This window comes from Nocardioides phosphati (assembly GCF_014646375.1).
GTDB lineage: Bacteria > Actinomycetota > Actinomycetes > Propionibacteriales > Nocardioidaceae > Nocardioides > Nocardioides phosphati.
Genome location: NZ_BMNI01000003.1, coordinates 126,300 through 183,255, shown reverse-complemented (window position 1 = coordinate 183,255; position 56,956 = coordinate 126,300). Strand labels below are relative to the sequence as shown.

Annotated in this window: 48 protein-coding genes (2 of these 48 only partly in view); 16 read left to right on the top strand and 32 right to left on the bottom strand. The window is 71.1% G+C overall.

Features of this window, described 5'->3' with window-relative positions; translation table 11 throughout:
• The 6 genes from IEX47_RS08115 to IEX47_RS08090 all read right to left on the bottom strand — a co-directional run.
• Positions 1–1,364: the 5' portion of an FdhF/YdeP family oxidoreductase gene (locus IEX47_RS08115; protein ID WP_188783498.1), read on the bottom strand. It extends 967 nt beyond the left edge of the window; the window shows 1,364 of its 2,331 coding nt (coding positions 1–1,364); the start codon lies at positions 1,362–1,364; its stop codon lies beyond the left edge, outside the window.
• Positions 1,361–4,777 carry a pyruvate carboxylase gene (locus IEX47_RS08110; protein WP_188783497.1) on the bottom strand — a complete coding sequence of 1,139 codons (3,417 nt, stop codon included), beginning with the start codon at positions 4,775–4,777 and terminating at the stop codon, positions 1,361–1,363. The genes IEX47_RS08115 and IEX47_RS08110 overlap by 4 nt, the downstream gene beginning before the upstream one ends.
• Positions 4,778–4,856: 79 nt before the next feature.
• Positions 4,857–6,284 (bottom strand): bifunctional folylpolyglutamate synthase/dihydrofolate synthase, encoded by a 1,428-nt coding sequence (locus IEX47_RS08105; protein ID WP_188783496.1) that lies wholly within the window; start codon positions 6,282–6,284, stop codon positions 4,857–4,859.
• Entirely contained in the window at positions 6,281–7,177 is an 897-nt protein-coding gene (locus IEX47_RS08100; protein ID WP_188783495.1) for a methylenetetrahydrofolate reductase, read from the bottom strand. Before IEX47_RS08100 ends, IEX47_RS08105 begins: the two co-directional genes overlap by 4 nt.
• On the bottom strand, positions 7,177–8,130 hold the full coding sequence (gene folP, locus IEX47_RS08095) for a dihydropteroate synthase (RefSeq protein WP_188783494.1): 954 nt from the start codon (positions 8,128–8,130) through the stop codon (positions 7,177–7,179). Before folP ends, IEX47_RS08100 begins: the two co-directional genes overlap by 1 nt.
• A complete protein-coding gene (locus IEX47_RS08090) occupies positions 8,130–9,014 on the bottom strand; it encodes a bifunctional methylenetetrahydrofolate dehydrogenase/methenyltetrahydrofolate cyclohydrolase (protein ID WP_188783493.1) in 885 nt (294 codons plus the stop codon). Before IEX47_RS08090 ends, folP begins: the two co-directional genes overlap by 1 nt.
• A gap of 162 nt (positions 9,015–9,176) precedes the next feature.
• Here IEX47_RS08090 and IEX47_RS08085 point away from each other — a divergent pair, with 162 nt between their 5' ends.
• The 5 genes from IEX47_RS08085 to IEX47_RS08065 all read left to right on the top strand — a co-directional run bounded on the left by IEX47_RS08085 (position 9,177) and on the right by IEX47_RS08065 (position 14,830).
• Positions 9,177–9,989 carry an IclR family transcriptional regulator gene (locus IEX47_RS08085; RefSeq protein WP_188783492.1) on the top strand — a complete coding sequence of 271 codons (813 nt, stop codon included), beginning with the start codon at positions 9,177–9,179 and terminating at the stop codon, positions 9,987–9,989.
• Positions 9,990–10,228: 239 nt separating this feature from the next.
• Positions 10,229–11,887 (top strand): BCCT family transporter, encoded by a 1,659-nt coding sequence (locus tag IEX47_RS08080; protein ID WP_188783491.1) that lies wholly within the window; start codon positions 10,229–10,231, stop codon positions 11,885–11,887.
• Positions 11,888–12,164: 277 nt separating this feature from the next.
• Positions 12,165–13,034: a formyltetrahydrofolate deformylase gene (gene purU / locus IEX47_RS08075; protein ID WP_188783490.1), complete on the top strand. Its 870-nt coding sequence runs from the start codon at positions 12,165–12,167 to the stop codon at positions 13,032–13,034.
• A 72-nt stretch (positions 13,035–13,106) separates the two neighbouring features.
• Complete coding sequence (locus IEX47_RS08070; RefSeq protein WP_188783489.1) at positions 13,107–14,192, top strand: S-(hydroxymethyl)mycothiol dehydrogenase; 1,086 nt, start codon at positions 13,107–13,109, stop codon at positions 14,190–14,192.
• Complete coding sequence (locus IEX47_RS08065) at positions 14,189–14,830, top strand: MBL fold metallo-hydrolase (RefSeq protein WP_188783488.1); 642 nt, start codon at positions 14,189–14,191, stop codon at positions 14,828–14,830. Before IEX47_RS08070 ends, IEX47_RS08065 begins: the two co-directional genes overlap by 4 nt.
• Before the next feature lie 201 nt (positions 14,831–15,031).
• On the opposite strand, the gene IEX47_RS08060 is transcribed toward IEX47_RS08065, so the two are convergent.
• The 16 genes from IEX47_RS08060 to IEX47_RS07985 all read right to left on the bottom strand — a co-directional run bounded on the left by IEX47_RS08060 (position 15,032) and on the right by IEX47_RS07985 (position 37,671).
• Positions 15,032–15,835 (bottom strand): HAD family acid phosphatase, encoded by an 804-nt coding sequence (locus IEX47_RS08060; protein WP_188783487.1) that lies wholly within the window; start codon positions 15,833–15,835, stop codon positions 15,032–15,034.
• A gap of 162 nt (positions 15,836–15,997) precedes the next feature.
• Complete coding sequence (locus tag IEX47_RS08055; protein WP_188783486.1) at positions 15,998–16,975, bottom strand: ABC transporter substrate-binding protein; 978 nt, start codon at positions 16,973–16,975, stop codon at positions 15,998–16,000.
• A 43-nt stretch (positions 16,976–17,018) separates the two neighbouring features.
• The gene (locus IEX47_RS08050) at positions 17,019–19,049 is read right to left on the bottom strand and encodes an ABC transporter permease (RefSeq protein ID WP_188783485.1); all 2,031 of its coding nucleotides are present in this window, start codon (positions 19,047–19,049) and stop codon (positions 17,019–17,021) included.
• A complete protein-coding gene (locus IEX47_RS08045; protein ID WP_188783484.1) occupies positions 19,046–20,140 on the bottom strand; it encodes a quaternary amine ABC transporter ATP-binding protein in 1,095 nt (364 codons plus the stop codon). Before IEX47_RS08045 ends, IEX47_RS08050 begins: the two co-directional genes overlap by 4 nt.
• Entirely contained in the window at positions 20,137–21,885 is a 1,749-nt protein-coding gene (gene betA, locus IEX47_RS08040) for a choline dehydrogenase (RefSeq protein WP_229662734.1), read from the bottom strand. Before betA ends, IEX47_RS08045 begins: the two co-directional genes overlap by 4 nt.
• Positions 21,882–23,354, bottom strand: coding sequence for an aldehyde dehydrogenase family protein (locus tag IEX47_RS08035; RefSeq protein WP_188783483.1), 1,473 nt, complete (start codon positions 23,352–23,354; stop codon positions 21,882–21,884). The genes betA and IEX47_RS08035 overlap by 4 nt, the downstream gene beginning before the upstream one ends.
• Before the next feature lie 255 nt (positions 23,355–23,609).
• A complete protein-coding gene (locus IEX47_RS08030; protein ID WP_188783482.1) occupies positions 23,610–24,980 on the bottom strand; it encodes an L-serine ammonia-lyase in 1,371 nt (456 codons plus the stop codon).
• Complete coding sequence (locus IEX47_RS08025; RefSeq protein ID WP_188783481.1) at positions 24,980–25,597, bottom strand: sarcosine oxidase subunit gamma; 618 nt, start codon at positions 25,595–25,597, stop codon at positions 24,980–24,982. Before IEX47_RS08025 ends, IEX47_RS08030 begins: the two co-directional genes overlap by 1 nt.
• Positions 25,590–28,478 (bottom strand): 2Fe-2S iron-sulfur cluster-binding protein, encoded by a 2,889-nt coding sequence (locus IEX47_RS08020; RefSeq protein WP_188783480.1) that lies wholly within the window; start codon positions 28,476–28,478, stop codon positions 25,590–25,592. The genes IEX47_RS08025 and IEX47_RS08020 overlap by 8 nt, the downstream gene beginning before the upstream one ends.
• Entirely contained in the window at positions 28,475–28,786 is a 312-nt protein-coding gene (locus IEX47_RS08015; protein ID WP_188783479.1) for a sarcosine oxidase subunit delta, read from the bottom strand. Before IEX47_RS08015 ends, IEX47_RS08020 begins: the two co-directional genes overlap by 4 nt.
• A 29-nt stretch (positions 28,787–28,815) precedes the next feature.
• A complete protein-coding gene (locus IEX47_RS08010; RefSeq protein ID WP_188783478.1) occupies positions 28,816–30,036 on the bottom strand; it encodes a sarcosine oxidase subunit beta family protein in 1,221 nt (406 codons plus the stop codon).
• A 1-nt stretch (position 30,037) separates the two neighbouring features.
• Positions 30,038–31,375, bottom strand: a complete 1,338-nt coding sequence (gene glyA / locus IEX47_RS08005; RefSeq protein ID WP_188783477.1) for a serine hydroxymethyltransferase — start codon at positions 31,373–31,375, stop codon at positions 30,038–30,040.
• Positions 31,376–31,395: 20 nt separating this feature from the next.
• Positions 31,396–32,610, bottom strand: coding sequence for a formaldehyde dehydrogenase, glutathione-independent (fdhA, locus tag IEX47_RS08000; RefSeq protein ID WP_188783476.1), 1,215 nt, complete (start codon positions 32,608–32,610; stop codon positions 31,396–31,398).
• Positions 32,611–32,678: 68 nt separating this feature from the next.
• Complete coding sequence (locus IEX47_RS07995; protein WP_188783475.1) at positions 32,679–33,824, bottom strand: FAD-binding oxidoreductase; 1,146 nt, start codon at positions 33,822–33,824, stop codon at positions 32,679–32,681.
• A 31-nt stretch (positions 33,825–33,855) separates the two neighbouring features.
• Positions 33,856–35,175, bottom strand: a complete 1,320-nt coding sequence (locus IEX47_RS07990) for an aromatic ring-hydroxylating oxygenase subunit alpha (protein WP_229662733.1) — start codon at positions 35,173–35,175, stop codon at positions 33,856–33,858.
• 48 nt (positions 35,176–35,223) lie between these two features.
• Positions 35,224–37,671, bottom strand: coding sequence for a GcvT family protein (locus IEX47_RS07985; RefSeq protein ID WP_188783474.1), 2,448 nt, complete (start codon positions 37,669–37,671; stop codon positions 35,224–35,226).
• 198 nt (positions 37,672–37,869) lie between these two features.
• On the opposite strand from IEX47_RS07985, the gene IEX47_RS07980 reads away from it, so the two are divergent.
• Complete coding sequence (locus tag IEX47_RS07980) at positions 37,870–38,643, top strand: MOSC domain-containing protein (protein ID WP_188783473.1); 774 nt, start codon at positions 37,870–37,872, stop codon at positions 38,641–38,643.
• Positions 38,644–38,690: 47 nt separating this feature from the next.
• Here IEX47_RS07980 and IEX47_RS07975 read toward each other — a convergent pair whose 3' ends face one another.
• The 3 genes from IEX47_RS07975 to IEX47_RS07965 are packed head-to-tail and all read right to left on the bottom strand — an operon-like array spanning position 38,691 to position 42,440.
• Positions 38,691–39,311, bottom strand: coding sequence for a trimeric intracellular cation channel family protein (locus IEX47_RS07975; RefSeq protein ID WP_188783732.1), 621 nt, complete (start codon positions 39,309–39,311; stop codon positions 38,691–38,693).
• Positions 39,311–40,129, bottom strand: coding sequence for an NAD(P)-binding domain-containing protein (locus tag IEX47_RS07970; protein WP_229662732.1), 819 nt, complete (start codon positions 40,127–40,129; stop codon positions 39,311–39,313). Before IEX47_RS07970 ends, IEX47_RS07975 begins: the two co-directional genes overlap by 1 nt.
• 1 nt (position 40,130) lies before the next feature.
• Positions 40,131–42,440: an ATP-binding protein gene (locus tag IEX47_RS07965; RefSeq protein ID WP_188783472.1), complete on the bottom strand. Its 2,310-nt coding sequence runs from the start codon at positions 42,438–42,440 to the stop codon at positions 40,131–40,133.
• A 173-nt stretch (positions 42,441–42,613) separates the two neighbouring features.
• On the opposite strand from IEX47_RS07965, the gene IEX47_RS07960 reads away from it, so the two are divergent.
• Together IEX47_RS07960 and IEX47_RS07955 are read left to right on the top strand one after the other, a co-directional pair.
• Positions 42,614–42,817, top strand: a complete 204-nt coding sequence (locus tag IEX47_RS07960) for a hypothetical protein (RefSeq protein WP_188783471.1) — start codon at positions 42,614–42,616, stop codon at positions 42,815–42,817.
• 10 nt (positions 42,818–42,827) lie between these two features.
• Complete coding sequence (locus IEX47_RS07955) at positions 42,828–43,598, top strand: SGNH/GDSL hydrolase family protein (RefSeq protein WP_188783470.1); 771 nt, start codon at positions 42,828–42,830, stop codon at positions 43,596–43,598.
• A gap of 34 nt (positions 43,599–43,632) precedes the next feature.
• On the opposite strand, the gene IEX47_RS07950 is transcribed toward IEX47_RS07955, so the two are convergent.
• Genes IEX47_RS07950 through IEX47_RS07935 form a run of 4 tightly spaced genes read right to left on the bottom strand, consistent with a single transcriptional unit; the run spans position 43,633 to position 47,743 of the window.
• Positions 43,633–45,330, bottom strand: a complete 1,698-nt coding sequence (locus tag IEX47_RS07950; RefSeq protein ID WP_188783469.1) for a flavin monoamine oxidase family protein — start codon at positions 45,328–45,330, stop codon at positions 43,633–43,635.
• On the bottom strand, positions 45,327–46,130 hold the full coding sequence (locus IEX47_RS07945) for a carbon-nitrogen hydrolase family protein (RefSeq protein WP_188783468.1): 804 nt from the start codon (positions 46,128–46,130) through the stop codon (positions 45,327–45,329). The genes IEX47_RS07950 and IEX47_RS07945 overlap by 4 nt, the downstream gene beginning before the upstream one ends.
• 4 nt (positions 46,131–46,134) lie before the next feature.
• Positions 46,135–47,136 (bottom strand): agmatinase, encoded by a 1,002-nt coding sequence (gene speB, locus IEX47_RS07940; protein ID WP_188783467.1) that lies wholly within the window; start codon positions 47,134–47,136, stop codon positions 46,135–46,137.
• Between the two features lie 25 nt (positions 47,137–47,161).
• Positions 47,162–47,743: a helix-turn-helix domain-containing protein gene (locus tag IEX47_RS07935; protein WP_188783466.1), complete on the bottom strand. Its 582-nt coding sequence runs from the start codon at positions 47,741–47,743 to the stop codon at positions 47,162–47,164.
• A gap of 167 nt (positions 47,744–47,910) precedes the next feature.
• Here IEX47_RS07935 and IEX47_RS07930 point away from each other — a divergent pair, with 167 nt between their 5' ends.
• The 7 genes from IEX47_RS07930 to IEX47_RS07900 all read left to right on the top strand — a co-directional run bounded on the left by IEX47_RS07930 (position 47,911) and on the right by IEX47_RS07900 (position 54,657).
• Entirely contained in the window at positions 47,911–48,819 is a 909-nt protein-coding gene (locus IEX47_RS07930; RefSeq protein WP_188783465.1) for an ABC transporter substrate-binding protein, read from the top strand.
• Positions 48,819–49,733 carry an amino acid ABC transporter permease gene (locus IEX47_RS07925; RefSeq protein WP_188783464.1) on the top strand — a complete coding sequence of 305 codons (915 nt, stop codon included), beginning with the start codon at positions 48,819–48,821 and terminating at the stop codon, positions 49,731–49,733. Before IEX47_RS07930 ends, IEX47_RS07925 begins: the two co-directional genes overlap by 1 nt.
• Positions 49,730–50,494, top strand: a complete 765-nt coding sequence (locus tag IEX47_RS07920) for an amino acid ABC transporter ATP-binding protein (RefSeq protein ID WP_444544079.1) — start codon at positions 49,730–49,732, stop codon at positions 50,492–50,494. The genes IEX47_RS07925 and IEX47_RS07920 overlap by 4 nt, the downstream gene beginning before the upstream one ends.
• A 24-nt stretch (positions 50,495–50,518) precedes the next feature.
• Complete coding sequence (locus IEX47_RS07915; protein WP_188783463.1) at positions 50,519–51,364, top strand: HAD family acid phosphatase; 846 nt, start codon at positions 50,519–50,521, stop codon at positions 51,362–51,364.
• The gene (locus tag IEX47_RS07910) at positions 51,361–52,320 is read left to right on the top strand and encodes an NAD(P)-dependent oxidoreductase (RefSeq protein ID WP_188783462.1); all 960 of its coding nucleotides are present in this window, start codon (positions 51,361–51,363) and stop codon (positions 52,318–52,320) included. The genes IEX47_RS07915 and IEX47_RS07910 overlap by 4 nt, the downstream gene beginning before the upstream one ends.
• 27 nt (positions 52,321–52,347) lie before the next feature.
• Positions 52,348–53,112, top strand: coding sequence for a class II aldolase/adducin family protein (locus tag IEX47_RS07905; RefSeq protein WP_188783461.1), 765 nt, complete (start codon positions 52,348–52,350; stop codon positions 53,110–53,112).
• Between the two features lie 261 nt (positions 53,113–53,373).
• The gene (locus IEX47_RS07900) at positions 53,374–54,657 is read left to right on the top strand and encodes an HNH endonuclease signature motif containing protein (protein WP_188783460.1); all 1,284 of its coding nucleotides are present in this window, start codon (positions 53,374–53,376) and stop codon (positions 54,655–54,657) included.
• A gap of 61 nt (positions 54,658–54,718) precedes the next feature.
• Here IEX47_RS07900 and IEX47_RS07895 read toward each other — a convergent pair whose 3' ends face one another.
• From IEX47_RS07895 to IEX47_RS07885, 3 genes are read right to left on the bottom strand one after another with little or no spacing between them, the layout of a single operon-like run.
• Positions 54,719–55,168: a P-loop nucleotide/nucleoside kinase family protein gene (locus IEX47_RS07895; protein WP_188783459.1), complete on the bottom strand. Its 450-nt coding sequence runs from the start codon at positions 55,166–55,168 to the stop codon at positions 54,719–54,721.
• A gap of 35 nt (positions 55,169–55,203) precedes the next feature.
• Positions 55,204–56,079: an EamA family transporter gene (locus IEX47_RS07890; RefSeq protein WP_229662731.1), complete on the bottom strand. Its 876-nt coding sequence runs from the start codon at positions 56,077–56,079 to the stop codon at positions 55,204–55,206.
• Positions 56,076–56,750 (bottom strand): FMN-binding negative transcriptional regulator, encoded by a 675-nt coding sequence (locus IEX47_RS07885; RefSeq protein ID WP_188783458.1) that lies wholly within the window; start codon positions 56,748–56,750, stop codon positions 56,076–56,078. Before IEX47_RS07885 ends, IEX47_RS07890 begins: the two co-directional genes overlap by 4 nt.
• 112 nt (positions 56,751–56,862) lie before the next feature.
• On the opposite strand from IEX47_RS07885, the gene IEX47_RS07880 reads away from it, so the two are divergent.
• On the top strand, positions 56,863–56,956 hold the 5' end (the start) of the coding sequence (locus IEX47_RS07880; protein ID WP_188783457.1) for a GNAT family N-acetyltransferase. 383 nt of this gene lie beyond the right edge of the window; only the first 94 of its 477 coding nucleotides appear in the window; its start codon is at positions 56,863–56,865; its stop codon lies off the right edge, out of view.

Sequence of the window (56,956 nt, the reverse complement as noted above, 5' to 3'; positions counted from 1 at the left end):
CCGTGGTGGCGCGGCGGCTCGAAGCCGAACTCCTTGCCGAGCGCGTCGAGCCACGGGTCGGGCATCCGCTCCCAGATGCCCATCGTGCGGTCGCCCTGGACGTTGGAGTGGCCACGGACGGGGCAGACGCCGGCGCCGGGCTTGCCGATGTTGCCGCGCAGCATGAGGAAGTTGACGATCTCGCGGATCGTCGGCACGCCGTGCTTGTGCTGGGTCAGGCCCATCGCCCAGCAGACGATGACCGACTTCGCCGCGAGCACCTGCTCGACGAGCGACTCGATCGCCGCGCGGGTGAGCCCGGTGGCCTCGAGCGCCTGCTCCCACGTGATGTCGCGGGCCTGCTCGGCGAACTCCTCGAAGCCCGTCGCGTAGGTCGCGATGTAGTCGCGGTCGAGCACGCCCGGACCGCCGGCCGCAAGCGAGGCGTCGTCGGCCTCGAGCAGCAGCTTGTTGACCATCTTGAAGAGCGCCAGGTCGCCGCCGGGCCGGATCAGCAGGAAGTCGTCGGCGATCGCGGTGCCCTTGCCGATGACGCCGCGCGGCTTCTGCGGGTTCTTGAACCGGATCAGGCCGGCCTCGGGCAGCGTGTTGACCGCGACGACCCGGCCTCCGCGGTCCTTGGTCTCCTCGAGCGCGGAGAGCATGCGGGGGTGGTTGGTGCCGGGGTTCTGGCCCACGACGAGGACCAGGTCGGCCTGGTAGATGTCGTCGAGCTGCACCGAGCCCTTGCCGATACCGAGCGTCTCGCCGAGCGCGGAGCCCGACGACTCGTGGCACATGTTGGAGCAGTCCGGCAGGTTGTTGGTGCCGAAGGCCCGGACGAACGTCTGCAGCAGGAACGCCGCCTCGTTGTTGAGCCGCCCCGACACGTAGAACATCGACTCGTCGGGCGAGGCGAGGCCGTTGAGCTCGCGGCCGATGAGGTCGAAGGCCTCCGCCCACGCGATCGGCTCGTAGTGCGTGGCGCCAGGACGCTTCACCATCGGCTCGGTGAGCCGGCCCTGCTGGTTGAGCCACCAGTCCGACTTGCCGTCGAGCTCCTCGATCGAGTGGCGCGCGAAGAACTCCCGCGTCACCCGCGCCGAGGTCGCCTCGTCGTTGATGTGCTTCGCGCCGTTCTCGCAGTACTCGTTCTTGTGCGCGTGCGCGGGATCGGGCCAGGCGCAGCCGGGGCAGTCGATGCCGCCCGGCTGGTTGATCGCCAGCAGCGTCAGCGCCGTACGCCGCGGGGACGTCTGCGACAGGGAGTACTCGATCGCCTTGCGCACGGCCGGGATGCCGGCGGCGTACTGCTTCGGCGGGGTGACCTCGAGGTGGTCGACCGGGTCGACCAGCCCCTCCCGGCCGTTCTTGTGTCGCTTCACGTCAGCGCCTCCTCCTGGTCCCGAGTCTGCTCCGCCGGTTCAACCACCAACAACAGGTCGCCGCCGTCGACGGGCGACACGCCGCCGATCGCCACCCTCGCGACCGTGCCGTCGACCGGGGCGGTGATCGCGGCCTCCATCTTCATCGCCTCGATCGTCGCGACCGGGTCACCGGCCTTCACCGCGTCCCCCACCGCGACGGTCACAGTAACGGTGCCCTGGAACGGCGCCGCGACGTGGCCGGGGTTGCTCCGGTCGGCCTTCTCCGCGGCCGCGGCGACGGAGGCGACCGAGCGGTCACGGACCACCACCGGCCGCAGCTGGCCGTCGACGGTGCACATCACCGTGCGGTAGCCGCGCTCGTCGGGGTCGCCGACCGCCTGCAGGCCCATCAGCACCCGCTGGCCGGGGCCGAGCGGGACGGTGTGCTCGGCGCCCTGGCGCAGGCCGTAGAAGAAGTCGACGGTCGGCAGCACCGACAGGTCACCGTACGCGCGGACGCTGTCCTCGTACTCGCGCGTGGGCGCGGGGAAGAGGAGCCGGTTGAGGGTCGCGCGGCGGTCCGACGTCAGCGCCGCGGCATCAGCCGGGGCGAGCGTCGGGCTGGCCGGCTTGTGCGTGCGGCCCTCGAGCGCCTTGCTGCGGAACGGCTCGGGCCAGCCGCCCGCGGGGGTGCCGAGCTCGCCGGAGAGGAAGCCGACGACCGAGTCGGGCAGGTCGAACTTCGCCGGGTTCGCCTCGAACTCGGCCGGGTCCGCACCCACCGCGACGAGGTGCAGCGCGAGGTCGCCGACCACCTTGGACGACGGGGTGACCTTGACCGGGTTGCCGAGGATGCGGTTCGCCGCGGCGTACATGTCCTCGATCTGCTCGAACTTCTCACCGAGGCCGAGCGCGACCGCCTGCTGGCGCAGGTTGGAGAGCTGGCCACCGGGGATCTCGTGGGTGTAGACCCGGCCGGTCGGTGCGGGCAGCCCCGACTCGAACGGCGCGTAGAGCCGGCGCGTGGCCTCCCAGTAGGGCTCGAGCGAGCAGACCGTCTCGAGGTCGAGGTCGGTCTCCCGGTCGGAGCCGTCGGTCGCGGCGACGAGCGCCGACATCGCCGGCTGGGACGTCGTGCCGGCGAGCGCCGCGCTGGCCGCGTCGACCGCGTCGGCCCCGGCTTCGATGGCCGCGACCAGCGTGGCGAGCTGGCCACCGGTGGTGTCGTGGGTGTGCACGTGGACCGGCAGGTCGAACTCACGCCGCAGCGCGGTGACCAGCGTGCGGGCGGCAGGAGCACGGAGCAGGCCGGCCATGTCCTTGATCGCGAGCGAGTGGGCACCCGCGTCGACGATCCGCTCGGCGAGCCTGAGGTAGTAGTCGAGCGTGTAGACCTGCTCGCGCGGGTCGCTGAGGTTGCCGGTGTAGCAGAGCGCGACCTGGGCGAGCGTGGTGCCGGTGGCGCGGACGGCCTCGATCGCCGGGCGCATCTGCTCGACGTCGTTGAGGGCGTCGAAGATCCGGAAGACGTCGATGCCGGTGGCCGCGGCCTCCTCGACGAAGGCGTCGGTCACCTCCGTCGGGTACGGCGTGTAGCCGACCGTGTTGCGGCCGCGGAGCAGCATCTGCAGGCAGACGTTGGGGGCAGCCTCGCGCAGGGCGGCGAGGCGCTCCCACGGGTCCTCGGCCAGGAAGCGCAGCGCCACGTCGTACGTCGCGCCGCCCCAGCACTCGAGGCTCCACAGCTGCGGGAGCAGGTGCGCGGTGTGCGCGGCGCCGGTGACCAGGTCGCGGGTGCGGATCCGGGTGGCGAGCAGCGATTGGTGCGCGTCGCGGAAGGTGGTGTCGGTGATCGCGACCTCGCGCTGCGCCCGGAGCGCAGCCGCGAACCCCGCCGGGCCGAGCTCGAGCAGCTGCTGCCGGGTGCCCGCCGCGGGGGCGACGGCGAGGTCGATCCCGGGCAGCTTCGTCGCCGGCTCCAGCGTCGTGGGCGCCGGGCCGTGCGGCTGGTTGACCGTGACGTCGGCCAGGTAGGAGACCAGCTTGGTGCTCTGGTCGCCGCTGGAGCGGGTGTGGAGCAGCTCCGGGTGCTCGGCGATGAACGACGTGGTGACCTTGCCGGCGAGGAACTCCGGCTCCTCCAGCAGGCCCTGCACGAACGGGATGTTGGTCTGGACGCCGAGGATGTGGAACTCCCCGAGCGCACGACGGGCCCGGTTGACGGCCTCGGTGAAGTCGCGGCCACGGCAGGTGAGCTTGGCCAGCATCGAGTCGAAGTGCGGCGACACCTCGGCGCCCGTGTAGACCGTGCCCGCGTCCAGACGTACGCCGGCGCCACCGGGCGAGCGGTAGGTCGTGATCTTGCCCGTGTCCGGGCGGAAGTCGTTGGCCGGGTCCTCGGTGGTGATCCGGCACTGCAGGGCGGCGCCCCGGATCGAGACCGTCTCCTGGGAGAGGCCGAGCTCGTCGAGCGTCGCGCCGGCCGCGATGCGCAGCTGCGACTGGACCAGGTCGACACCGGTGACCTCCTCGGTCACGGTGTGCTCGACCTGGATGCGGGGGTTCATCTCGATGAAGACGTAGGTGCCGTGCGGGTCGAGCAGGAACTCCACGGTGCCCGCGTTGACGTAGCCGATCTCCTTGGCGAAGCGCACCGCGTCGGCGCACATCCGCTCGCGGATCGCCGGGTCGAGGTTGGGCGCGGGCGCGATCTCGACGACCTTCTGGTGCCGCCGCTGGACCGAGCAGTCGCGCTCGAAGAGGTGGATCACGTTGCCGGCGCCGTCGGCGAGGATCTGCACCTCGATGTGGCGCGGGTCCATCACGGCCTGCTCGATGAAGACCGTCGGGTCGCCGAACGCGCCCTCGGCCTCGCGCATGCAGGTCTCGATCGCCTCGCGCAGCTGGGCCCGGTCGTCGACCCGGCGCATGCCGCGGCCGCCACCACCGGCGACCGCCTTGACGAAGAGCGGCGCCGGGATCGCCTCGGCCGCCGCGACCAGCGCGTCGACGTCGGTCGAGGGCTCCACGCTCTGCAGGGTCGGGACGCCGGCCGCCTTGGCCGCCGCGATCGCGCTCGCCTTGTTGCCGGTCAGGGTCAGCACCTCGGCGGGCGGGCCCACGAAGGTGATGCCCGCCGCCGCGCAGGCCTCGGCCAGCGCGGGGTTCTCGGAGAGGAACCCGTAGCCGGGGTAGACCGCGTCGGCACCGCAGCGGACCGCGACGTCGACGATCCCCTCGGGATCGAGGTAGGCCCGCACCGGGTGGCCGGGCTCGCCGATCTCGTAGGCCTCGTCGGAGCGGAGCCGGTGCTCGGACCAGCGGTCCTCGTAGGGGAAGACCGCGACCATGCGCGCCCCTGCCTCGCGGCCTGCGCGGAAGGCACGGACGGCGATCTCGCCTCGGTTGGCGACCAGGATCTTCCGGAACATGTCATTCCTTCGAGTAGGGCTGGACAGGGGTGGGGCTGGGCGCCTGCGTGAGACGCCCAGCCCCGGACCGATTGGTGAGTCACCCGGGCAGGGGTTGGACCATCGGTCGATCGGGGGTGGCCGGGAGGCCGGCGGGAGGTGCGGGAAGGAGCCGCTCGGCGTCGGCCACGGTGACCACCGAGCCGGTCACGACGACCACGGACTCCCGCGCCGCGCCCGGAGGGACGGCCCGCCCACGCGCCACCGCGAGCGCGGTCTCGACCGAGCGCGCGAGGTGCACGCGCTCGGGCGCGAAGACGGTCCGCGCGATCGCGGCGAGCTCCTCGGCCGGCAGGGAGCGCGGGCTCGAGTTGGCGGTGCAGACGATCTCCGTGACGTTCGGCGCCAGCTCGCGCAGCAGCCCCTCGACGTCCTTGTCCGCCATCGCCGCGACGACGGCGTACTGGCGGTGGCCGGGGGCGATCTCCTCGAGCCCCTCGACGAGCGAGCGCGCGCCGTGCGGGTTGTGCGCGGCGTCGAGGACGACGGTCGGCCGCCCGCGGCGTACGTCGAGTCGGCCCGGCGAGGTCACGCCCGCGAGCGCGCGGCGTACGGCGTCGGGGTCGAGCGCGTGACCGAGCAGCGCCTCCGCGGCGACGAGGGCGCAGGCGGCGTTGTCGGCCTGGTGCCGGCCGCGGAGGGCGAGGTGCACGTCGGCGTAGCTGCCGTGGAGCCCGTTGACCGAGATCCGCTGGCCGCCGGCGACGGGCGAGCGCTCGACGACGGAGAAGTCGCGGTCGAGGAGGAGCAGGCGGGCGCCGACGGAGTCCGCACGCTCCTGGAGGACGGCGAGCACCTCGGGCGACTGGCGCGCGCTCACGACGGTGGAGCCGGGCGCGATGATGCCGGCCTTCTCGCGGGCGATGTCGACCGTGGTCGGGCCGAGGTAGTCGGTGTGGTCGAGCGCGACCGGCAGGATCACCGAGACGGCGGCGTCGATGACGTTGGTGGCGTCCCAGCGGCCGCCCATGCCGACCTCGACGACGGCGGTGTCGACCTCGGCCGTGGCGAAGGCGAGGTAGCCCATGGCGACCGTCATCTCGAAGAAGGAGAGCGGGTGCTCCATGACCGCGTCGACGCACTCGGCCTGGAATTCCGTCGCGCGCCAGGCGTCGACGAAGCCGGCCTCGTCGATCGGGTGGCCGTCCAGCGCGATGCGCTCGCGGATGGAGGTCAGGTGCGGGCTGGTCAGCCGGCCGGTGCGGTGGCCGGTCGCGCCCAGCAGCGCCTCGACCAGGCGGGCCGTGCTCGTCTTGCCGTTGGTTCCGGTGAGGTGGACGCTGCGGTAGCGCCGCTGCGGCGTGCCGAGGAAGTCGAGGAGGAGCCGGATCCGGTCGAGCGACGGCTCGATCCTCGTCTCCGGCCAGCGGGCCAGGAGCCGACGCTCGACCTCGGCCAGGTCAGGCCGTACGTCGGGGCGCGGGTCAGTGCTCACCTCGGGGCGGACTGCCTGCGCGAGGCCGCTCATGCGTCGCTCCGTGCCGCTGCCCGGGCCGTACGCCGCCGCACGCCGCTGTCCTGGATCCGCTCCAGCTGTGCGACGCGCCAGGCCTCGGTCTCGGCGACCTGGTTGAAGGTGAAGAGGTGCAGGCCGGCGACGTTCGAGGCGGGGAGGCCCAGCGTCTCCGCGGCACGGCCGAGGAAGCGCAACGGGTCGTAGCCGCCGGGAGCGGCGATGCGGGCGAAGAGGCCGCCGTTCTTGGCGAGGAACTTCGCCGACTCCCCCACGCCGATCTTCGTCGCCATGCGGAGCAGCTTGAGCCGCTCGACGGGGCCGGGCAGCCCGATCAGGATGGGGAGGGCCACCCCACGCGCGCGGACCCGGTCGATCCAGCGCGCGAGCACGTCGGGGTCGAAGGTCAGGTTGCTGACGATGTGGGTCGCGTGGTGCCGCTTGTCCCACATCGCCTGGACCGTGAGGTCGTCGTTGATGCTCGGGTGCGACTCCGGGTAGCCGGTGATGCCGACCTGGTCGAACGGGTTGCCCGCGACGGCGAGGTCCTCGAGCACCTGCAGCGCACTGCGGTAGCAGCCGGGCTCGGGATCGGCGTCGCCGGCGGGGATGAAGACCTTCGTGACGTGCGCGAGCCGGAGCCGCTCCGTGATCTCGGCGAGGTGGGCGTTCCCGTGGATCATCCGCGCGGCAAGGTGCGGCACCACGTCGAAGCCGAGGGCGGAGAGGCGCTCGGCGATGTCGAGGGTCTCCTCCATGCCCTTGGCCGGTGAGGCGGTCACCGTGACGGTCGCGCCCGCGGGCAGGTGGCCGTAGACCTCGTCGACGACGCTCGGCGTCGGCAGGACCTCGTAACGGACCTGCTCGAGCAGACGGCTCAGCACCCGTTCGCGCGCGTGGCTGCGCATCAGCGCCACGCCCTCGGGTCGAGCGTCGCGCGGGCGGCGGCGAGCCGTGCGGCGACCCGGACAGCTGCGGCGGCAGGCGCGACGTCGTGCACGCGGACGCCCCAGGCACCGGCCTGCGCGGCGTACGCCGTGACGGCGGCCGAGGCGCCGTCCCGGTCGGCGGGGACGGAGAGCCCGGGGGCCTCCTGCGGGACGCACTCCGCGAGGAACCGCTTGCGCGAGGCGCCGACGAGCAGCGGGAAGCCGAGGCTGCTCAGCCGGGGATAGCCGGCCAGGAGCGCCCAGCTCTGCTCGGCGTCCTTGGCGAAGCCGAGGCCCGGGTCGAGCACGATGTTGCCGGGGGCGACGCCCGCGGCGACCGCGGCGTCGACGCGGTCCACCAGCTCGTCGGTGACCTCGCGGACGACGTCGGCGTAGACCGCGCGACTCTGCATGACGGCGGAGTGGCCGCGCCAGTGCATGAGCACGCACTGGCGGCCGGTCGCGGCGATGACCTCGAGCATGGCGGGGTCGGCCAGGCCGCCCGACACGTCGTTGACGAGCACGGCACCCGCGGCGCAGGCCGCCTCGGCCACGCGGGCGCGCATGGTGTCGATGGAGACCGCGATGCCAGCCTCGGCCAGCGCCCGGACGACGGGGATCACCCGGCGGAGCTCCTCCGCCTCGTCCACGCGTACGGCGCCGGGCCGCGTGGACTCGCCGCCCACGTCGACCAGGTCGGCGCCGTCGCGGACCAGCGCAAGGCCGCCCTCGATCGCCGCCTCGACGGCCGCGAACCGGCCGCCGTCGGAGAAGGAGTCCGGCGTGACGTTGAGGATGCCGAGCACCCTCGTGCGGTCCAGGACCGGGCGCGCCACGACCGGCGCACCCGCGGGCGCCTCGGCGAGCGCGCCGTCGGCGGACGACCGGGGGCGGGTGACCGCCGCGGTGCGCTCGAGGACCTGGGCGGCCATCAGGCACCCACGCCGGCGAGCTCGGGCGCCGAGTCGGCCGCGCGCTCGGCGATCTCGACGATGTTCATGAGCAGCATCGCGCGGGTCATCGGGCCGACGCCGCCGGTGGCGGGGCTCATCTTGCCGGCGACCGTGTCGACCTGGGGGTGGACGTCGCCGAGGATCCCCTCGATGGTGCGGGTGACGCCGACGGAGAGGACGGTCGCGCCGGCGCTGACCCAGTCGGGCTTCACGAGGTGGGCGACGCCCGCTGCGGCGACGATGACGTCGGAGGCCCGGGCGTGCGCCGCGACGTCGACGGTCGCCTCGTGGCAGAGCGTGACGGTCGCGTGCTCGGTGGGCCGGGTGAGCATGAGGCCGAGCGGGCGGCCGACCGTGAGGCCGCAGCCGATGATGCAGAACCGCTGGCCGGTGATCTCGACGTCGTGCTCGCGGAGCAGCTCGATGATGCCGCGCGGCGTGCAGGGCAGCGGGCCGGGGATGCCGAGCACGAGCTTGCCGAGGTTGGCCGGGTGGAGACCGTCGGCGTCCTTCTCGGGGTCGATCAGCTGGAGCACGCGGTGGGTGTCGATGTGCGGCGGCAGCGGCAGCTGGACGATGAAGCCGGTGCAGGCCGGGTCCTGGTTGAGCGCGACGACCGCGGCCTCGATCTCCTCCTGCGTGGCGGTGGCGGGCAGCTCGACGCGGAGCGAGGCGATGCCGACCTCGGCGCAGTCGCGGTGCTTGCCGGCGACGTACGAGTGGCTGCCGGGGTCGTCGCCGACCAGGACCGTGCCGAGGCCGGGGCGGACGCCCTGCGCCTGGAGCGCGGCGACGCGCCCGGCCAGCTGCTGCTTGATGCCGGCGGCAACCTTGCGTCCGTCGATCCGTGTAGCGGTCGTCACCGGTGGGGCCTTTCCGGAGGGCGGGTGCTTGTCGATGCGCTATGCACAACGCTGCGCGTCATGCGCAACAGTCTCTGTGCGTGACGCAGGTCATGTCAAGAGGTCCCGACAATTCGGCCCGAAGGCCCTTGCGCTCTCGCTACCCGTGGGTACGGTTGCGTCATGAGCAACGGGGAAGCCAAGGCCGCAACGCGCGCAAGCGGGCGCGGCACCGACAGCCAGGGCGGCGTGCAGTCCGTCGACCGCGCCATCACCGTCCTGGAGATCCTGGCCCGCGAGGGCAGCGCCGGCGTGAGCGAGGTGGCCGCCGAGATCGGCGTCCACAAGTCCACCGCCTTCCGCCTGCTGGCCGCCCTCGAGGAGCGCGACCTCGTCGAGCAGAACGTCGACCGCGGGAAGTACCAGCTGGCCTTCGGCATCCTGCGCCTGGCCAGCTCGATCCCGGCGCGCATCGACCTGGTCCGCCAGTCGCAGCCCCTCCTCGACGACCTGGCCGCCGACATCGACGAGACGATCAACATCGCCGTCGTCCGCGAGCACTACGCCGTCAACGTGCAGCAGGCGATGGGCACCGCAGCGGTCGCCAGCCAGAACTGGGTCGGCCAGCTGACCCCCCTCCACGCCACCGCCAGCGGCAAGGTGCTCCTCGCCCACATGCCGGAGGCCCGGCTCGAGGAGATCCTCAAGACGGCCGGCCTGCCGAAGCTCACCCCCCACACGATCACCTCGCGCAAGGTCCTGCTGGACCAGCTGGCCGAGGTCCGCGACAGCGGCTTCGCGACCACCCACGAGGAGCTCGAGGTCGGCCTCAACGCCTCCGCGGTCCCGATCCGCGACCACACGGGCGCTGTCGTCGCCTCCGTTAGTGCGTCGGGTCCGGCGTTCCGCTTCGACGACGCCGAGATCAAGCGGACGTCCGACGCGCTCCGCGACACCGGCGCGCGCATCAGTCACCGCATGGGCTGGCTGGGCTGACGCCACCCGCGCCGACGTACGCCGACGAGGCCGGCAGTCCCCACGGACTGCCGGCCTCGCGGCATTTCCGCTCCGGCGTCCGCGAGGGATGATGAAGACGGTGTAACGGGGGGCGGTCAAGGCTCCACCCGGCGTGAACTCCGTGTTTCGCATCACGCTAGGTGTTGCAGATCACACAACACCGGCCTTATGGTCGACGAACGCCCGGGCAAGCGGAAACCCCTGAAGGGAATCTCTCCATGACAAGCACCACCGAGACGCCGAAGGCCGCGGGCAACGTACGCGCGGCCCAGCTCCCGGTCGACCGGATCGTCCTCGCGAGCGCCGCGGCGTTCAGCATCGCCTTCCTGCTGTGGGGCATCCTCGACAACAAGGGCCTGGCCAAGGTCAGCGGAACCGCCCTCGACTGGGTGATCAGCAGCTTCGGCTGGCTCTTCGTCCTGGCCAGCGCGTCGTTCGTCATCCTCGCCGCCGTCCTCGCCTTCAGCCGCTACGGCCGGATCCGCCTCGGCGCCGACGACGAGCGACCCGAGTTCAGCACGATCAGCTGGGTCACGATGATGTTCAGCGCCGGCATGGGCATCGGCCTGATGTTCTACGGCGTCGCCGAGCCGCTCTCGCACATGGCCGAGCCGCCGATGGGCCTCGCCAAGCCCAACACGCAGGAGTCCGCGCAGGTCGCGATGCAGTACGCCTTCTTCCACTGGGCCTTCCACCCGTGGGCGATGTACGCCGTCGTCGGCCTCGCGCTCGCGTACTTCTCCTTCCGCCACGGCAAGGCGACGCTGCTCAGCTCGACGTTCTTCCCGCTGCTGGGCAAGCGCACCGAGGGCAACACCGGGCGCGCGATCGACTCCTTCGCGATCATCGCGACCCTCTTCGGCTCCGCGACCTCGCTCGGCCTGGGCGCGCTCCAGATCAACTCGGGCCTCAACGACCTCTACAGCGTGCCGCGCTCCAAGACGATCGCCGTCATCATCATCGCGGTGCTCACCGTCTGCTTCATCCTGTCGGCGGTCAGCGGCATCGGCCGCGGCGTGGAGTTCCTCTCCAACACCAACATGGTGCTCGCGGTCGTCCTGCTGTTCTTCCTCTTCGTCGTCGGCCCGACGGTCTTCATCCTCAGCAACTTCACCGAGTCCGTCGGTGACTACCTCTGGCAGCTCGCTCCGATGAGCTTCCGCTCCGGCGCCTTCGGCGGCCAGTCCTGGCTCAGCGGCTGGACGATCTTCTACTGGGCCTGGTGGATGTCGTGGACGCCGTTCGTCGGCGCCTTCATCGCGCGCATTTCGCGTGGCCGCACGATCCGTGAGTTCGTCCTCGGCGTCATCCTCGCCCCGAGCCTGGTCACCTTCGTCTGGTTCTCGATCCTGGGCGGCATCTCGATCCACCTGCAGCTCGGCGGCGTCAACCTCGAGAAGGCGCTCGCCAAGGGCCAGGACACCGCCCTCTTCGCGGTGCTCCACCAGTACCCGTGGTTCTCGGTCACCGCGTTCCTGGTGATCATGCTCGTCGCGTTCTTCTTCGTGTCGGGCGCCGACGCGGCCTCGCTCGTGATGGCGATGCTCTCCTCGCGCGGCTCCACCGAGCCCAAGAAGCCGGTCACGGTCTTCTGGGGCGTCATGACCGGCGCGGTCGCCGGCATCCTGCTCCTCGCCGGTGGCCTCGAGGCGCTGCAGACGCTCTGCATCCTGGCCGCCTTCCCGTTCATGTTCGTCATGATCGGCGCGGCCGTCTCGCTGGTGAAGGAGCTCCGCAACGAGCCCGACCCGGCCCCGCACCCCGGCCGCCGTCGCCAGGAGGTCGCCGTCCTGGTGACCGAGCCCGTGACCGAGGTGCTCGTCGAGGCGCCCGTCCCGAACGGCCACGTCCCGGCACAGCCGACGTCCGCTCGCTGACGGACGCCGCACCACCCGGCCGGCGCGGGCCGCACGCCCGCGCCGGCCACCCGGCGTACGCGCTGGCGCAGGAGCTGGTCGGCGGGGCCCCGAGGGGGTCCCGCCGGTCGGCCCTGCCCGCACGCCGCCTGCTCGCCCCGGGCGGTCGCCGACCGCCCGGAAAGAACCCCTCTTCCACCCTGAGATTTCCAGTGGGCACCACTTGACGTGGATCACACGCACAGGCAGTCTGTTGCGTATCGCTCATTCGGTTGCTTAATACGCAAAGGAGATTCCGATGTCACCTCGTCCCCCCGCCGGACAGGAGTACGTCCTCACGCTGACCTGTCCCGAGGCACCGGGCATCGTCTTCGCGGTCAGCCGTTTCGTCATGGAGCACGGCGGCAACATCAACGCCAGCCAGCAGTTCGACGACCGCCTCACCGACACGTTCTTCATGCGCGTGCAGTTCCGGGTCGACGGCACCGACGTCGAGACCCTGCGCCAGGACTTCACCGGGGTCGCGTCCGAGTTCGGCATGTCGTGGCAGCTGCACGACATGAGCACGCCGACGCGCACCCTCCTGATGGTGTCGAAGTTCGGCCACTGCCTGAACGACCTGCTCTTCCGCACCTCGACCGGCGCCCTCAACATCGAGATCCCGCTGATCGTCTCCAACCACCGCGACTTCGAGGACGAGGCCGCCTCGCACGGCATCCCGTTCGTGCACATCCCGGTCACGCCCGAGACGAAGCCCGAGGCCGAGGCCCGCCTCCTCGAGCTCGTCGACGAGTACGACGTCGACCTGGTCGTGCTGGCCCGCTACATGCAGGTCCTCTCCAACGACCTCTGCAGCAAGCTCGAGGGTCGCGCGATCAACATCCACCACTCGTTCCTGCCGAGCTTCAAGGGTGCCAAGCCGTACCACCAGGCCCACGCCCGCGGCGTGAAGCTGATCGGCGCGACCGCCCACTACGTGACGCCGGACCTCGACGAGGGCCCGATCATCGAGCAGGACGTCGCCCGCGTGGACCACTCCCTCGACCCCGCCGACATGACGGCCGCCGGCCGCGACGTCGAGGCGCAGGTGCTCTCCCGCGCGATCCGCTGGCACGCGGAGCACCGCGTGCTGCTGGGTACCGGCAACCGCACCGTCGTCTTCCGCTGACCCGGGCCCCGCGCCCACCTGAGCAACCGAACGATCCGTGTGGTCCTCGGGGACCACACACGAAGGAGCGTCATGTCGAGCACCGTCAAGGGCGTCATCGCCCGCAGCAAGGGCGCCTCGGTCGAGGTCGTGGACGTCGTCGTCCCCGACCCGGGTCCGGGCGAGGCCGTGGTGAAGATCCAGGCCTGCGGCGTCTGCCACACCGACCTGCACTACCGCGAGGGCGGCATCAACGACGAGTTCCCGTTCCTCCTCGGTCACGAGGCGGCTGGCGTCGTCGAGGCCGTCGGCGACGGTGTCACCGAGGTGACCCCGGGTGACTTCGTCATCCTCAACTGGCGCGCGGTCTGCGGTCAGTGCCGCGCGTGCGCCAAGGGGAAGCCGCAGTACTGCTTCAACACGCACAACGCGAAGCAGAAGATGACGCTCACCGACGGCACCGAGCTCTCCCCGGCCCTCGGCATCGGCGCCTTCATCGAGAAGACGCTCGTCGCCGCCGGTCAGTGCACGAAGGTCGACCCGGCCGCTCCGGCAGCCGCCGCCGGCCTCCTCGGCTGCGGCGTGATGGCGGGCTTCGGCGCCGCCGTCAACACCGGAGGCGTGGGCCGTGGCGACTCGATCGCCGTCATCGGCTGCGGTGGCGTCGGCAACGCCGCGATCGCCGGTGCCACCCTCGCGGGCGCCTCGACCATCATCGCCGTCGACGTCGACGACCGGAAGCTCGAGTGGGCCCGCGGCTTCGGCGCCACCCACGTGGTCAACTCCCGGGAGGCCGACGCCGTCGAGGCGATCCGCGCGCTCACCGACGGCAACGGCGCCGACGTCGTCGTGGACGCGGTCGGCCGCCCCGAGACCTACGAGCAGGCGTTCCACGCCCGCGACCTGGCCGGCACCGTCGTGCTGGTCGGCGTGCCCGCCCCGGACATGGAGATCACCCTCCCGCTGCTCGAGGTCTTCGGCCGCGGCGGCGCGCTCAAGTCCTCCTGGTACGGCGACTGCCTGCCGTCGCGCGACTTCCCGATGCTCGTCGACCTGGCGCTGCAGGGCCGCTTCCCGCTCGAGGACTTCATCTCGGAGCGGATCACGCTCGACGACGTCGAGAAGGCCTTCGAGAAGATGCACCACGGCGAGGTCCTCCGCTCGGTGGTCGAGCTGTGAGCGCTGCTGCTCCGGCCGTCCGCGTCGACCGGGTCGTCACCTCGGGCACCTTCAGCCTCGACGGCGGCACCTGGGACGTCGACAACAACGTCTGGGTGGTCGGCGACGACCGCGAGTGCGTCGTCATCGACGCCGCCCACGACGCGGGGCCGATCCTCGAGGCGGTCGCCGGCCGCACGGTGAAGGCGATCCTCCTCACGCACGCGCACGACGACCACATCACCGCGGTGGGTGACCTGCGCGCGGCCACCGGCGCTCCGGCGTACCTCCATCCGGCGGACCGCGTCCTCTGGGACAAGGTGTACGACGAGGCCCCCGACCGCGAGCTGGCCGACGGCGACACGTTCGAGGTCGGCGGCGTCACGCTGCAGACCCTCCACACGCCGGGTCACGCACCGGGTGCGTGCTGCTTCCACGTGCCCGAGCTCGGTGTCGTCTTCACCGGCGACACGCTCTTCCACGGCGGGCCGGGCGCGACGGGCCGGTCCTTCAGCGACTTCCCGACGATCATCGGCTCGATCAGCACCAGGCTGCTCGGACTGCCGCCCGAGACGGTCGTCCACACCGGTCACGGCGACGACACCTCCATCGGCGCCGAGCGCGGCGACATCGACGCGTGGATCGCCCGCGGTCACTGACCGCAGCACGACCTGGCCGGCCGCCCACCTCTCTCCTGCGCGGCCCGCCCTTCCCGATCGGCCCCGGCTCCCCTTCCTTGGCAGCCGGGGCCGATCCGCGTCTGCGGTGGATGGTCCCGAACGAGAGAAGCACCGGCCGGAGGATCCGACCGGTGCTTCTCGTTGGGGAGTATCCGAGCGGTGTGCCGCCGCTCGTCGGGATCAGGGGAGGGTGAGCGGCTCGTCCCACGCCTTCAGGGGCGACTTCTTCCAGCTGCCGTAGGTCGCGTTGGGGAACATGATCCAGTCGCGGCCGAAATGGGCGGCGTTCTGCGCGACGAGGGTGGCCTGCTGGTCGGGCGTCTTGCCGTCGAAGACCGCGCTGAAGTCCGGGAGGCTGTCGCCAAGGAGGAGGACGACGTCGTGGTCGGCCTCCGCCACCTGGCGGCGCTGCTCCTTGGTCGGGCCGTAGAGCAGCACCTGGTCGTCGTTGACCTGCGGCAGGCCGAGGTCGCGGAGCGTGGCCAGCGTCGAGGCCTTGTTCTCCTGGAAGCGGTCGGAGATGTAGTAGATCGCGACGTGGTGCGCGTCGGCGTACCGGAAGAAGCCGGCGGCGCCGGGGGTCAGCGTCGGGTGGCCGTTGACCTCCCAGTCCGACCAGGTGTCCCACGTGGTGTAGGTGTGGCAGGCCTGGAGGTCGCGGGCAAGGAGGGGGCTGTTGTCGAGCACCGTCTCGTCGAGGTCGGATACGACGGCGAGCTTCTCGCCCGAGCGGCGGTTGCGCAGCGCGTCACGCAGGCGGCTCTCGGCCAGGCTCCACGACTGGAGCTGCGCCGCCGCGGCGTGCGCCGACTGCTGATAGCGGATGCCCATGGCGTACTCGCGCACGGGGCAGTCGTCGGTGGTGGTCGTCGAGCTGGCCGTCGTGGCCGCGATCGGGGTCGACGAGACGGCCGGCGACATCAGCAGGAACGAGCCGACGGCGACGCCCGAGAGCACGGCGCTGGACAGGGGTGAGAGACGCATGGGTTGTCCTCCAGGTGGTGGGGATGGGTGGGAGAGGTCCCGAGAGAATGCAGCGGCCCGGCCACCCCCGGGGGGTGGCCGGGCCGTCGGTCGTGCAGTGCTGGAGCCGGGTGCCCGGTCAGGTGGCCGAGCAGCCACCTGCGCACTCAGCTCACGGGTAGGTCAGCCCTTGACCCAGGCGTCGACCTCGTCCTTGTGGGCGTCGACCCACTTCTTCGCGGCGTCCTCGGGGTCCATCTGGTCCTGCGAGATGTACTTCGCCACGACGTTCTGGTCGTCGTTGGTCCAGGTGAAGTTCTTCACCAGGTCGACAGCCGGGCTCTTCGAGTCGGCGAACTTCTTGGCGACGACCTTGTTGAGGTCGTAGACCGGGTAGTCGCAGGCGACCTTCGCGGCGTCGGCGTCGCAGCCGTCGGTGTACTTCGGCAGGTCGACCTTGACCAGGGGCACCTCGCTGAGGAACCACTGCGGCTCGTAGAAGTAGCCGAGCATCGGCTTCTTGTTTTTCTCCGCGTCGCGGAACGCCTCGATCAGGGCGGTCTCGCTGCCGGCGTAGACGACCTTGTAGTTGAGCTTCAGGTTCGTCACGAGCGCCTCGTCGTTGGTGACGAAGCCCGGGTCGCCGTCGTACAGCGTGCCCTTGCTGCCCGACTCGGTGGTCTTGAAGAGCGAGGAGTACTTGTTGAGGTTCTTCCAGTCCGTGATGTCCGGGTACTTCTTCGCCATCCACGGCGGGACGAACCAGCCGATGACTCCCTTGTTGCCGGTCGACCCGAAGTCGACCGCGGAGCCGTCGCCGCCCTTGTCGGCCATGTACTTCTTCTGGAGCTCGGGGTGGCCCCAGTTCTCCACGACGACGTCGACCTCGCCGCTGCCGAAGCCCTTCCACGAGACCTGCTCGTCGAGGTCCTTGTAGTTGACGTTGCAGCCGAGGCGGGTCTTGGCGACGTAGCCGAGGACGTGGGCGTCGGCCTCGTAGCCGACCCACGGGTTGACCGCGACGTTGAGGTCGCCGCACTTCTTGTCGCCGGAGCCGGTCTGCGCGTCCTGGATGGAGCCGCCGCCACAGGCGGTGAGGGAGACGGCCAGGCCGAGTCCGGCCAGGGCAGCCGCGACGATGCGCGGGCGCTTGTGTTCCATGGTGATGCCTCTCGGAAGGTGGTGGTGGAACATTCGCCGGGACTCAGGCCCGCGAAGCTGGGGAGGACGCGCGCTGGGCGCCGTACGTCGTGATGCGGTCGACCATGATGCCGAGCAGCACGATCGTGGTGCCGGCCGCGAGACCGCGGCCGACGTCGTTGGCCTGGCGGAAGCCGGTGACCACGTCGAAGCCGAGCGCGCCGGCGCCGACCATGCCGCCGATCACGACCATCGCCAGCACGTAGAGCAGGCCCTGGTTGGCGGCCAGCAGGACCGAGCTGCGGGCCATCGGGAGCTGGACCTTCGTGATCATCTGCCAGGTCGAGGAGCCGGCCATCTCGGCGGCCTCGATCGTGTTCGGGGAGACGGCACGCACGCCGTCGGCGACCAGCTTGATCGCGACCGGGGCGGCGTAGACGACACCCGCGACCATCGCGGTGAACCGGTTGGGACCGAAGAGGATCAGCACCGGCACCAGGTAGACGAACGGCGGCAGCGTCTGGCCGGCGTCCAGGATCGGCCGCAGGCCCACGTCGACGCGGTGGCTCCGGCCCATCAGGACGCCGAGCACGACGGCCAGGACGACGACGGCGATCGTCGCGACGAGACACGCGGTGAGCGTCTCCATCGCGTGGTTCCACAGGCCGAGGCCGAGGATGCCGGCGAGACAGACGACGGTCGAGATGACGGCCTTGCGCCCACCGACGACGGCGGCGATCACGAGGATCGCGGCCGAGGTCACGAACCACGGCGAGTCGGCCAGGAGGCTCTGGATCGGGTTGAGCCCGTAGTCGGTGGCCACCCGCTGGATCGCGTCGGTCAGGTGGGACAGGTCGGTGCGCAGCCAGTTGCCGAAGTCGTCGACCGCGTTGCGCAGCGGGGTGCCGAGGTCCGGCTGTGACGGGAACTCGTTGGCCCACACGTAGCTGTGCGAGAGGTAGAGCGCCACGAGCGTGCCGACCGCCGCCAGGCCGAGGCCGACCTTGCGGAACGGGCCGCCCTTCTCGCCGGCGCGGGCCGCGAGCTCCGCGCGGAAGCCGGCCGCGGTCATCGACCGGTCGAGCATGACCGCCATGATCACGATCGCGATGCCGGCGACGAACGACGTGCCGAGCTGGCTGCGCTTGAGGCCGTCGAGGACCGGCTGGCCGAGGCCCGGGCTGTTGATGTACGCCGCGATGGTGGCCATCGACAGCGCCGCCATCATCGTCTGGTTGATGCCCGCGATGATCGTGCGCTTGGCCATCGGGAGCTCGACGTTCCACAGCCGCTGGAGGCCGGTCTGGCCGAGCGAGTCGGTCGCCTCGAGCACGGGGCCCGAGACCCCACGGAGGCCGTGGGCCGTGATCCGGATGACCGGCGGCGCGGCGTAGACGAGCGTCATCATGACCGCGGCGGCCGGGCCGATGCCGAAGAGGATGCTGAACGGCAGCAGGTAGGTGAACGACGGCATCGTCTGCATGACGTCGAGGACCGGGGTGAGCAGCGCCGAGAAGCGCCGGCTGTGCGCCATCAGCACGCCGAGGGCGATGCCGAAGAAGCAGGAGACCACCACCGCGAAGAACGTGACGATCAGCAGGTCGATCGAGTCGTCCCAGTAGCCGAGGACACCGAAGGAGAGGAAGCACGGCACGACCAGGGCGAGCGTGCGCCAGCCCGCGGCGGCGTACGCCACGAGGGCGGCGAGCGCGATCGTGCCGAGCCAGCCGATCTGCGGCAGCGGGCGGGGGAACTTCGCGACCGTGAAGACGCTCTGCAGCCAGCTGAAGACGCTGTCGACGATGTCGGCGATCCAGCCGGCGAAGTTGATCACCGGGTTGCTGCCGCTCGAGGCGGCCTCCTCGACCCAGTTGCTGCGGTCACGGAGCCAGTCGAAGACGGGGGTCTGCTCGGAGCCGCCGATCGTCAGCGTGAAGTGGTCCTTGAAGAGGGCCCACGCCACCACCCACACCACGAGTACGCCGATCACGGCGGCGAACCGGTTGCGGACCAGCCGCGCCGGGGTCGCCCGCCACGGGGTGGTGTCGGGCTCCGGAGGCGTGTGGTTCGCCAGGGGCGGGGCGAGGACGCTCACGACTCCCCCTCGGCCGAGTCCTCCTCGGCGACGACGACGCGGAGGATCGCCTCGTCGTCGACGATGCCGATGACCTGGCCGTTCTCGACGACGCGGACCGGGTGGGCCGAGGCGAGCGCGGCGCGGGCGGCCTTGCGGACGATCGTGTCGGGGTCCATCACGGGCCCGTCGAGCGAGTCCTCGGGGCGCACCGGCCGCATCACGTAGCGCAGCGTCAGCACGTGGCCCTTGGGGACCTCGCTGACGAAGTCGCGGACGTAGTCGTCAGCCGGGTGGGCCACGATCTCGGCGGCCGTGCCGCACTGGACCATCTCGCCGTCGCGCATGATCAGGATCCGGTCGCCGAGCTTGATCGCCTCGGCGAGGTCGTGGGTGATGAAGACCATCGTCTTGCCGACCTCGTGGTGCAGGCGCACGACCTCGTCCTGCATGTCGCGGCGGATGAGCGGGTCGAGGGCCGAGAACGGCTCGTCGAAGAAGAGCACCTGCGGGTCGACCGCGAGGGCGCGGGCCAGGCCCACGCGCTGCTGCATGCCGCCGGAGAGCTGGTCGGGGAACGAGTTCTCGTAGCCGGTGAGGCCGACCAGGTCGACCATCTCCTGGGCCCGCTGGCGGCGGGCGGCCTTGCCCTCACCACGGACCTCGAGGCCGTAGGCGATGTTGTCGATCACCTTGCGGTGCGGCAGCAGGCCGAAGTGCTGGAAGACCATCGCCATGTGCCGGCGACGCAGGTCGCGCAGCTTGCCGGCCGGCACGGAGGTGATCTCCTCGCCGTTGATGACGACGCTGCCCGCGGTCGGCTCGATCAGCCGGTTGAGCAGGCGGACCAGCGTGGACTTGCCCGACCCGGAGAGGCCCATGATCACGAAGACCTCTCCCGGCTGGACCTCGAAGGAGATGTCCTTGACCGCGGCGACGCAGCCGGTCTTGGCCTGGAGGTCCTTGCGGCTCAGCGCCTGGTCACCGGTGCCGATGACCTTGTCGGCCTTGGCGCCGAAGATCTTCCACAGCCCCTCGACCTTGAGGGCGGGGCCGCCGCTGTCGGCCGCGAGGCTCCCGGCGTTCGGGAGGTCGGTCGTCTGGATGGTCATGCGGTCACCTGCTCCGGCTTGAGCGGGGTGCCCGCCCGGTAGTTGTAGAACGGCGCCTCCGACGGCGGCAGCGGGGTCTTGCCCAGGATCAGGTCCGCTGCCTTCTCCGCCACCATCATCACGGGGGCGTAGATGTTGCCGTTGGTGACGTAGGGGAAGACGCTGGCGTCGCAGACCCGGAGGCCCTCCGTGCCGTGCACCTTCATGGTCAGCGGGTCGGTGACCGCCATCGGCCCCGTGCCCATCGCCGCGGTGCACGAGGGGTGCAGCGCGGTCTCGGCGTCCTTGCGGACCCACTCGAGGATCTCCTCGTCGGTCTCCACGGAGGGACCGGGCGAGATCTCGCCGTCGTTGTACTTCGCGAACGCCGGCTGGTTGAGGATGGTGCGCGCCACGCGGATCGCCTCCACCCACTCCTTGCGGTCCGTCGGCGTCGACAGGTAGTTGAACTGCATCGACGGGTGGACCTTCGGGTCCTTCGACTTGATCCGGACCCAGCCGCGGGTGTCGGCGTACATCGGGCCGATGTGGACCTGGTAGCCGTGCGCGCCCTTGCCGAGCCCCTCGGGCTGGCTGCCGTCGTAGCGGATCGCGATCGGCAGGAAGTGGAACATCAGGTTGGGGTAGTCGACGTCCTCGTTGGAGCGGCAGAAGCCGCCGCCCTCGAAGTGGTTCGTCGCGCCGAGGCCCTTGCGCTGGAAGAGCCACTGGAAGGCGATCTTCGGGCGCTGGTGCCAGGCCAGGCCGGGCGCGATCGAGACCGGCTCCTTCGCGGCGTACTGGATGTAGACCTCGAGGTGGTCCTGGAGGTTCTCGCCGACGCCCGGCAGGTGGTGCACGACCGGGATGTCGTGGGCCTCGAGGAGCTCGCGGTTGCCGACGCCGCTGAGCTGGAGCAGCTGCGGGGTGTTGATCGCGCCGCCGCAGAGGATGACCTCGCCGGCGTGGACGGTGTGGCGGCGGGCCGCGCGGCCGACGCCGTGGGTGTACTCGACACCGGTGGCGCGCGGGGTGTCACCGGAGGTGTCGAAGAGGATCTTCTCGGCGAAGGCGAAGGTCTCGACCGTGAGGTTCGGGCGCTTCTTCGCCGGGTGCAGGTAGGCGCGGGCGGCGGACCAGCGGCGCCCGTTCTTGACGTTGCGGTCGAAGCGGCCGAAGCCCTCCTGGCGGTAGCCGTTGACGTCGTCGGTCAGCGGGTAGCCGGCCTCCTGGACGGCGTCGAAGAAGGCGCCGAAGAGGGGGTTCTCGCACTTGCCCTTCTCGAGGTGGAGCGGGCCGTCGTCACCGCGCCAGGCGTCGCCGGCCGGCGTGCCGTCCTCGAGGTGGCGGCTCTCCATGCGCTTGAAGTAGGGCAGGCAGTGGGCGTAGTCCCACGTCTCCATGCCCGGGTCGGAGGCCCAGCGCTCGTAGTCGAGCGGGTTGCCGCGCTGGAAGATCATGCCGTTGATCGAGCTCGAGCCACCGAGGACCTTGCCGCGGGCGTGGTAGATCTTCCGGCCGCCCATGTGCGGCTCCGGGTCGGTCTCGTACTTCCAGTCGTAGAGCTTGCTGCCGATCGGGAAGGGGAGCGCCGCCGGCATGTGCACGAACGGGTCGATCTTGTAGTCGCTGTGACCGGCCTCGAGGACGAGGACCTTGTTGCCCGGGTCGGCACTGAGCCGCGCGGCCAGGGCACTGCCGGCGGAGCCACCGCCGACGATGACGAAGTCGTACTGCTTCTCCATGAAGGGAACTCCTGTGCTCACGCGCCGAACCAGAGGCTCGGTGCGGGGGTGGTGTTGTGCCAGACGTGCTTCGTCTCGCGGTACTCGTCCAGGCCGGCCATGCCGAGCTCACGGCCCACGCCGGACTGCTTGAAGCCGCCCCACTCGGCCTGCGGCACGTAGGGGTGGTAGTCGTTGATCCAGACCGTGCCGGCGCGCAGGCCCGCGGCGATGCGGCGGGCGCGGTCGGCGTCGGAGGTCCACACGCCGCCGGCGAGGCCGAAGATCGTGTCGTTGGCCAGGGCCAGTGCCTCCTCCTCGGTGCGGAACGTCTCGACGGTCAGCACCGGTCCGAACGACTCCTCGCGCACGACGGTCATGTCCGCGGAGCAGTTGTCGAGGATCGTCGGCGGGAAGAAGTAGCCGTCGGCGTGCTCGGCGTCGGTCAGCCGGGCCCCACCGCAGCGGAGCACGGCACCCTCGGCCACCCCCGCCTCGACGTACGCCGCGACCTTCTGCAGGTGGGCGAGCGAGATGAGGGCGCCGGTCTCGGCCTTCTCATCGAACGGGCCGCCGAGGCGGATCGCGGAGGCCCGCTCCACGAGGGCGTCGACGAACTCGTCGTGGATCGACTCCTCGACGAGGAGCCGGGCGCCGGACGAGCAGACCTGGCCGGAGTGGAGGAAGACCGCGGTGAGCGCGTTGTCGAGGGCGATCTCGCGGTCGGCGTCGGCGAAGCCGATGTTGGGGTTCTTGCCGCCGAGCTCGAGGGCGACCTTCTTGACCGTGGCGGCCGAGGTGGCCATCAGGCGCTTGCCGGTCTCGAGGCCGCCGGTGAAGGAGAGCAGGTCGACGCGGGGGTCCTCGGCGAGCGGGGCGCCGGCGACGGGGCCCGCACCCAGGACCAGGTTGCCCACGCCGGCCGGGAGGCCGGCCTCGTCGAGCAGCTCCATGAGCAGGATCGCGGTGTGGGGCGTCAGCTCGCTCGGCTTGAGCACGAAGGTGTTGCCGGCGGCCAGGGCCGGGGCGACCTTCCACGCCGTCTGCAGCAGCGGGTAGTTCCACGGGGTGATCAGGGCGCAGACACCGACCGGCTCGTGGACGATGACCGCCTCGACCTCCGGGCGGTCGGGCGCGATGACCTGGCGGCCGTGGTCCTCGCCAGCAAGACGGGCGTAGTGGTCGAAGACAGCGACCACGTCGTCGACGTCGTACTCGCTCTCGACGAGGCGCTTGCCGGTGTCGAGGGACTCGGCGCGGGCGACCGCGGCCTTGTCGCGCTCGAGGAGCCGGGCGACGCGCTCGAGGAGCGCACCGCGCTCGGCGCCGGCCGTCCGCGGCCAGGTGCCCTCGTCGAAGGCGCGGCGCGCGGCAGCGATGGCAGCGTCGGTGTCGACCGCTCCCGCCTCCGCCACGGAGCCCACGACCGCGCCGTCCGCGGGGCAGCGGATCTCCCGCTCCTCACCCGACTGCGCGGGCGCCCAGCGCCCGTCGATGAAGATCCCGGTCATGCGTCCTCCGACCCTAGAACGTTGCTCCATGTGCAACGCGGTGTGAATTGCACAACATCTTGCGCGCCTTGACGGGTCGGGATCAAGGGGTGTCCACGGGAAATGTCGCAGGTGCTACAGCATTTACAGACGGTCACACACCCGTCATCTGACCAGCGGAAACACCTCTGGAAAGCACCACTACCCCGGCCGAAGCGGCCGGGGTGGATGCGTGCCGAAGCGAGCGGGAGCGTCGGTGCAACGCCCCCGCTCACGTCAGCACTCGATGACGTTGACGGCGAGACCGCCGCGGGCGGTCTCCTTGTACTTGTCCTTCATGTCTGCGCCGGTCTCGCGCATCGTCTTGATCGCCTTGTCCAGGCTGACCTTGTGGCTGCCGTTGCCGATGCAGCCGAGCCGCGCGGCGTTGATCGCCTTCATCGACGCGATCGCGTTGCGCTCGATGCACGGGATCTGCACGAGCCCGCCCACGGGGTCACAGGTGAGCCCGAGGTTGTGCTCGATGCCGATCTCGGCGGCGTTCTCGACCTGCGGCGGGCGCCCGCCCATGACCTCGGCCAGACCGCCGGCGGCCATGGAGCAGGCCGAGCCGACCTCGCCCTGGCAGCCGACCTCGGCGCCCGAGATCGAGGCGTTGATCTTGAACAGGATGCCGATCGCGGCGGCGGTCAGCAGGAACCGCACAATGCCGTCCTCGTCGGCGCCCGGCACGAACTTCACGTAGTAGTGCAGGACCGCCGGGATGATGCCGGCAGCGCCGTTGGTGGGCGCGGTGACGATGCGACCGCCGGAGGCGTTCTCCTCGTTGACCGCGAGCGCGTAGAGGTTGACCCAGTCGACGACGTGGAGCGGGTCGATCCGGTCGTTCTTCGACAGCTCGCGGTAGAGGCCCGGGGCACGCCGCGGCACCTTGAGGCCACCGGGCAGCACGCCCTCACGCTGGAAGCCGCGCTCGACGCACTCCTCCATCACGTGCCACAGGTGGAGCATGCCCGCGCGGATCTCCGACTCGCTGCGCCAGGCCTGCTCGTTGGCGAGCATGACGTCGCTGATCGACAGCCCTTCGCGCTCGCAGATCTCGAGCAGCTCGCCCCCGGTCGTGAAGGGGAACTTCACCGGTGTCTCGTCGAGCACGATCCGGTCCGCGCCCGTGGCCACCTCGTCGACGACGAAGCCGCCGCCGACGGAGTAGTAGGTGCGGAACTCGATCTGCTCGCCGCTCTCGTCGTACGCCGCGAACGTCATGCCGTTGGGGTGCGCCGGGAGGCTCTTGCGCCGGTGCATCAGCAGGTCGTCGTCGACCGCGAACGGGACCGGGTGCGTGCCGCCGAGCACCAGCTGGCCGGACGTGCGGATCTCGTCGATCCGCACCTCGGCACGGTCGGTGTCGACGGTCGCCGGGTCCTCGCCCTCGAGGCCGAGCACGACCGCCTTCGGCGAGCCGTGGCCGTGGCCCGTCGCGCCGAGCGAGCCGAAGAGCTCCGCCCGCACCCGGCGTACGTCGTCGAGGCGGCCGCTGGCGGCGAGCCCGTCGACGAAGAGCTTCGCGGCCCGCATCGGGCCGACGGTGTGCGACGACGACGGCCCGATGCCGACGGAGTACAGGTCGAACGCGGAGAGGGCCATCAGGCTCCCTCGGCCGCCACCGGAGCGAACTCCCGGACGGCGTCGAGCAGCCAGGCCGCGACGTACTGCGCGAGCGAGGCACGGGGCACGACGCGGAAGGCGTCGGCGTCGGTCCTCCAGACGATCACGGGGACGCGGGCCAGGCTGGTGACGATCGCCGTGCCGTCGGTGAAGACGCGCGGGTGCAGGTCGGCCGGGCAGCCCTTCTCGAGCACGCTGCGCGCGCCCGGGCCGGTGAGCTCGATGACCGTGCGGTTGGCGGAGAGGTCGAGGACCTGGGCCGGGGTGTCGCCGGCGGCAGCACGCAGCTGCTCGACCAGCTCGTCGGCGGGGGTCTCCGAGACCACGAGCCACTCGTCGGGGCCGAGCCAGAGCGCGGTGTGGCCACCGGCCTGGCTGGTCACGCCGACCTTGCGGGGCAGCGGCGCGCCGAGGGCCTCGTCGATGCCGCGGGCACCGGCGGAGTCCGGGGCGACCCGGACGCCGACCTGGGTGAGGAACGGCAGCTCGGCGAGCTGGACCGCCCGCTCACCCGTGACGCCTCCGTCGCGGATCTCGGTGGCCATGTCGTGCAGCGGGCTGCGGCGCAGCCCCTGCAGCGTGCTGAGGTCAGCCATCTCGCTTGGTCCCTTCGGGGTCGTAGAGAACGGGCGAGGTCACTTCGACCTCGACCAGGCGGTCGCCGACGGGCGCCAGGAGGATGTCGCCGATCCGCTCGCGGCCGCCCTTGATGAGCGCGAGTGCGAACGGGCGCTCGAGGGCCACCGAGTCGTAGCTCGAGGTCACGTGTCCGAGCATCGGCACGGGCCGCGGCGCGGTCGCGAGGTCGATGCCGGCCTCGATGACCTGGCTGCCCTCGGGCAGGCGGGTCGTGCGGTCGACGGGCAGCAGGCCCACCATGTGCTTGCGGTCCTCGCGGACGTTGTCCTCGCGGGTGTAGGAGCGCTTGCCGACGAAGTCCTTCGCCTTGGACACGATCCACTCCATGCCGGCGTCCTGCGGGGTGACCGTGCCGTCGGTGTCCTGACCGACGATCGGGTAGCCCTTCTCGGCACGCAGCACGTGCATCGTCTCGGTGCCGTACGGCGTGATGCCGAAGTCGGCGCCCGCCGCGACGACGTCCTCCCAGACCTGGCGGCCGTACCAGCCGGCCACGTTGATCTCGAAGGCGAGCTCGCCGGAGAACGAGATCCGGCAGACCCGGGCGGGGATGCCCGACGCCAGGGTCGTCTCCTGGAAGGTCATGAACCCGAACGCGTCGTTGGAGACGTCGAGGTCCGGAGCCATCCGCGCGATGACCTCGCGCGACTTCGGGCCGACGACGGCGACGGTGGACCACTGCTCGGTCACCGAGGTGCAGAGCACGTCGAGCTCGGGCCACTCGGTCTGCAGCCACTCCTCCAGCCAGTCGAGGACGCCGGCGGCGCCACCGGTGGTGGTGTGCATGTAGTAGGTGTCCTCGGACAGGCGCAGCGTGACGCCGTCGTCGAACATCATCCCGTCGGGCTTGCACATGACGCCGTAGCGGGCCGAACCGATCGCCAGCTTCTTGTAGGCGTTGGTGTAGATCCGGTTGAGGAACTCACCGGCGTCGGCGCCCTTGATCTCGATCTTGCCGAGCGTGGAGGCGTCCATCATGCCGACGCTGGTGCGGACCGCGCGGCACTCGCGCTCGACCGCGGCGTCGAGGTCCTCGCTGTCCTGCGGGAAGTACCAGGGGCGGAGCCACTGGCCCACGACCTCGAACTCGGCGCCGTGCTCGACGTGCCAGCCGTGGATCGGGGTGATCCGCTTCGGGTCGAAGAGCTCGCCGCGCTCGCGGCCGGCGAGGGCCGAGAAGAGCACCGGCGTGTACGGCGCGCGGTGGTTGCTGAAGCCGACCTCCGCCACGTCGAGGCCGAGCGCCGTGGCGATGACGCCACCCGCGTTGACGCCGGAGGTCTTGCCCTGGTCCTGCCCGGTGCCGATCGAGGTGTAGCGCTTCACGTGCTCGACGCTACGCATGCCGGCACCCGTCGCCCGCCACACATCGGCCACGGTCTGGTCACGATGCAGGTCGACGAAGTGGGTGTCCCACTCGCCCGGCTCGCCCTCGGCCGCGGGGACCAGCCAGAGGGTGCGGACGGCGCCGACCTCGGTGGCCGTGCCGGAGGCCGCCGGAGCGCTCGCTTCGACCGCGAAGCCGGCTGCGGTGGCAGCCGCCGCACCGGCGGCCGTGCCCTCGGCGAGGGCGTCGCCGAGGAGGAAGGTGCCGTTGTTGGCACCGACCACGGCCTGGTTCTTCACGCCCGCGTCGGGCACGAACGCGGCCAGCGCCGCGTCCCAGCGGGTCGTGCCCTGGCGCTGCGTGTGCAGGTGGACCAGCGGGGTCCATCCGCCGGAGACGGCGAGCACGTCGGCGTCGACCGTCTCGAGCGGGGTGACGGTGTCGCCCTCGCCCAGCGTCGCGGCGTGGACCCGCACGAGGCAGGCCGTCTCCGCGTCGCCCTCGGCGCGCTCGACCGTGGTGCCGGCGAGCACGCGGACGCCGTTGGCGGCGACCGCCTGCGCCCGGGCCGACAGCTCGGTACGGGCGTCGAGGACGGCAGCCACCTCGAGGCCGGCGGCGACGATGTCCTCGACCGTGTCGTAGGCGCTGTCGTTGGTCGTCGCGACGACGAACCGCTGGCCGGGGGTCACGGCGTACCGGTTGAGGTAGGTGCGGACCGCACCGGCGAGCATCACGCCGGGGACGTCGTTGCCGGCGAAGACGAGCGGGCGCTCGTAGGAGCCGTTGGCGAGGACGACCTGCGCGGCACGGACGTGCCAGACGCGCTGGCGGGAGACGCCGTCGGGCTGGGGCGCCGACGAGCCACCGGCGCGGTCCTCGACGGCGAGCACGTAGTTGTCGTCGTACGAGCCGAAGGCGGCCGTGCGGGTGAGCACGGTGACCTCGTCGGCAGCAGCGAGCTCGGCCGCGACGTCGGCGACCCATTGGAGGGCCGGCTTGCCCTCGACCTGCTCGGTGCGACCGGACAGCAGCGAGCCGCCGAGCTCGGACTGCTCGTCCATGACGATGACGCGGGCACCGGAGCGCGCCGCGGCCGCGGCGGCGGCGAGCCCCGAGGGGCCGGCGCCGATCACCAGGACGTCGGTGTGCACGAAGACCTTGTCGTACGTCGCGGCGTCGGGCTCGGGGTCGAGGACGCCGAGGCCGGAGAGCGTGCGGGCCTGGAGGCCGTCGGTGAGCGAGCGGATCGTCGCGGTGACCGACGGCTCCGAGTGCTCGCCGAGGATCTGGACCAGCGCGTTGGGCTCCTCGCCACCGGCGGCGAGGATGCCGCGCGGACGGTCGAGGTAGATCGAGTCACCGACGCGGACCTTGCCGTTGGCGATCAGCGCCGAGGCCAGGGTGTCACCGGGGTGACCGGTGAGCTCCTCGCCGTCGACGGTGAAGGTCAGCTCCGTCGCGCGGTCGATGCGGCCGCCCGTGGGCAGGCGGTGGGACTGGGTGCTCATGCCGTTGCTCCTGCAGAGTCAGCGACGAGGTCGCTGATCACGGGTCGGGGGTCGCTGTTCGTGTAGACCGCGAGCACCTCGTAGGTCCGGGTGTCACGTACGGCGTTGAACCACTTGCGGCAGCCGCCGGTGTGGACCCAGCGCTCCGCGAACGGGCCCTTGGGGTTGTCACGGAAGAAGAGGTACTCGGCCCACTCCTCGTCGGACAGCGCGCTCGGGTCCTCGGGGTAGGCGACGTGCGCCTGGCCGCCGTACTTGTACTCGGTCTCGTCCCGCAGTCCGCACCACGGGCACTCGATCTGCAACATGACAGGTGCTCTTTCGCTAGGTCTGGGGATCAGTGCGCGACGCCGGCAGCGCCGTGCTCGTCGATGAGGTGGCCGGTGGTGAAGCGCTCGAGGCCGAACGGCTTGTTCAGCTCGTGGGCCTCGCCGGTGGCCATCGTGTGGGCCATCGCCCAGCCGGCGGCGGGGGTGGCCTTGAAGCCACCCGTGCCCCAGCCGGCGTTGACGTAGAGGCCGTCGACCGGGGTGCCGCCGATGATCGGCGAGGCGTCCGGGCAGACGTCGACGATGCCGCCCCAGGTGCGCAGCAGGTGGGCCCGCCCGAAGATCGGGAAGAGCTCCAGCGCCGCCGCCATCTGGTGCTCGATCACGTGGAACGAGCCGCGCTGGCCGTAGCCGTTGTACTGGTCGACGCCGGCGCCCATGACCAGCTCGCCCTTGTGCGCCTGCGAGACGTAGACGTGGACGTAGTTGGACATCACGACCGTCGGGTGCACCGGCTCGTAGAGCTCGGAGACCAGGGCCTGCAGCGGGTGCGACTGCACCGGGAGCCGGAAGCCGGCCTTCTCGGCGAGCACGCTGGAGTGACCGGCCGCGACCATGCCGACGGTGTCGGAGAGGATCCGCCCGCGGGTGGTCTCGACGCCGGTGACCCGGTTGCCGTCCTTGACGAAGCCGGTGACCTCGCAGTTCTGGATGATGTCGACGCCCATCGCGTCACAGGCCCGGGCGAAGGCCCACGCCACGTGGTCGTGCTTGGCGATGCCGGCCCGCGGCTGGAACGTCGCACCCAGGACCGGGTAGCGCACGTCCTCGGAGATGTTGACGATCGGGCAGACCTTCTGCACCTCCTCGGGCGTCAGGAACTCCGCGTCGACACCGTTGAGGCGGTTGGCCTCCACCCGGCGTACGGAGTCACGGACGTCCTGCATCGAGTGCGCGAGGTTGAGCACGCCGCGCTGGCTGAAGAGGAAGTCGTAGTCGAGCTCCTCGGGGAGCTCCTCCCACAGCTTGAGCGCGTGCTCGTAGATCGCCGCGGACTCGTCCCAGAGGTAGTTCGACCGGATGATCGTGGTGTTGCGGGCCATGTTGCCGCCGGCCAGCCACCCCTTCTCCAGGATCGCGATGTTGGTCATGCCGTGGTTCTTGGCGAGGTAGTACGCCGTGGCCAGGCCGTGGCCGCCACCGCCGATGACGATCGCGTCGTACGACGACTTGGGGTCGGGGTCGCGCCACAGCCACTCGGGGTGCTCGCCCGGGAACGGGTTGCCCATCTCAGACCGCCGATCCGGCTGCTGCACCGATGCCGGCACCGATGCTGGTGGGCAGGTTGGCGTCGGCGTACAGCGGGAAGCGCTCGGCCAGCGCCTCGACGCGGTCGCGGAGCTTCTGGAGCTGCCCGGCCTCGCCGGAGCCGGCGAGGGTCTCGGCGATGACGTCGGCGACCTCGCCGAACGCCTCGGCGTCGAAGCCACGGGTGGCCAGCGCCGGGGTGCCGATGCGGACGCCGGAGGAGACCATCGGCGGGCGCGGGTCGAACGGGACCGCGTTGCGGTTGACCGTGATGCCGACCGCGTGGAGCCGGTCCTCGGCCTCCTGGCCGTTGATCTCCGCGTTGCGGAGGTCGACCAGGACGAGGTGCACGTCGGTGCCGCCGGAGAGGACGGTGATGCCGGCCTCGGCCACGTCGGCCTGCGCGAGGCGGCCGGCGATGATCTGGGCACCCTCGAGCGTGCGCTGCTGGCGCTCCTTGAACGCCGGCTCGAGCGCCATCTTGAAGGCGACGGCCTTGGCCGCGATCACGTGCTCGAGCGGACCACCCTGCTGGCCGGGGAAGACGGCCGAGTTGATCTTCTTGGCCAGCTCGGCCTTGCTGAGGATCACGCCGCCACGCGGACCGCCGAGGGTCTTGTGCGTGGTGGTGGTGACGACGTCGGCGTACGGCACGGGGCTCGGGTGGAGGCCGGTGGCGACCAGGCCGGCGAAGTGCGCCATGTCGACCATGAGGTAGGCGCCGACCTTGTCGGCGATCCGGCGGAACTCCGCGAAGTCGAGCTGGCGCGGGTACGCCGACCAGCCGGCGACGATCAGCTTCGGCTTGTGCTCGACGGCGAGGCGCTCGACCTCGGCCATGTCGACCCGGAAGTCCTCCGGCGAGACCTGGTAGGCCACGACGTTGTAGAGCTTGCCGGAGAAGTTGATCTTCATGCCGTGGGTCAGGTGACCGCCGTGCGCGAGGTCGAGGCCGAGGATCGTGTCGCCCGGGTTGATCAGCGCGAACATCGCGGCGGCGTTGGCCTGGGCGCCGGAGTGCGGCTGCACGTTGGCGGCCTCGGCACCGAAGAGCTCCTTGATCCGGTCGATCGCGAGCTGCTCGATCACGTCGACGTTCTCGCAGCCGCCGTAGTAGCGGCGGCCGGGGTAGCCCTCGGCGTACTTGTTGGTGAGGACGGAGCCCTGGGCCTGCATGACCGCGGTGGGAGCGAAGTTCTCCGAGGCGATCATCTCGAGCGTCGTCTGCTGGCGGACCAGCTCGCGCTCGATCTGCTCGGCGACCTCGGGGTCGAAGTCGGCGAGGCTCTGGTCGAGCACGGAGGTGGTGGAGGTAGTCATGAGGTCACTCATCTCGGAAGTCAGGCCCGGACCATGCCGTGCGGGTCGATGACGAACTTCTGCGCGGCGCCCTTGTCGAACGCGGCGTAGCCCTGGGCCGCCTCGTCGAGGCTGATCGTCGTGGCGTTGACCGCCTTCGCGATGTGCGCCTTGTCCGCGAGGATCAGGTTCATCAGCTGGCGGTTGTACTGCTTGACCGGGCACTGACCCGTGACGAGCGTGTGCGACTTCGCCCAGCCGAGGCCGAGGCGGACGCCGATCTGGCCGATCTTCGCGGCCTCGTCGACCGCGCCCGGGTCGCCGGTCACGTAGAGGCCGGGGATGCCGAGCGAGGCACCGGCACGCGCGATGCCCATGACGTCGTTGAGGACCGTGGCGGGCGCCTCGGCCGCGCCGGCACCGTGGCCACGGGCCTCGAAGCCGACGGCGTCGACGGCGGCGTCGACCTCGGGCTCACCGAGGAGGTCGGCCACGATGTCGGTGAGCGAGTCGCCCTTCGACAGGTCGGCGATGTCGCAGCCGAAGCTGGCGGCCTGGGCGAGGCGGTCGGCGTTCATGTCGCCGACGATCACGCGGGAGGCGCCGAGCAGCTGCGCGGAGTACGCCGCGGCGAGGCCGACCGGGCCGGCACCGGCGACGTACACGGTGGAGCCGGTGGTGACGCCGGCGGTGTAGGCGCCGTGGTAGCCGGTCGGGAAGATGTCCGACAGCATCGTCAGGTCGAGGATCTTCTCGAGGGCCGCGTCGCGGTCCGGGAACTTCAGCAGGTTGAAGTCGGCGAACGGGATCATCACGTACTCCGCCTGGCCGCCGAGCCAGCCGCCCATGTCGACGTAGCCGTACGCCGCGCCGGCGCGGGCCGGGTTCACGTTGAGGCAGATGCCGGTCTTGCCCTCGTTGCACATGCGGCAGCGGCCACAGGCGATGTTGAACGGCACCGAGCAGATGTCGCCGACCTTGTGGAAGAGGACGTCGTCGCCGATCTCGACGATCTCGCCGGTGATCTCGTGGCCGAGGGTCTGGCCGACGGGGGCCGTCGTACGACCGCGGACCATGTGCTGGTCGGAGCCGCAGATGTTGGTGGTGACCAGCTTGAGGATCACGGCGTGCGGGGCGGCCTGCTTGATGCCGAGCCCCTTGGCGACCTCGGCCGGGATCTCGAGCTTGGGGTACTCGGTGTTCTCGATCGCGACCTGACCAGGTCCCGCGTAGACGACGACTCGATTGTCAGCCATGGGGGTGACTCCGTTTCTTGCTTCGGTGGTGGCGCGCGGTGGCGTGGGGGGTGGGGAGCTGCGTGCGATCAGGCGTCGAGCGAGAGGTCGCTGAGCGGCTTGGAACAGCAGGCGAGGATCTTTCCGGCGGCGACCTCCTTGGGTCGGATGCCGCCGTTGTGGTTCATCTCGACCTCGCCGGAGAGCTTCGGGATCTTGCAGGTGCCGCACATGCCCTGGCTGCACGACGACGCGAGGCGTACGCCGGCGGCGAGGGCCGCGTCGAGCACGAACTGGTCGGCGCGGACGCTGACCGTCTTGCCGGTCTTGGTGAACTCCACGGCGTACGTCGTGACGCCGTCGTCGGCACCGGCCGGCGGCGTGGGGGCGGCGATCTCCTCGTAGGAGACGCCCTCCGGCGGCGGCACCGCGCCCGGCTTGGACGGGTCGTCGAAGCTGAAGCTCTCCTCGTGGTAGTTCGCGAGGTCGTAGTCGAGCTCGCCGAGGATCCGGCGGACCGCCTCCATGTAGGGCAGCGGGCCGCAGTTGAACGTCGTGCGCTCCAGGAAGTCGGGCACGATCGTGGAGAGCATCGTCGGGGAGATCCGGCCGCGCATGCCGCCCCAGCGCTCCGACGGGTAGTCGGCCTCGCAGATGTGCACGACGCGGAGGTTCGGCATGAGCGTCTCGATCGCGGCGAGCTCGCTGCGGAAGACGATGTCGCTCGGGGTGCGCGCGCTGTGGAGGAAGACCACGTCGGCGTCGGACCCGAGGTCGTAGAGCGTCCGCAGCATCGACATGAGCGGGGTGATCCCGCTGCCGGCGGAGAGGAAGAGGAGCTTCTCCGCCGGCTTGCGGGTGAGCGTGAAGGCACCCAGGGGCGCCAGCGCGTTGACCTTGCTGCCGGGCACGAGGTTGTCGTGGATCCAGTTGGAGACCGTGCCGCCGACGACCCGCTTCACCGTGATGGCGATGCGGTTCGGGCGGGTCGGCGGCGACGAGATCGTGTAGCAGCGGTTCACCGGGGTGCCGTCGATGTCGAGCATCAGGGTCAGGAACTGCCCCGCGTCGAACTCGAAGAGCTGCTCGCCCTCGGGCTCGAACACGAAGTTCTTGACGTCGTGGGTGACGTCGCTGACCGCGGTGCACACCAGCACGGCCTGGTCCTCCTCCGCCCAGCAGACCGCAGACTGCAGGGGCGGCACGAGGCTCTCGAGTGCCTGGGTGGACGACATTTCTCTACTCCCGATGATCAGGTCGTGGTGACTACTGGGCGCCGACGGCGTTGAGGTGGCCCAGGCGCTCGGCGCTCTCACGGTGCGGCGCGAGGTAGTCGTGCAGCCGGCCGACGTACCAGTTGATGAAGGCCTCGACGTCGTCCTCGATGAGCGCGTACGGACCGGGCACGTAGCTCGGGTCGGTGACGCCGCGCTGGCCCTTCTCGACGAGGACGCGGTCCTGGTCGTTCGTCGCCTTCCAGACGCTGGTGAGGCCCTCGATCGTGTAGTCCTCGCCCTCGACGGCGTCCGCGTTGACCAGCCAGGTCGTGCGGACCATCGTCTTGTCCGGGCCGAGCGGCAGGACGCTGAAGACGATGACGTGGTCGCTGAGGAAGTGGAACCACGAGTTCGGCTGCATGTGCAGCGAGAGGTCACCGAACTGCGGGGTGGGCGAGTCGCCGATCAGCTTCTTGCAGACCTGCGCACCGTCGATGCCGAACGACGCACCGTCGCCGTCGAGCGGGAGGCGCATGATCATGAAGCCCGTCTCGCGGGTGTCGAGCTCGTGGACCAGCTCGCGCGGGACGCCGGCGGTCTTGCAGACGTCGTCGAGGTCCGAGGTCGCCTTCAGGTAGCGCTCGTAGAGCGGCTGCAGGCGCGGGGTCACGTCGGACTCGTCGTAGCGCAGGAACGGGAAGTACGACGTGATCAGCTCGGGGTGCGAGGCGTCGCAGTGGTGGCACTCGCGGTTGTTCTCCATGACGAGCTTCCAGTTGCCGTTCTCCACCAGGTCGGTCTGGTGGGCGACCTTCGCCTCCGCGATCTTGTAGGAGCGCAGGTAGGGCTCGATGACCGCGGCGACCTCGTCGAAGTCGGCCGGCGGCTCGTCGGCCAGGCAGATGAAGATCAGGCCGCCAACGGTGCGGACGTGGACCTGCTTCAGGTTGAACTTCGACTTGTCGAACGACGGCGACTGGCTCTCGGCGTACATGAGCTCGCCGTCGGCGCGGTAGGTCCACTGGTGGTAGGGGCACACGATGTTGCCGACCGAGCCGCAGGGGTCCTCGAGGAGCCGCGAGCCGCGGTGGCGGCAGACGTTGCGCAGCGCGCGGACCGTGCCGTCGTCGTCGCGCACCACGATGATCGACTGGGTGCCGATCTCGACGGTGACGAAGTCACCCTCGTCGGGGATCTCCGCCTCGCTGGCGACGAAGAGCCAGTGCTCCCCGAAGATCGCCAACATGTCGAGGTCGAAGACCTCCTGGCTGGCGTAGAAGGCGGACTCGAGGCTGTAGCCCACCTCGCGGCGCTCGACCATGGCGGCGATCTCGGCCATGTTGGCCGCAGGAGCGGTCTTGAAACTCACGGGGAACCTCCGGATGAAGAAGTGGTGGAAGAGAGAAGACGGGGGTGGTCAGCCGCGGAGGCGGGTCATCTTCGGGTCGAAGAGCGGCTCCGCCGTGACGACGGCCTTGACCCGCTTGTCGAAGTAGCCGATCTCGACCTCGGTGCCGACCTCGGCCACCTCGAGTGGCAGCCAGGCGTAGGCGATGCCCTTCTCGATCGTGTAGCCGTACGCCGCGGAGGTGACGTAGCCGACCGTCGTGCCGTCGGCGAAGACGGGCTCCTTGCCGAGGACGACGTCCTGGGTGCTGTCGATGGTCAGGCAGGCGAGGGTCTTCGTCTGGTTGGCCTTGCGCTCGACCAGCGCGTCGCGGCCGATGAAGTCACCCTTGTCGAGCTTCACCGCGAAGCCGAGGCCGGCCTCGTAGGGGTCGTGCTCGTTGGTCATGTCGCCACCGAAGGAGCGGTAGCCCTTCTCCAGGCGGAGGCTGTTGAAGGCGCCACGACCGGCGGCGATGATGCCGTGCTCCTGGCCGGCCTCCCAGATCGTGTCCCAGAGGCGCTGGCCCAGGTCGGCGGTCGTGTAGATCTCCCAGCCGAGCTCGCCGACGTACGACAGGCGCCAGGCGGTGACCGGGACGTTGCCGATGGTCAGCTTCTTGGCCTGGAAGTACTTCAGGCCGTCGTTGGTCATGTCGGCGTCGGTGATCGTGGCGAGCACCTCGCGGGCCTTCGGGCCCCACAGGCCGATGCAGCAGGTGCCCGGCGTGATGTCGGTGATCTGGACCGTGCCGTCCTCGGGGAGGTGCCGCTCGAACCAGTCGATGTCGAGCTCGCCGTTGGCGCCGACCTGGTAATGGTCCTTCGCCAGGCGGGCGACGGTGATGTCGGAGCGGATGCCGCCGTCGACGTCGAGGAGGAGCGTGTAGACGACCGCGCCGACCTTCTTGTCGACGTCGTTGGTGCAGAGCTTCTGGAGGAAGTCGACCGCGCCGGGGCCGGTGACGTTGATCCGCTTGAGGGCGGTCATGTCGTACATCGCGACGCCGTCGCGGGTCGCCTTCGCCTCGGCACCGACGATCGGGTTCCAGTACTTCGCGGCCCAGGCGTTGGGCGTGGGGATGTCGTAGCGCTCGAGCAGGCCGGCGTTCGCGGCGTACCAGTGCGGGCGCTCCCAGCCGTTGGCCGGGAGGAAGAAGGCGTCGAGCTCCTGCTCGCGGGAGAAGAACGGCGAGAGCCGGACGTTGCGCGGGGAGTCCATCGGCTGCAGCGGGTGCAGGATGTCGTAGACCTCGACGAAGTTCTGGCAGTCGCGCTCGAGCACGTAGTCGGGGGCGAGCTGGTACTGCTCGAAGCGGTTGACGTCGCACTCGTGGATGTCCCACGACTCGCAGTAGCCCTTGGCGATCCACTCGGCGACGGCGCGGCCGACACCGGCGGAGTGGGTGACCCACACGGCCTCGGCGACCCAGAAGCCCTTGACCTCGCGGGACTCCCCGAGCAGCGGCATGCCGTCGGTGGTGAAGGAGAAGAGGCCGTTGATGCCCTCCTCGACCTTGGTGTCCGCGGTCGAGGGCAGCAGGCGCTGGGTCTCGGCCCAGGCCGGCTCGAAGTCCTCGGGGGTGAACTCCAGGACCGACGGCATGTTGCCGGTCCTGTCGGCCTCCTCCATCGAGCGGATGTCGAACGCCGAGAGCGGCATCGGCCTGTGGTGGTAGTAGCCGATGCCCTGGCCCTCGTAGCGGTCGCGGTAGTAGAGGCCGGAGTCCTGGTGGCGCAGGATCGGGCGGACCGCCTCCTGCGTCTGGCCCTTCTGGGCGGGGACGTCGCCGGTCCAGGCGAGCTGGTGGCCGAGCGGCGTGAGGGGGAGGTCGAGGCCGACGAGCGAGGCGACCTTCGGGCCCCAGATGCCGGCGCAGGAGACGACGATGTCGGCGGGGAACTCGCCCTGGTTGGTGACGACGGCGGTGACCTGGCCGTCGACGACGGTGATGTCGGTGACCTCGTGGCGGCCGTGGAAGACGACGCCGCGGGCCTTGGCGCGCTCGATCTGCGCGTCGACCGCCCAGACCGCCTTGGCCAGGCCGTCGGTCGGGCACCAGAGGCCGCCGAGGATCGTGGCGGGGTCGACGAGGTCGTGCAGCTCGACGCAGCGGTCGACGTCGACGACCTCGGCCTCGACGCCCCACGAGGTGAGCCAGCCGTGGCGGCGGTGGAGCTCGGCGAGCCGCTCCGGCGTGGTGGCGACCTCGAGGCCACCGACCTGCAGGAAGCAGGACTGGCCCTCGTGCTGCAGGTCGACGAACTTCTCGACGGTGTACGTCGCGAGCTCGCTGAGCACCTTGCTGCCGCTCGCCTGGAAGACGAGACCCGGAGCGTGGGAGGTCGAGCCACCCGTCGCGGGGAGGTCGCCCTGGTCGAGGACCGTGATGTCCGTCCAGCCGAGTGCGGAGAGCTCGTCGGCGAGCGCGGCGCCCACCACTCCCGCCCCGATGATGACGGTCCGACGTCCGACCATGTTTCGAGCCTCCTGTTGCGTAATCTGCACTGCATTGCGTTAAAAGCAACAATGCAGGTGTGACGTAGATGACGTCAAGAGGGTTGCCAGGAAATTCCTCGTTACGCCGCCGAGGCGGCGTGACGTCGCCTCCGGGCCCATCGAGGCGGCACATCTGGTGCACCGAGGCGGCAGAAGTGGTGTGCGTAGGCTTCGGACGTGCCCTACCGCGTCACGCGCCTCTCGATCACCCCGGTCAAGGGCCTGCAGCTCCACCACCCCACGTCGATCGAGATCACGCCGCGCGGCGTGCCGGGCGACCGGCAGTTCCTCCTCGTCGACGCGGCCGGCACGCTGCAGAGCTGCACGCACCACCAGGCCCTCCTCCCCCTCCGCGCGGCGTACGACGCAGCGCAGCGCCGCCTCTCCGTCAGCCGGTCGGGCGAGGTGCTGCTGAGCGGTGAGGTCGAGGACGGCGCCCCGGTCGACATCGACCTCCACGGCCTCCGCACCGGCCGGGCCTCCCACGTGGGCCACGACTGGGACGACCTCTTCTCCACCGTCCTCGGCAAACCGGTGCGGCTCCTGCGCGCCCACGCCCCGGCGTACGACGTGTGCCCTGCGACGCTGGTCGGCTCGGCGTCCGTCGCCGAGCTGGCGCGGCGGGCCGGACTGGAGGCGGTCGATGCCCGGCGGTTCCGGATGCTGGTCGAGTTCGCGGGCGGCGAGCCGCACGAGGAGGACACCTGGCAGGACCGGGAGATCGCGATGGGCAGCGCCGTCCTGCGAGGGGGCGGGCTGGTCAAGCGCTGCGCCGCGACGACCCGCAACCCCGACTCCGGCGCGGTCGACCTGCAGACGCTGCGGCAGATCATCGGCTACCGCGGCCGGCAGGAGACGGTGCTCGGGCCGGGCCCGGCGTTCGGGGTCTACGCCGACGTCGTCGAGGCCGGGACGATCTCCGTCGACGACGTGCTGACGCTCGGCTCCTGACCCGGACGTGCCGCCTCGGCACTCCAGATGTGCCGCTTCGGGGCGTGTTACTCGGGGCGGGGCGAGACCAGGACGGGACTGGGGGCGGTCCAGCCGCGCCAGATCGTGAGGAGGCGGAACCCGGTGGTGACGGTGACGCCGGTCAGCACGACCGCGACCGTCGGAGCCTCCAGCCGCATGACGGCGACCGTGAGCGCGGCGCCGGCGAGGGCGGTCGTCGCGTAGAGCTGCGTGCCGGCGCGGAGCAGCTCCGGCACCTGCCGGGTCAGGACGTCACGCAGCACGCCACCACCGACGCCCGTCATCACGCCGAGCATCGTGGCGGGCACCGGACCGAGCCCGTGCTCGGTCGCCTTCACGGCACCGGCGACGGTGAAGAGGCCCAGCCCGAAGGCGTCGACGATGTTGATCGCCCGCTCCAGGCGGCCGATCGCGGGGTGGAACCAGAAGGTCAGCAGCCCGCCCACCAGCGGCGCGCAGAGATAGCGCCAGTCGGAGAGCAACGGCGACGGCAGCGCACCGATGAGCACGTCGCGCATCATCCCGCCGCCGATGCCGGAGACCGTGCCGAGCACCGCGACGCCGACGATGTCCATGCCCATGCGGACCGCGGTCAGCCCGCCCGCCACGCCGAAGACGAAGATCGCGAGCAGGTCGAGGGCCATCATCACGAGCGCGAGTCAACCACGGCGTCGGCGTCGTCCGCGCCGGTCGCCCGCAGCCGCGCGAGGACGCGGTCGAGGGCCGGTCCGTAGTGGTCGTAGGCGCCCGCAGCGGAGAGCTCGGCGTGCACCTGCTCGTTGAGGCCCTCGGGGGTCATGCCGGCGATGAGCTCCTGGAGCGCGCGGGGGCTCCGCTCGACCTCCGAGGCGAGGCTCGCGTAGTAGCCCCCGACGAAGTGACGTGCCGCGCCCGCCGGCACTCCCTGCTCGCCGAGCCACGAGGTCACGGCGTCCTGCACGGCGTAGAAGCTCGCCATCGTCGCCGTCGCGGCGAAGAGCGGCTCGAAGTGCGCCTCGTCGTCGACGGCCACGGCGCCACCCAGCGCGTCGAAGACTCGCGTCGTCAGCGCGTCGCCCGGGTGCACCACCGTCACGCCCTCGCCGAACTCCACCGCAGGCAGGGGTACGGCGCGCGCGAGGCTGCCGGCGGGCCCGGTCAGCTCCGCGAGTACGCCGAGCGGCGTGCCGGGCACGAACGTGATGACGTGGTGCCGCGGCGCGAACTCCAGCGCGCCCACCACCTCGCGCACGATCTGCTGGACGACCGCGACGCAGATGACGTCGGCGCCGTCGAGCACCTCCTGGTTGCTGGCGCAGACCCGCACACGGTCGTCGAGCGTGGCGAGCTCAGCAGCGATCGTGGCGTTGCGCGGCGACAGCAGCAGCGCACCGACGCGCAGGTCCGAGCGGAGCAGGCCCCGCACCATCGCGGCCGTGATCGCCCCGGTGCCGATGAACCCGAGCCGCAGTCCGTCGAGACCCATGTCAGGACCGTCCTTCTGCGAGGTGCTGCTCGGCCACCCACGCCGCGACCTGCGTGCGACTGGTGAAGCCCAGCTTGGTGAGGATGTGCTCGACGTGGCCCTCGGCGGTGCGGGTCGAGATGACGAGGGCGTCCGCGATCTCGCGGTTGGTCAGGCCCTGGTGGATCAGCTCGGCGATCTGCCGCTCGCGGCGGGTCAGCACCGGCTTCGGCACGGCCGCGACGGGCGGCGCGGCCCGCTCCCCCAGGCAGAGCGCGATCGCCGCCGCCTGGTCGAGGGCCCGTCCGCGCGCGTGCGCCTCGTCGTACCGCACGTCGCCGAGCTGCGCCCGTGCGGTCGCCTCCGCCTCACGGTGCCGTACGGCGAAGCCGGGCAGCGCGTCGATCGCCGCACCGACCCGCTCCCACTCGTTCTGCGTGGCGCCCATGAGGACGACCGCGCGCTCCGGGTCACCGTGGGCGAGCGTCCAGGCCATCGCCTCCATCACCGACCCGATGCCGATGCGCTCCGCCATCGCGCGCTCGAGCCGCAGGCACTGCGCGAGCATCCGCTGGCCGGCGGCGGTGTCGCCGCGCATCCACTCGGCGATGCCCGCGGCCCAGAGCGACCAGGAGCGCACCCAGCCCTCGCCGACGGGCTCGGTGAGGGCGAGGCACGAGCGGTGGAACTCCAGCGCCCGGTCGGGCTGGTCGCGCAGCACCGCCGTGATGACCAGCAGCATCCGGCAGTGCGCGGCCTCGGCCAGCTCGCCGGTCCGGGTGAAGCGACGGTCGGCCTCGACCAGCAGGCGCTCGGACTCCTCGAGCTGGCCCGCGTACTGCGCGACGAGACCGGCGGCCTGCACGAGGAGCGTCTGCAGCTCCCCGTAGCCCGGCCCGGCGAGCTCCTCGGCCTCCGCCAGGAGTGCCGTCGCCGCGGGGAGGTCGCCCTGGATCGTCGCCCAGGCGGTCGCCGCCCGGAGCGCGCGCACCCGTGCGTCGACGTCGTCCGACGCGACCGCGAGCAGGTGCTCGGCCCAGCGGCGGCCCTGCCGGAAGAGACCGAGGATGTGGACGTACTCGAGGAGGTGGCCGCAGGCACGCAGCCCCGCGGCGGTCGCCTGGGGATCGGCCACGCACTGCTCGAGCGCCTCGGTGATGTTGCCCAGCTCGCGGCGTACGCGGTCGATCCAGCCGAGCTGGTCCGCGCCCAGCCAGGCGGCGTGGGCCCGGGCGACCAGGTCGAGGTGGAAGTCGCGGTGCCGCTGGCGTACGGCGGTCGCCTCGCCGATCCGCTCGAGCTCGGCGAGCCCGCGCTGGCGCAGCGGCGGCAGCATCCGGAAGCGGGTGGTGGCGCCCTCGCGGGTGGCGGTCAGCACCGACTTGTCGACCAGGGAGGCCAGCGTCTCGAGCAGCGGCTCGGCCTCATCCGGTGCCGCGCAGACCACACGGACGGCGTCATGCTCGAACCCGTCGACGAAGACGGCCACTCGCGCCCACAGCCGGCGTTCGGCGGGGGTGCAGAGGTCGAAGCTCCACTCGATGCAGGCGGCCATCGTGCTCTGCCGGTGTGGCGCCGTACGCCGGCCGCGGCTGAGCAGCTCCCAGCGGTCGGTCAGCCCCTGCTCCAGCTCGTACGCCGAGAGCGTGGTCAGGCGCGCGGCCGCGAGCTCGAGCGCCAGGGGGATCCCCTCGAGCTTCCGGCAGATCGCAGCGACCGCCGCCCGGTTCTCGTTGTTCAACGTGAAACCAGGGGCACTCGCCCGGGCGCGGTCGAGGAAGAGCTGGACCGCCTCGGACTCCTGCAGGCCGGCGCCTGCGCCACCCGGGAGGCTCAGCGGCGTCACCGCATGGGCCACCTCGCCCTCGACCCGCAGCGGCTCGCGGCTGGTGGCGAGGATCCGGACCGTCGGGCACGAGCGGAGCACCGTCTCGGCCAGCACGGCCGCCGCGTCGACGACGTGCTCGCAGTTGTCGAGGACCAGGAGCATCGTCCTCTCGCGCAGGTAGTCGACGATCGCCGCGGGGCTCGACGCGGGCGACCGCCCGGTCAGGCCGAGAGAGGCCGCGACCTGGTCGGGGACCTCCTCGGCGACCTCGAGCGCACCGAGCGGCACGAAGCAGACGCCGTCGGGATGGACCCGCCGCAGCTCCGCGGCCATCCGCATCGCCAAACGGGTCTTGCCGATGCCGCCGAAACCGGTGAGCGTGACCAGGCGGTACTCGCTGAGGAGCTCGCGCACGGTGCTGCGCTCGAAGCGCCTGCCGACGAACGAGGTCACCTCGGCCGGCAGCTGCCCTGCCGGGTCAGGCACGGCGAGAGCCTCGGTCATCTGCTCCTCCAGCACGTCGTCCCCGAACGAGGCCAACCTAGCGCGCCCCTACGCACTACGTGGTGCCCCGAAACAGGTACCGACCTACGTAGTCCTCCCGTCGCCCCCGGGGCGGGATCGTCCTTGACTGGAAGCACCCCGCAAGCAGGACCCAGAGAGGAAGCACCGCAGCCATGAACACCACCACCATCGACACCGGCACCGCCACCCGGCTGCGCTCGCTGCTCCTGCAGATGGCGCGCGACGAGGACGCCCTCGCCTGCGACGAGAACGCGGCGACGCCCTACTGGGAGCCGACCCCCCTGTCCGTCATCAGCCACCGCGGCGCCGCCCACGTGCTCCGCGCCCAGGCCGACCAGCTGCTCGCGGCGATCTGAGGCGATCACCGTGAGCGCCGACTACGTCCGCATCGCCGCCCTCGGCGACTCGGCCTCCTGCGGCGTCGGCGACCCGACACCGGCCGGCTGGCGCGGATGGGCGCAGCTGCTCGCCGACGCGATCGGACGCGAGCACCACGTCTCCTTCTGCAAGCTCGCCGTCCCCGGCGCGACCGTCGCCGACGTACGCCGGGAGCAGCTCGCCGAGGCGCTCGCACACCGCCCGCACGTGGCCTCGCTCGTCGTCGGCCTGAACGACGCGATGCGCTCCTCGTGGGACCCGGACCGCCTCCGCGAGGACCTCCTGCACTGCGCGTCCGAGCTCGCCCGCCAGGGCACGCTGCTGATCACCGTGCAGTTCCACGACCACACCCGTGTGCTCGGGCTGCCCGAGGTCCTCGCCCGTCCGATGCGCGCGCGGATCCGCGTGCTCAACCAGATCTACGCCGAGATCCACGAGCGGTACGGCGTGCTGCAGCTCGACCTGACCGCCGACGCGACGATGCAGGACCGGGTCTTCTGGTCTTTCGACCGCCTGCACCCCTCCGAGCTCGGCCACCGTGTGCTGGCGTGGAAGGTCGGCTCGCTGCTCAACGCCGAGGGCCTGCGGTTCCCGCTTCCCTCCCTGGTCTGCACGAGCGCCCCGGCCACGCGCCGCGACCGCGCCCGGACCCTGGTCGCCGACGTCGCGCCGTGGCTCGGCCGCCGGGTCCGCGACCTCGCGCCGTGGGCAGCGCGCGAGACCGCACGGCGTACACGCGGCGTGCTGCACGCCGCCTGACGCCAGCTGCCCCCACGGCCCCACGGCCAGGCCCTCAGTCCTCCAGGACCACCGGCTTGATCGCGTCGAAGACGTCGCCCGGGCCCGGGTTCTCCGGAGCAGTCGCACCACCGAACTGGTGCATGACGCCCCAGACCGCGTTGAGCGCCGTGGTCACCGCGCCCTCCGCCCAGCCGGCCGTCCACGACACGTCGTCGCCGGCGAGGAAGAGGCCGCGGAACGACGGCGCGAGCCGGTCCTGCATGAAGTGCGTGTAGAGCCGCTCCTGGTAGCGGTAGTGGCCGGGCAGGTTCGCCTTGAAGGCGCCCATGAACGCCTTCTCCTGCTCCCACGAGATCGTCACCGGCGTGGCGATGATGTGCGAGCGGATGTCGACGCCCGGGTAGATCTGCGCGAGCGAGTTGAGCATGATGTCGGCGCGCGCCTGCGCGTCGAGCGGCAGCAGCTTCAGCGAGTCGTCGGACCACGTGTAGCTCAGGCAGATCAGGCCCGGCTTCCCCTCGCCCTGGTCGAGCAGGTAGGTGCCGCGGCTCATCCGGTCGGTGAGCGTCATGCTCATGACCTCGCGGCCCGTCTCCGGGTCGATGTCCTTCCAGAACGGCCGGTCGACGAGGACGAAGACCTTGCTCGAGCCCATGTAGTGCGTGCGCTCGATCGCGGTCCAGTGGTCGATCGGCAGCAGCCGCTCGTCGGCCCGGATCGTGTTGAGCAGCATCCACGACTGCGCGGTGTAGATGACCGCGTCGAAGGTGTCGATGCGCCCGTCGGCGTCGTGGAGTGTGAACCGGTCGGGCTCGGTACGCCGGATCTCGGTCACCGCGGGCCGCGGAACGCCGCCCTCGTGCAGCGACTGCACGGACGTGCCCGCCGGCCAGTGCGCCGCGCCGTCGACGGGGAGCGACCAGAGCCGCTCCGGCAGCTGCTGCGAGCCACCGACGATGCCGCGATGGTGGTCGTCGGCCGCGGTCACGACGACGCGGAGGATCTCGAGGATCGAGTTCGGGTAGTCGGTGTCCCAGCCGCCGGTGCCGAAGCCGACCTGGCCGAAGATCTCGCGCAGGCGGAAGCTCCGGAACGCCTTGCTCCGCGCGAGGAAGCCGTAGAAGGTCTCGTCGTCGAAGCGCTCGACCAGGCCGTTCCAGATCTCCTTGACCTTCGCGGCGTCACGCGCGCGGATGGCGTCCTGGAGCGGCCCGAGCTCGGCGTACTCCTCGAGGGTCTGGCTCCACGCCTCGGCGACCTCGGTGTAGACCGGCGGCAGGTCCTCGAGCGTCCGGGCGTAGTGGGTCTCGCCCTTGAGGTCGACCACGGTGCTCGGCGTCGCCTCGCAGAGCGGGTTGGGGAACGCCTCGGTGGCCAGCCCCATCTCGTCGAGGTAGTGGAAGAGCGTGGTCGACGACGGAGGGAAGCGCATCGAGCCCATCTCGGCGACGACACCCTGCGCGTCGGGGTGGTCGTCGAAGGTGACCGAGCGCATCCGGCCGCCGATGCGGTCGGCCTCGTAGACGACGGGCTCGAAGCCCATCCGCAGCAGCTCGCGGGCGGCGAGCATGCCGGACAGGCCGCCGCCGACGATCGCGACGCGGGTGCCGTGCGCGCCCTGCGGGATCGAGCCGATGCCGGCCGGGTGCGCGACGTAGTCGTCGTAGGCGAAGGGGAAGTCGGGGCCGAACATCGTGATCGGCTTGGTGACGCCTTCGGTGGTGGCGTTGGTGGGGACGGCCGAGGTCATCGGGCGTGCTCCTCATCTGTGACAGGGGCGCCGTCGACCAGGGAGGCGTAGAGCTCCGGGCGACGGTCACCGAGGTGGGTGTTGTCGGCGCGCGAGGACGCGAGCCGGGCCGGATCGATCTCGGCCAGCAACAGCTCGTCACCGGAGCCTGCACGGGCGAGGTCGGCACCGTCGGGGCCGACCACACAGCTCTCTCCGCAGTAGGTGAGGTCGCCCTCGGACCCGCTGCGGTTGGCGTACGCGACGTACACCTGGTTCTCGTAGGCGCGCGCGGGCACGAGCGTGCGCGCGACGACCTCATAGGGGCGCATCAGCGCGGTGGGCACGGCGACGAGGTCCGCGCCGGCGAGCGCCAGCGTGCGCACCGCCTCGGGGAACTCGACGTCGTAGCAGATCAGGATGCCGACCCGGAGCCCGTCGAGCTCGGTGAGCGTCGCGAGCGACTCCCCCGGTGCGTACGTCGAGGTGTCGAGGTCGCCGAAGAGATGGCACTTGCGATGCAGGGCGAGCACCGAGCCGTCCACGTCGACGAGGGCAGCGCTGTTGAGGACCCGGTCTCCGTCGCGCTCGGGGAAGCCGTAGAGGATCGCGAGGCCGGCATCGGTCGCGATCGCGGCGATCGCCTGGCGCCAGGGGCCGTCGACCGGCTGGGCGGCCTCGGCGATGCCCGGGACCGCATAGCCGCTCGTGAAGGCCTCGGGAACGACCAGCAGCCGCGCCCCGGCGGCTGCCGCCTCGAGGGCGCGCTCCCGCAGCCTGTCGAGGCCGCCCGACCCGGTCTGCCACACGGCGATCTTCATCGGATCAGCGACCCTGCAGCGCCATCAGCGAGACGAGCTCGTAGGCGACGTGGGAGGCGGCGACCGCGGTGATGTCCGCGTGGTCGTACGCCGGGGCGACCTCGACGACGTCGGCTCCGACGATGTTGGTGCCGGCCAGTCCGCGGAGGATGCCGAGCAGCTCGCGGCTGGTCATGCCGCCGGCCTCGGGGGTGCCGGTGCCGGGCGCGTGCGCCGGGTCGAGGCAGTCGATGTCGATGGAGATGTAGAGGGGGCGGTCGCCGATGCGCTCGCGCAGGGCCTGGACGACGGCGGGGACGCCCTCGTTCATGACGTCCATCGCGGTGGTGATGCCGAAGCCCATGCGGGCGTCGTCGGTGAGGTCGTCCTTGGAGTAGAGCGGGCCGCGGATACCGGCGTGGGCCAGCGCCTCGGTGTCGAGGAGGTCCTCCTCGAAGGCCCGGCGGAACGGCGTGCCGTGGGTGTAGTCGGCGCCGAAGTAGGTGTCCCAGGTGTCGAGGTGCGCGTCGAAGTGGAGCAGCGCGACGGGACCGTGGCGGCGCTTCATCTCGCGCAGCAGCGGCAGGGCGATCGTGTGGTCGCCACCGATCGTGACGATCTTCGAGCCGGCGTCGAGGAGGGTGGAGGCACCTTCCTGCACGGCGTCGAGCGCCTCGGGGATGTTGTAGGGGTTGCACGCGATGTCACCGGCGTCGGCCACCTGCACCGCGGCGAACGGCGAGACGTCGAGCCCGGGGTGGTAGGGCCGCAGCAGCCGGCTGGCCTCGCGGATCTGGGCCGGCGCGAAGCGGGCACCCGGGCGGTAGGAGACGCCGCTGTCGAAGGGCACGCCCATGACCGCGATGTCCGCGCGGCCGACGTCCTCCAGCCGCGGCAGCCGCGCGAACGTCGCGATGCCGGCGAAGCGCGGGGTCTTCGAGGAGTCGACGGGCCCGATCGGGGTGCTGACGGGCGCGTCGACGCGGGCGCCGGCCGGGGTGGTGGGGGCGGTGGCGTTCTCGGTCATGGGGTTCTCCGGTTCGGTTCGCGGTTCAGCCGCGCGAGGGAAGCGCCGGCGAGAAGACCCAGAGGACCTGGGTGGTGCCCTTCTCGAGGGCGCTGCGGAAGGTGTGCTGGGCATGGGGGGCGAAGGTCAGCGCGTCGCCCTGCTCGAGGACGGTCTCGGTCTCGCCGAGGGTCACCGCGAGGCGCCCGGAGACCACGAAGACGAACTCGACGTCGGCCGGCAGGCTGTAGGGCTCCTCGCCACTGCCGCCGCCAGGCTCGATCTCGCTGAGGATCGCCTGCAGGCGCTGCTCGCCGCGCGGGGTGAGCAGGAACTCGTTCATCCCGACGCCGCCGAAGTTGATCGCCGGGTAGGCACCCCGTCGTACGACGTCACCGGCGGGGGCGTCGAAGAGCTCGCCCACGGAGATCTGCAGCGTCTCGCAGATCCGCATCAGCGAGGCGACCGAGGCGGTCGCCTGGTCGCGCTCGATCTTGGAGAGGAAGCCCTTGGTGATGCCGGCCGACTCGGCGACCTCCGCGAGCGTCATCCGGCGGGCCTGGCGCACGGCCTTGAGCTGCTGGCCGAGCTGTGCGCCGTCGGACTGACCTGCTGCGGCTGCCGTCATGGCTGGGCTCCTTCGGTGGGTGTGGCGGGTCGCGGAACGTGACCGGGGCCACGTCGCTCTCCCTCATGAAACACCATCACCTCGTCATGAAACAAGGGTTGACATCAAGGAAACCACGGGTGATGCTCGGGTGACCCAGACCACACCACTCCCCGAGGTGAACCCGCATGACCCCGATCGCACGCCCCGCCGCCTGGCTCGCTGCCGCGGCCGCCACCTGCTCGCTCGTCGCCGCCTGCGGGGGTGGCACCGACGCTCCGAAGTCGGAGAGCTCCATCGCGGTGCAGAAGAAGGACGCCGCGCTCAGCGCGAAGCTCCCCGCCGACATCCGCAAGGCCGGCGTGATCAAGGTCGGCACCGAGGCGCAGTACCCGCCGTTCGAGTCGCTCGCCGACGACAACAAGACGATCGTCGGCCTCGACCCCGACCTCGCTGCGGCCGTCGGCCAGGTGCTCGGCGTCAAGCTGGTCTACACGAACATGGCGTTCGACGGCCTGCTCCCGGCCCTCGACTCCGGCCGCTTCGACCTGGTCCAGGCCGCCGTCACCGACACCAAGGCCCGGGAGAAGCAGTACGACTTCGTCGACTACTTCATGACCGGCCAGGCGATCGTGGTCAAGAAGGGCAACCCCGACAAGATCGCCGGCGTCGACGACCTCTGTGGCCGGTCCGTCGCGGTGCTCAAGGGCTCGACCCAGCTGAAGATGCTCGAGGGCTTCAACACGAAGGAGTGCGCCGACAAGAGCATCATGGTCACCGCGCTCCCGACCGACAAGGACGCGCTGCTCCAGGTCCAGACCGGCCGCGCCGACGCGACGTTCACGCAGGACGCCGTCGGCGCCTACAACGTCAAGAACATCGGCGGCGGCAACCAGTTCGAGATCGCCAACTCCGAGGCGCTCCTGCCCACCCCGGTCGGCATGGTCTTCGACAAGCAGGACAGCCAGCTGCGCGACGTGCTCAGCGCCGCCATCGCCGAGGTCATCAAGAGCGGCGCCTACGAGCAGATCCTCGCGAAGTACGAGCTGGACGGCGGCGCCGTCGACGCCCCGGCCCTCAACGGTGCGGTCGACTGATGGCCACGACGACACCCGCGGCGCGTACGTCGACAGCACCCGCGCCGATCAAGGCGGTCCCGATCCGCCACTACGGCCAGTGGGCCTCGGCCGCGGTCGTCCTGCTGCTCGCCGGCGGCCTGCTCTACTCGGTGGCCGCCAACGACAACATCCAGTGGTCCGTCGTCGGTGACTACATGTTCCGCCCCGAGATCTTCCACGGCATCGGCATCACCCTGGCCCTGACCGTGCTCTCCATGGTCCTCGGCGTGATCGGCGGCGTCCTGCTGGCCGTCATGCGCCTCTCCGGCAACCCCGTCCTGCGCGCGGTCAGCGGCGGCTACCTCTGGATCTTCCGCGGCACCCCGGTCCTGGTCCAGATCGTCATCTGGTTCAACCTCGCCCTCGTCTTCCCGCGGCTCGGCGTCGGCTCGTTCAGCGTCGACACCAACCACGTGATCAGCCCGTTCGGGGCGGCGCTGCTCGCGCTCGCGCTCAACGAGGCGGCGTACATGGCCGAGATCGTGCGCGGCGGCATCCTCTCCGTCGACCAGGGCCAGACCGAGGCGGCGCACGCGCTGGGCTACAGCGGCGCGAAGACGATGCGGCTGATCGTCCTGCCGCAGGCGATGCGCGTGATCGTGCCGCCGACCGGCAACGAGGTCGTCACCATGCTGAAGACCACCGCGCTCGTCTATGCGATCGGCGCCGCCGACCTCTTCACCGAGGCCTACAACTTCGGCAGCAAGAACTTCACGCTCTTCGAGATGTACCTCGTCGCCAGCTTCTGGTACCTCGTGATGACCACGGTCCTCTCGACGCTCCAGAGCCGACTGGAGAAGAAGTACGCCAAGGGCAGCCACGCCGTCACCACCCGCACGGGCGGCATCACCCGTCTCTTCTTCCTGCGCAACGCACAAGGAGGCGTCGCATGAGCGCCGTCATGGTCAAGGCCGAGAACGTCCACAAGTCCTTCGGCCACGTCGAGGTCCTCAAGGGCATCGACCTCGAGGTGAAGAACGGCGAGGTCTTCTGCCTGCTGGGTCCGTCGGGCTCCGGCAAGTCGACGTTCCTGCGCTGCATCAACCACCTCGAGCAGGTCAGCGCCGGCCGGCTCTCGGTCGACGGCGCGCTGATCGGCTACCGCGAGGTGGGCGACAAGCTGCACGAGATGAAGCCGAAGGAGATCGCCGCCCAGCGCCGCGACATCGGCATGGTCTTCCAGCGGTTCAACCTCTTCCCGCACCTGACGGCGCTGGAGAACGTCATGCAGGCGCCCGTCAAGATCCGCGGTGTCGGCAAGGCGGAGGCGCGCGAGCAGGCCCTCAGGCTGCTCGACCGCGTGGGCCTGGCCGAGCGCGTGGACAACTACCCCGGCCAGCTCTCGGGTGGCCAGCAGCAGCGCGTCGCGATCGCCCGCGCGCTGGCGATGAAGCCGAAGCTGATGCTCTTCGACGAGCCCACCTCCGCGCTCGACCCCGAGCTGGTCGGCGAGGTCCTCGACGTCATGAAGGACCTGGCCAGGGAGGGCATGACGATGATCGTGGTCACCCACGAGATCGGCTTCGCCCGCGAGGTCGCCGACACGGTCGTCTTCATGGACGGCGGCGTGGTCGTGGAGGCCGGCTCGCCCGCCGAGGTCATCGACGCACCGCAGCACGACCGCACGAAGTCCTTCCTCTCCAAGGTGCTCTGAGCCCCGCTCCCCGAAAGGGACCCCATGTCCGACCTCGCCCGCCGTTCACTCCTGACCGGCGCGACCGGCATCGCCGGCGGTTCGCTCCTGCTCTCCGGAGCCGGGCGGGCCGCCGCGGCCCCGGCCGACGACATCCAGAACATCCTCAGCGCGGCCGTCGCGTGGCGTGAGACCGCTGCCGAGCGCGACATGCTCTACCGGCAGGGCTTCAACATCGCCCGCGACCGCATCGACGCCGTGCTCCGTGGTCGCGGCCAGACCCGGCGTGGCGACAAGCCGCTCGCGGTGATCTGCGACGTCGACGACACGGTGCTCTCCGCCGACACCTACTGGGTGCGGCTGGTCGCGGCCGGCAAGCAGGCCTTCGACGACGCCCTCTGGGACAAGTGGGTCATCGAGAACGGCCCGACCGCGACCGCCGGCGCGGTCGAGTTCACCCGCTACGCGGAGTCCAGGGGCGTCGAGGTCTTCTACGTCTCCTCGCGCGACCAGGGCCCGGACACCCAGAGGTACGGCGTCGGGAACCTGGCCCACGTCGGCCTCGCGTACGCCGACGACGCGCACTGCACCTTCCTGCGCGAGTCCTCCAACAAGGAGCCTGCGCAGAAGGCGATCGCGGAGACCCACGAGGTGATCGCCTACCTCGGCGACAACCTCAACGACTTCCGCCGCACGTACTACGTGAAGTCCGTGGCGCAGCGGAAGGTGCTCGCCGGCGAGGACGCCGAGGAGTTCGGCCGGAGGTTCATCCTCTTCCCCAACAACACCGACGGCCACTGGGTCGGCGCGATCTTCGGCGAGAGCGAGCCGGCTGACACCCCGGCGTACCGGGAGCGCATGCTGCAGGCGGCCCTCAACCAGGTGCCGTGACGGTGGCGGACGCGCCGGTCGCGGTCTACGCCGCACTCGACGACCACGTAGCGGCTGGTGTCGCGGCACTCGAGGCCGCCGGCTTCCGGGTCGTGCAGGCCGGGTCGGACGACCCCGCGGAGCTCGCCGCCGCGGCGGGTGACGCGGTAGCGCTGCTGGTCGGCTACGGCCGCGTGGACGAGGCGGTGCTGCGTGCGCTGCCAGGCTTGCGGGTGGTCTCCCTGATCTCACAGGGTCACGACAACGTCGACGTCGCGGCGTGCGCGCGGGCCGGCGTCCAGGTCGCCCACCTCCCGCCGGTCGCGACCGAGGAGGTGGCCGTCCACGCGTGGGCGCTCACGCTCGCGGCGGTCCGGCAGCTGCCGTTCTTCGACCGGGCCTCACGCTCGGCCTCGACGTGGGCGTCGCGGCCGCGCGCGATCCCCCGTCGGCTGTCCGGGCTCGAGGTCGGCATCGTCGGCACCGGCCGCACCGCCGCGGCGTACGCCGGGCTGGCCGGCGGGCACGTCGCCGCCCTTCGCAGCTGGTCGCGGAGCGGTCGTCCCCTGGCCGGAGCGACCCCTGTCGCGGACCTGCACGAGCTGCTCGCGACCTCCGACGTCGTCTCGCTGCACCTGCCGCTCGACGACGAGACGCAGGGGATCGTCGACGACGCATTCCTCGCCGCGATGCGGCCGGGATCCTGGCTCGTCAACGTCGCCCGCGGCGGCCTGGTCGACCCGGCCGCCGTCGCGCGGGCGCTCGACTCCGGGCACCTCGCGGGCGCGGCTCTCGACGTCCTGGACAAGGAGCCGGCTGCGCCCGGCCATCCGCTCGTGGCCCGCGACGACATCCTGCTGACCCCGCACACGGCCTGGCTCTCCGCGGAGTCCGAGCTGGCCTACGTCGTCGAGCAGGCCGCCAACGTCATCGCCTGGCTGCAGACCGGCGCGGTGACGCACCCCGTCCTTCCCTGACCGTTCCATCCGACCCGAGGAGACCCCATGGAGACCACCGAGATCGCCACCGAGCGCGAGCTCCGCGAGCAGCTGGCCGCCGTCTACCGCCTCGTCGCGCACTACCGGCTGACCGACCTGATCTTCACGCACATCTCGCTGCGGCTGCCGGGGCCGGACCACCACTTCCTGATCAACCCCTACGGCCTCCTCTTCGACGAGATCACTGCCTCCTCGCTCGTGAAGATCGACCTCGCCGGCAACAAGGTCGAGGAGTCGCCGTACCCGGTCAACCCCGCCGGCTTCGTCATCCACAGCGCGATCCACGCCGCGCGCGAGGACGCCCAGTGCATCCTCCACACCCACACGCGGGCCGGCTGCGCGGTCGCCGCCCAGGCCCACGGGTTGCTGCCGCTCAACCAGATCAGCATGGAGTTCCACGGCCGCACGGCGTACCACGACTACGAGGGCGTCGCCCTCTCGCTCGACGAGCAGAAGCGGCTCGTCCACGACATGGGAGACAACGACGTGATGATCCTGCGCAACCACGGCCTCCTCACCGTCGGTCGTACGCCGGGCGAGGCCCTGCTGCGGATGATCAACCTCGACAAGGCCTGCCAGATCCAGGTCGACGCCCTCGCGGGTGGCTCCGAGCTGGTGCTGCCGTCGGAGTCGCTGGCCATGCGGACCGCGGCCCAGCTCGCGGGCGAGGACACCGAGGGTGACGACTTCGTCGACGACCAGGCACTCGAGCTGGCGTGGGGTGCGCTGCTGCGCCAGGCCGAGCGGATCGCCCCGGACTTCCGCGACTGACGCCGGCCGGTCGCCTGGGCCGGTGGGCGGCCCGGGTGCGCCCGTGGGCCGGGTCAGTCAGGACGCCGGGTCGGCCGCGGCTCGTCCGGGCGGGCACCTCGTGCGGCCCGCGCCCTTCCTGGCAGCCCGGCTTTCGTGCACAGCCGGCGTCCACATGGTGAGGCCGGCCCGGTTTTCATCCACAGCAAAAGCGGCTCTGACCTGCGCAAACGTGTGGACGGAGGGTTGACGTTCGAACATGTGTTCGCAGACAATGGAGGCATGGACCAACTCTCGTCGTCCACCCCAGAGCCGCTGCTGTTGCAGGCGGTGCACGCGGTGGACATGCAGCTGACGAAGGTGCGGGATCTCGACCCCACCTTCCTCTCCCTGCCCGAGAAGGCTGAGCTCCTGCGCGAGCTCGTGCACGTCCGCGCCCAGGTCGACGGCCTGCTCGTCGACACCCTCGCCGTCGCTGCCGACGTGGCTGACAACGACGCCTGCACGACCGGTGGGTCCTGGCTCGCCGCACAAGCCCAGGTCGAGCCGTCCGAGGGAGGTCGGCTGCAGCGCCTCGCTGAGGCGGCAGTGCGTTGGCGTCGGGTGCGCGAAGCGATGCGCGACGGCGACCTCTCACCCACGCGTGCGGCGGCGATCACCGCGACGTTGGACGCGTTGGGTCCGGACGTCTCCACAGCGGTGCGGGAGCAGGCCGAAGACCACCTCCTGCAGTTGGCCGCCGACCACGACGTGCGCGAGCTGAAGCGGCTCGGTGCCGCTGTCCTCGAGGTGGTCGACCCCGACACCTACGAGGCCCACGAGCAAGCCCGCCTCGAAGCCGAGCTCCGCAAGGCCGACGAAGCCACCCGCCTGTCCATCCGCTCCCGCGGCGACGGCACCAGCCGGCTCACCGGCGTCATCCCCGACGCGGCGGCGGAGCGGTTGAGGACCTACCTCAACGCCTTCTCCTCACCCCGCCATGACGCAGCAACCGACAGCACGACTGGCGAGAGCGAGGAGCCGTCGCCCTACCTCGACCCCGTCACCGGCAAGAGGCTTACGGGCGACCGGGTCCGCGGCGAGGCGTTCTGTGCGTTCCTCGAGGCCGCCGACCCCACCAGGATGCCCGCCCACGGCGGAGCCGCGACCACCGTGATCGTCACGATGGACCTCGACAAGCTCCGCGAAGGCCTCGGCTGGGCGACCACCGGCGACCAGAGCAAGCTCACCCCCGGCGAGGTCCGCCGCCTAGCCTGCCAAGCCCAGATCATCCCCGCCGTCCTCGGCGGCGACTCCGAGGTCCTCGACCTCGGCCGCACCCGCCGCTTCTTCACCCCTGCTCAACGCAAGGCCATCGGCCTGCAGTGGAAGAGCTGCGCGATTGACGGCTGCGACGTCCCCGGACCCTGGTGCGAGATCCACCACCTCAGGCCCTGGTCGTCCGGCGGCAAGACGGAGCTCACCAACGGCATACCCCTCTGCCCACGCCACCACCACTACGTCGACGACCCCCGCTTCGACCTCACGGAGACACCGAGCGGCTACCAGCTGCACCGGCGCTGCTGACGCGCAGGAAGCACGCCGGAAGCGCCTGCCCGAACATCACCTCTGGGCATCAGCCGGGACATCACGCCTGGCCGACCACGCGGAGCGGGCCTTCCTCCGGCGTCGGCGGCTCGAACCGCGCAAAGTACTCCGTCGCGGCCTGCTCGGTGAGCGGCCAGTCGTCGGCGTACCGGCCGTGGCGCTGGCTGATCCGGCTCAGGATGGTCTCGAGGCTCGTGGCGACGTAGACCGTCTCCGGCACGACGCCGTGGGGTGCGAGCAGGGCGCGGTACTCGTCGCGTTGACGCAGGAACCAGAAGCCGAAGTCGAGGACGACGTCGTCGCCTGCCGCGACGTGGCGCAGCAGGCGTGCCTTCAGGTCGGCCGCTACCTCCGCGACCGTGTCGGGCGACGGCATCGTGGTGATCCCCCGCTCCCAGTACTCCAGCTCGAACGACAGACGCGTCCAGCCCTCGCGCTCCAGGCCCTTCGCGTGGGTGGTCTTGCCGGCACCGCCGGGGCCGCACATCATCACGACGCGCGGTCGTCCTCTGCCGCCCACTGCCATCACGCCGGCTGCAGGTCGCTGATCGGTGACTCGACCTGGCGGCGCCCACCGCGCTGCGACGCCGCACCGGCGACAACGACGAGGGTGATGCCGATCAGCTGGCCCACCGACGGCGTCTGGCTGAGCAGCACCGCGCCGTACGCCAGGCCTATTGCGGGTTCGAGCGCCATCAGCGTGCCGAACGCGGTGTGGGTCATCCGGCGCAGCGCGAGCAGCTCGAGCACGAACGGCAGCACCGGCATGAGCAGGGCGAGCAGCGCAGCCTCACCGAGCAGGGCGGGCGTCAGGTGCCCGGCAGCCTGCGGTACGCCGACGAACGCCGCGGCCACGGCGGCGATCGGCACCGTCATCGAGAGCGAGCCGATGCCCGTGAGCCGGTCACCGACCTTCTGCGTGAGGAGAATGTAGAGGCCCCAGCCGACGCCGGCGAGCGCCGCGAAGGCCACGCCGGGCAGGTCGACGTCGCCCTGCCACGGCTCGGTCATCAGCACCACGCCGGCGAGCGCGAGGCCCGGCCAGACGAGGGCCCGCCGGCGCGGGCTACGCGCGGCGGCGACCGTGAGCGGGCCGAGGAACTCGATGGCGACGGTCGTGCCGAGCGGGATCCGGCCGAGCGCCTCGAGGAAGGCCATCGTCATCAGCGCCGTCGCGATGCCCAGCGCCACCACGACCGGGATATCTCCCCGGCGCAGCGAGCGCAGCGGTGGCCGCTGGATCGCCAGGAACACCAGCGCGCCGAAGGTCAGCCGAAGCCACGCCGTGACCGGCGCGCCGACCTCGTCGATCATCGGCACCGCGAGTGCGGAGGCCAGCTGGACCGAGGCCATCGCACCGACCGCGAGCCCCCACGCCGGGACGGGAGCGCGGGTGGTCACGACCCCGACTCCCGTGCGCGCCGCTCCTGCCAGTCGCCCGCCTCGGCCAACCGACGCCGTTGCTGCGCGGCGGCCTGCCGGTCGAGGCCGCGGCCCCGCTCCTCCAGCCGCCCGGCGACCCGCTCGCGCAGGGCGGTCGGCTTCTGGTCGTCGTACTTGAACTTCGCCTCGACCCGCACCGGTACCAGCCGGAGGCCGCGGATCCCGGCCAGCATCCGCCCGTACGGCGCGTCCCCGGCCGCCACCGACGCGTGCCGCCCCTCAGGCTGGAGGTCGGCGAGCTGCGCGGTGAGGATGCGGGCCTTCGCGTCGGGGTCGTCGATGACGACCGGCCGGCAGACGAACTGCACCGAGGAGTAGTAGCTGGTCGGCACGCCGTCGGTCTCGGGCACGTCCTCGGGCGCCCGCCAGAAGCCCGGCACGAAGGCGTAGTCACCGATGACGGTGAGCCGGACCTCGGCGCTCGCCTCCAGGTGGGGCCAGACCGGGTTGGGCCGCGCAAGGTGGAGCAGCAGCTCGTCGGCGTCGACGGTGAAGTGCGTGGGCACGGTGATCGGCGCCTGCGCGCGGTCGCTGTTGTTCACCGCGAGGAGTCCGAAGCGCTCGCGGCCGGCGAGCCAGGCCCGCCACTCTGCGGCGCCGAGGGTCGCGTCCCAGGGGTGGACCAGCATCGCGGCATTCCCTCCATGCGTCCGTGCGCGGGCCGGGTAGCCGGCGTACGGAGCGCACGGTAGTTCACCGTGCCTGACCGGTCCGAACCGTTTTCGCAGGCACACTCGGTCCATGCACCAGGTGCGCGCAGCGACCACCGACGACGCCGCCGTCCTCGGCCGGATGCTCGCGGACTTCAACGCCGAGTTCGACGCGGAGGGGCAGG

What these genes read in the sequence shown, in the direction of transcription:
- IEX47_RS08110 (WP_188783497.1), bottom strand. Translation starts at nt 4,777, where the DNA reads ATGTTCCGGAAGATCCTGGTCGCCAACCGAGGCGAGATCGCCGTCCGT.
- IEX47_RS08105 (WP_188783496.1), bottom strand. Translation starts at nt 6,284, where the DNA reads ATGAGCGGCCTCGCGCAGGCAGTCCGCCCCGAGGTGAGCACTGACCCG.
- IEX47_RS08100 (WP_188783495.1), bottom strand. Translation starts at nt 7,177, where the DNA reads ATGCGCAGCCACGCGCGCGAACGGGTGCTGAGCCGTCTGCTCGAGCAG.
- folP (WP_188783494.1), bottom strand. Translation starts at nt 8,130, where the DNA reads ATGGCCGCCCAGGTCCTCGAGCGCACCGCGGCGGTCACCCGCCCCCGG.
- IEX47_RS08085 (WP_188783492.1), top strand. Translation starts at nt 9,177, where the DNA reads ATGAGCAACGGGGAAGCCAAGGCCGCAACGCGCGCAAGCGGGCGCGGC.
- IEX47_RS08080 (WP_188783491.1), top strand. Translation starts at nt 10,229, where the DNA reads ATGACAAGCACCACCGAGACGCCGAAGGCCGCGGGCAACGTACGCGCG.
- purU (WP_188783490.1), top strand. Translation starts at nt 12,165, where the DNA reads ATGTCACCTCGTCCCCCCGCCGGACAGGAGTACGTCCTCACGCTGACC.
- IEX47_RS08070 (WP_188783489.1), top strand. Translation starts at nt 13,107, where the DNA reads ATGTCGAGCACCGTCAAGGGCGTCATCGCCCGCAGCAAGGGCGCCTCG.
- IEX47_RS08060 (WP_188783487.1), bottom strand. Translation starts at nt 15,835, where the DNA reads ATGCGTCTCTCACCCCTGTCCAGCGCCGTGCTCTCGGGCGTCGCCGTC.
- IEX47_RS08055 (WP_188783486.1), bottom strand. Translation starts at nt 16,975, where the DNA reads ATGGAACACAAGCGCCCGCGCATCGTCGCGGCTGCCCTGGCCGGACTC.
- IEX47_RS08045 (WP_188783484.1), bottom strand. Translation starts at nt 20,140, where the DNA reads ATGACCATCCAGACGACCGACCTCCCGAACGCCGGGAGCCTCGCGGCC.
- IEX47_RS08035 (WP_188783483.1), bottom strand. Translation starts at nt 23,354, where the DNA reads ATGACCGGGATCTTCATCGACGGGCGCTGGGCGCCCGCGCAGTCGGGT.
- IEX47_RS08030 (WP_188783482.1), bottom strand. Translation starts at nt 24,980, where the DNA reads ATGGCCCTCTCCGCGTTCGACCTGTACTCCGTCGGCATCGGGCCGTCG.
- IEX47_RS08025 (WP_188783481.1), bottom strand. Translation starts at nt 25,597, where the DNA reads ATGGCTGACCTCAGCACGCTGCAGGGGCTGCGCCGCAGCCCGCTGCAC.
- IEX47_RS08020 (WP_188783480.1), bottom strand. Translation starts at nt 28,478, where the DNA reads ATGAGCACCCAGTCCCACCGCCTGCCCACGGGCGGCCGCATCGACCGC.
- IEX47_RS08015 (WP_188783479.1), bottom strand. Translation starts at nt 28,786, where the DNA reads ATGTTGCAGATCGAGTGCCCGTGGTGCGGACTGCGGGACGAGACCGAG.
- IEX47_RS08010 (WP_188783478.1), bottom strand. Translation starts at nt 30,036, where the DNA reads ATGGGCAACCCGTTCCCGGGCGAGCACCCCGAGTGGCTGTGGCGCGAC.
- glyA (WP_188783477.1), bottom strand. Translation starts at nt 31,375, where the DNA reads ATGACTACCTCCACCACCTCCGTGCTCGACCAGAGCCTCGCCGACTTC.
- fdhA (WP_188783476.1), bottom strand. Translation starts at nt 32,610, where the DNA reads ATGGCTGACAATCGAGTCGTCGTCTACGCGGGACCTGGTCAGGTCGCG.
- IEX47_RS07995 (WP_188783475.1), bottom strand. Translation starts at nt 33,824, where the DNA reads ATGTCGTCCACCCAGGCACTCGAGAGCCTCGTGCCGCCCCTGCAGTCT.
- IEX47_RS07985 (WP_188783474.1), bottom strand. Translation starts at nt 37,671, where the DNA reads ATGGTCGGACGTCGGACCGTCATCATCGGGGCGGGAGTGGTGGGCGCC.
- IEX47_RS07975 (WP_188783732.1), bottom strand. Translation starts at nt 39,311, where the DNA reads ATGATGGCCCTCGACCTGCTCGCGATCTTCGTCTTCGGCGTGGCGGGC.
- IEX47_RS07970 (WP_229662732.1), bottom strand. Translation starts at nt 40,129, where the DNA reads ATGGGTCTCGACGGACTGCGGCTCGGGTTCATCGGCACCGGGGCGATC.
- IEX47_RS07965 (WP_188783472.1), bottom strand. Translation starts at nt 42,440, where the DNA reads ATGACCGAGGCTCTCGCCGTGCCTGACCCGGCAGGGCAGCTGCCGGCC.
- IEX47_RS07960 (WP_188783471.1), top strand. Translation starts at nt 42,614, where the DNA reads ATGAACACCACCACCATCGACACCGGCACCGCCACCCGGCTGCGCTCG.
- IEX47_RS07950 (WP_188783469.1), bottom strand. Translation starts at nt 45,330, where the DNA reads ATGACCTCGGCCGTCCCCACCAACGCCACCACCGAAGGCGTCACCAAG.
- IEX47_RS07945 (WP_188783468.1), bottom strand. Translation starts at nt 46,130, where the DNA reads ATGAAGATCGCCGTGTGGCAGACCGGGTCGGGCGGCCTCGACAGGCTG.
- speB (WP_188783467.1), bottom strand. Translation starts at nt 47,136, where the DNA reads ATGACCGAGAACGCCACCGCCCCCACCACCCCGGCCGGCGCCCGCGTC.
- IEX47_RS07935 (WP_188783466.1), bottom strand. Translation starts at nt 47,743, where the DNA reads ATGACGGCAGCCGCAGCAGGTCAGTCCGACGGCGCACAGCTCGGCCAG.
- IEX47_RS07930 (WP_188783465.1), top strand. Translation starts at nt 47,911, where the DNA reads ATGACCCCGATCGCACGCCCCGCCGCCTGGCTCGCTGCCGCGGCCGCC.
- IEX47_RS07925 (WP_188783464.1), top strand. Translation starts at nt 48,819, where the DNA reads ATGGCCACGACGACACCCGCGGCGCGTACGTCGACAGCACCCGCGCCG.
- IEX47_RS07920 (WP_444544079.1), top strand. Translation starts at nt 49,730, where the DNA reads ATGAGCGCCGTCATGGTCAAGGCCGAGAACGTCCACAAGTCCTTCGGC.
- IEX47_RS07915 (WP_188783463.1), top strand. Translation starts at nt 50,519, where the DNA reads ATGTCCGACCTCGCCCGCCGTTCACTCCTGACCGGCGCGACCGGCATC.
- IEX47_RS07905 (WP_188783461.1), top strand. Translation starts at nt 52,348, where the DNA reads ATGGAGACCACCGAGATCGCCACCGAGCGCGAGCTCCGCGAGCAGCTG.
- IEX47_RS07900 (WP_188783460.1), top strand. Translation starts at nt 53,374, where the DNA reads ATGGACCAACTCTCGTCGTCCACCCCAGAGCCGCTGCTGTTGCAGGCG.
- IEX47_RS07895 (WP_188783459.1), bottom strand. Translation starts at nt 55,168, where the DNA reads ATGATGTGCGGCCCCGGCGGTGCCGGCAAGACCACCCACGCGAAGGGC.
- IEX47_RS07885 (WP_188783458.1), bottom strand. Translation starts at nt 56,750, where the DNA reads ATGCTGGTCCACCCCTGGGACGCGACCCTCGGCGCCGCAGAGTGGCGG.